This is a genomic window from Paenibacillus solani (genome assembly GCF_050475945.1).
Taxonomy (GTDB): Bacteria; Bacillota; Bacilli; order Paenibacillales; family Paenibacillaceae; genus Paenibacillus_AQ; species Paenibacillus_AQ solani_A.
The window spans coordinates 345,050-402,720 of sequence record NZ_JBCMXJ010000016.1 but is presented as its reverse complement, the minus strand read 5'-3'; the positions used below and the strand labels follow the sequence as shown (position 1 = coordinate 402,720).

Genomic DNA, 57,671 nt, shown 5'->3' with positions numbered 1-57,671 from the left:
CTAATGCCTCGGCAGCTTCAAGGTCACTGCAAAACGTGCTTCATACCGAAATCATGGCAGCCTTGAAGCCGTATAGCGTTGCTGATCGCGGACAGAAAGCGGCGAACCTGCACATGTGCCGTGAATCTAAGATGCCTGCCGTTCTGACAGAAAACCTATTTATCGATGTGGCAGCTGATGCAGCCAAGCTGAAGCGCCAGGAAGTTATTAATGCTTTGATCGCAGGGCACGTCATAGGGATCGCTAAATATTTGGGGTTAAAGAAGAAGGCGGCTGCTGTTTTGAATGATAAGGTGAATGTCATCGTGAATGGCAAGCAGATCAAGGATGGTAAGCTTGAGAATGGAGTGACCTATGTGCCGCTGCGAGCTGTTGGTGAGGCGCTAGGGGGAAAAATCGACTTTGATAATAAGACCAAGACAGCTACGGTCACTACGAAGATGTAAAATTAGGACCCTACTGGCTGAGTGCCGGTAGGGTCTTTACTTAATCTTCGAAAAGCTCATCCATGAGCTCGTCAATTTCATTTCTTCGTTTTTTTGTCTCCTCTTTGTCTACGGTGAAATGGTTACCGTCGATTCTAATCACATCCCCAACCTCCGCATCTATTGGTAGGAGATGTTTTGGGTAATCCAGCGTATGACCATCCTCGACTTCGACTACAGCGATATCGTTCTCAAATCGGTCAATAATCCCTCTAATCAAACTCATCACCTCACAGTTTCAAATTTTATATTCTTCCCATCGCTTATGGCTGTGATCGTACCCTGGGTATCAGTCCTGTACACAGTTACTTTAGCTCTCTTCAGGCGATTAACAATTGCAGCTTTTGGATGGCCATATTTATTATCCTTACCCGCGCTGATCACTGCATACTTAGGATTAACAGCTTCAAGAAATTTTTGTAATGTTGATGTATCCGACCCGTGATGTCCGACCTTCAGCACGTCGGCGTGCAACAGCTTCGAATGTTCCAGCATGTCCTTTTCACTCCTGGTCTCAGCGTCCCCCGTGAACAAGAAAGAAGTGTTGCCGTGTTGTACCCGCAGGACAGCGCTCCAAGCGTTTAAATCTTTTCCATATTCGGCAACAGGAGCAACAAACTCTGCTGTAATCCCGTCAAGTGGGAGCGTTAGACCGGCTTTAGCAGTTTTTATCTTTAATCCGCGGTTTTTAACTGCAAGCAAAAAATCCTGGTATGTATTTGTGGTGTGAGATACTCGTGGGGCATAAACAGACTTAACCGGTATGGCATCGATCACCATATCCAACCCGCCAATATGATCGGCGTCCGGGTGTGTGGCAATGATTGCATCCAAATTTTTAACACCAAGCTGCTTAAGATAAGCAACTACATCGTCACCCTTGTGGTTGTCCCCACCGTCAATAAGGACATGTTGCCCTTTAGGTGTACGTATTAGTGTGGAATCTCCCTGTCCAACGTCTAGGTAAAAGACTTGAAGCGAGCCAGATGTATGTTTCTCTGGGATCGATTCGCTTGCTGCTGTTGATGTTGGAAAATTCGGTGAGCAGGCAACGAGAACAAATAAAATAAGTCCAAGAATAATAAATAGTTTTTTCATGAGACCCTCCTTATGTAGACATTTTAACACATGAAAAATAATTACAAAGATCCGATGGGTCCTGCAGGTTTATGCTGGCGTGGTTCTTTTTTGTATTCTGGTGGATGAAAATTACATTGATAAAAGAACTTTTGTTCGCATATAATACAAACAAACGTTCTCGTTGTGAGGTGGACAGATATGCCGAGTATTGGGATTACGCCAGACGAAAGCAAGTTAGTAAAGGACTGTACGTTGTTACCTTTATTACTTGATGTACTGGAACACGAGCGGGAGTCCTCTGCCGATCAGATTTAAAGACACCAGAATTGACCAATGCTATGATCGACCATTTACAATCTGCAGCATTAAAGGAATTAACGGAAGCACGTAAGAGCATGCGTGAGAGAGGTTTAAAAGTGTACGAAAATCGAAAGACAAAGCTTGGCGTTGAGGTTGGATTTTTATGTAGAGGGTATCACCACAAGCTGTCCATGCTTTGGGGGCTAATTGAGGCAGAGATTGAACAGAAATCGTTCTCTTACCTGGGGCTAAACATTGAAGAAAAGGTGGCATTAAAATGACAACTCGCAAAAAGCTTGAGGGTAACGGATTATGGGAATCCAGCCGTATGATGCTGCCAGAGCACAAGGAGACAATCATACGCCAACAATTAGAGGAAGGGAGAAAAGATAGACCTACTTTGGACCCGCAAGAATTTGAGTTGATTGAACAAGCGCTGGCCGAATCTTTTCATGAGCACCGTACCATAACAGTAAGGCTGTTTGATGAGTATGAAGATAATGAGTTAACAGGTGTTGTTGTATTGATCCACACATTCAAACGGGAAATCAAATTGTCCGTTGGCGAAGGTGATTGGCATTGGATTAATATTGATGAGATTGTTTCGGCAAATTGAAGATTCGATATTTGAGGAAGAGCCGTTAGAAATTAAAATCCTAACGGCTCTTCCTACTATTATATATGAAGCAAATTGGGGACAAACTGGGGGCGAATGCTGCTTTTAGCTGCTATTATTGACTTGCTTTTACTAACAACGAAAGCGGGTAAATGCTTGTAATGTAAGGATTTTAGAGATTCACTCTGTTTCACTAAGGGCAAATATCAGGACTTAAAATCCTGCGGTAGGTGACTACCGTACGGGTTCGACCCCCGTCCTCGGCATTATAACAAGACTGAAACACCACCAATCGGTGGTGTTTTTGTTTTGGCTTGATACCGAATGCAGCGGCTGCCAGGTCAATGGCGGTCTTTTTTATTGCTCTTCAAATCGCAATCAGATACTCTTCATCCCAATGCCCACCTCTGCCATGAAATTTTATTTTTGCATACTGGAGGGGGCTGGTTAATGTTTAGGAAGGAAAGGCTTTTCTGTGAATGATGCGAAATTTCGAGTATTTTGGATTTACGCAGTATTCAGTCTTGTACACAGGCAGGATTTCCCGTATAATAAAAAACGTGAAACGCACAGTAGCGAAGGGGCGCACTGTTACATAACAGTTAATTAACGGTGAGGTCTCGTTACCTGTCGTCGATTTAACGAATAATATCGCTGTACAATCGTAAATGGGACAGCGTTAAGTGGTACAAGCCGCTTAACATCCTGTGGTAGATGACTACCGTACGGGTTCGACCCCGTCCTCGTCATGAAGCAGCGTCTGGCGAATGCAATATAAGTCGGCCCCTCTTTGGGAGCCGGCTTATTTTTTAAATGTGATGCATCAATGGGATAAAGCGCATTGAAATCTAATACAGGGAAGCAGTAGATGTCAACTCCCGATAAAGTCTCGCATTGTTTAATGATTCCGTGCTGACCTATCAAAAGGAGGAGGGAGAGGAGACATGCGTATGTTTAACAATGATTGGGACCTGATCCTGGGAGAAGAAATTGACAAGCCTTATTTTCGGACATTGATGGAACGGGTGAATGAGGAATACGAGCGAAGCACGGTGTATCCCCCCAAGGAAGATGTGTTTCGAGCACTTCAGCAAACATCGTATCAATCGACCAAAGTCGTAATTTTGGGACAAGACCCGTATCATGGTCCGAAACAGGCGCAGGGGTTGAGTTTTTCCGTCTCAAGGGGAGTCGCGATTCCTCCGTCATTAAGAAATATTTATAAGGAGCTTACGGCCGATCTTGGAATTCCTGCTCCAGCATATGGCTCCTTGATCTCATGGGCCCATCAGGGAGTGCTGCTGCTCAACGCGGTTCTGACAGTTCGCAAAGGCGAGCCGAATTCACATAAAGGAATGGGTTGGGAGATATTCACTGATGCGGTTATATCGAAGTTAAATGAACGCGAGCAGCCCATGGTTTTTATATTGTGGGGCAGTTATGCCCAGAAAAAAGGTTCCTTCATCGACCGGAGCCGCCACAAGGTCATTGAATCCAGTCATCCGAGTCCTTTTGCAGCTCATAAAGGTTTTTTTGGCAGTCGTCCTTTTTCAGCAGCGAATGCTTTTTTAGTGCAAAACGGTATGGATCCGGTGAATTGGGAAATCCCGAATACCCCGGACAATGGAGATGAATAATCCGCGAGAGGTGACCTTCATGAAACATTGGATTGGTCGTCATGTTGTCATTCAGCGTCTTGACGGGGCGAGAAGCACGGTTGAAGGTGTTTTGAAAGGATGGGATCCCATTCAGGAGAAAGTGACGCTAGGCCCTGGTGAGCTTGTCATACCGTTTGGCTCCATTCATCGCATCATGCAGAGGAACACGTATCCGGTCTGGAACGCTATCGGTTATGTCGTGAAGCATACCATTCAATTCGATAACGCCGTATACTTTGGTTCTTGTGTGATGGTATGGAGGGGTGATAACTTGGTGGCATCACAGGCTGTCCTTACTGCGCATGATAAGAATACCGTTACACTGTCAAACGGAATGATATTGCGTAAAGATGAACATGAATTTGTGGTTCGATCCTTGCGTGGTCAAGTGTAATACTATTAAATAGAGGATGTCCCCAGTAGCCATCGGTATCTTGGCAGGGACATCCTTTTTGTGTGCAGGAACTTGATTTAAGGTTCATTTTTTTAGGCATCTTCTACTTTTTCGGCGAGGAATAATTCATATATCCGCACGATGATTATTTTGATGATCATATAAGCAGGAATGGCCAGCAGAATTCCGAGTAGTCCGAAGAAGTCACCGCCTACTAAAATGAGAATAATTGTGGTTAGTGGGTGAATATCCAGCTGTTTTCCATAAATGACGGGCGTCAGGATATTGTCCTGAATCTGCTGAGCGATGACAACAACGACGACAGACCATATCGCGATGGTAGGCGATTCAATAAATCCAATGATGACGACAGGAACGGTCGCGAGCAGTGGACCGATATACGGTATGAAATTCAAAAAGAAAGAAATGACGGTTAAGAGCAGTGAGTATGGCAAACCGATGATGAGAAACCCGATATACATCATAATGCTGAGTATAAGATTTAAGATGACTTTGCCGATAATAAAGTTGCTGAGCGCCGTATCGATATCGCTGAGCACTTCCTGACCGTCACGGCGATAGCGTCTTGGCAGGAAGCTGAGCAGTTTGGGCGGCAGTTTGCTTCCTTCCTTCAGCATGTAGTACAGAATGATAGGAATCGTAGCAATGATGACGACAACACTGGATATAACCGAGATCAGATTATTAATGGAGTTGCTGATCCAGGTAATGAGACGGTTCATGTATTCCGTCAGAGAGGATGACAGCTCGGATTCCGATGGAACAAAACGTGCCCAGTATGGATTATGCTGAAGCTGGTCAATCTGTTTCTGCATGTCCTCTACCAAAAAAGGAGTATTGTTGATCAAGTTTTCGATCTGTTCGCGAAGCGTCGGCCATACCACAATACCAAAAATAGCGCATAGGCCGGCAAACACGAAATAGATCATCAGCACGCCGATGGATCGTTTGATTCTCCGACGCTCCAAGTAGTCTACAATCGGTCTTAGCAGATAATAGAAGAAGCCAGCCATTGCCACGGGGACAATCAGCATATTGAACATGGAGACGATTGGGCGGAACAAAAAGCTGATTTCGGAGCCTAGATAGATGATCAACAGCAGGGCGATAATACCCAAACATGTCCTGAAATATTTGCTCTGCATCATAGACAATCCCTCCATTTTAAACGAATGGTTAATATTTTTGACCATTTAACATTTGTATTTAACCAATTTGGAGGGGCTTGAAATCATTCAGTTAGATTATTACTTACGTATGGTGACCTGAGTGTGGAGGGGAACGAGGGAAGCAAGCTGAATTACATCCTCATTGTACATTCGAATGCAGCCATGGGATACATACCGGCCGATCGAGGAAGGATCATTCGTGCCATGGATGCCATAATGGGGTTTGGATAACCCTAACCAATAGGCTCCGAAGGGGCCGCCGGGATTCGGCTGTTTGCTAATGATAGAATATTGGCCAGCTGGAGTCTGTGTTGCCATTTTACCAATCGCGATGGGGTACGTATGTACCACGGTGTTACCATCGAGCAAATGCAGCTGAAAGTCGGATAAATCGATAATAATTCGATATTTAGGCAATGAAATCCACCTCCTTCTAGTTTCATCGTATGAAGGAAGTGAGTAAACGGCCCTCAATTGGACTGAAATAGGCTGCATCAATCTCCACAAGTGGCAGAAATTTCATCCGTTCAATTATGCGCGGCTGATGTTATATTTAAATCAGTAACGACGTTTACATCAGGAAGGGGAAACCAATGTCTCCTGCTAGACTGTATCGAAAGTATATAAAAAATAATATGTTTACCAAAATGCTGCTATCAATCGCACTGATTGCAGTAGTAACCATTGTCACTTTGTCCTATCTGATGTATTACTTCTTGTTTCAATCCGCTATTCGAAGTGAGCTGGACATTCAGCAAACCGCGGTGGAGCGGGTGGAGCGACATGTTAATCAAAAATATGAGAATGTTCAGCTTTACATTAATGATTTATACCGAAACAGCTCGCTGGGCATTGATACATCGTATTTTCTTATGAACTCATTCAACGAATATATGGCCAAGCGAATGAATCGGATTGCAGGCGGCGGACAGTCTACTTCAGACAGTGTGGTTGCCTATTTCAAGCAAAAACTGGACGATGATCCGGATATCGAGAATATCATGCTGTATAGTGCCGAGAAGCAATATGTTTATGTGTACAAGCAGGGAAGCATGACGCGGCTCTACCAGGCGAATGCTACGTATTCTTATATCCCTGATGTGATGGCGATGGACACTCAGAGCGTGACCTTGCCGAATCTGTGGGTCCGTAAACTGGCAGGCGATGCTAATTTACCCTTGTTTTCAATCCGAAGCCCGATTAATGATATGGCCACCTATAAAAATTTGGGACAGCTGCTTATTTTATACCGAACCGAAGCACTGGATGCGGTCATGAATAGCGGTGACGATTCCTTTAAGGGCTCTGTAATGGTCATGTCGGGTGATGGGAGGGTGATGTATGACTCTTCTGGCAAATACTACGGTCAGAAATATCCCTATGCGGATAAGCTGATCACTCCCAAAGAAACCGTGACCCTTGATGAGGAATCATATATTACAACGGCAGCCCACAATCAAGCAGGTTATGTGGTGGTGGGAATCACGCCTAAACGAGTAATCTCTGAGTCTTTTCAAGGGTTGCAAAGCACGATTATCATATCGGCGCTGTTATGTATCGTAATTGCTGTATCCATTCCTTCGCTGATGATCGTCAACTACTCTAAACGGACCGATAACATTATTCGCTTTATGCGCAAGGTTGAGAAGGGTGAGTTCGTTGCCCGGATGCAGGACACGAAGGAGGACCAACTGGGGCAGATTGCAGGCAGCTTTAATGAAATGCTTGATGAGCTGTCCCGGTATATCGATAAGGTATATAAGGCGGAGATTAACCAGAAGAATGCGGAGTTATCCGCTTTGCAAGCGAGAATCAATCCGCACTTTCTTTATAATACGCTAGAAGTGATACGGATGAGAGCTCTCTCCCAAGGAGCTCAGGATGTCGGAGATATGATCTACAGCTTATCCATGCTGTTCAAGAATATTGTACAGCACAAGTCGCATTATACGCTGAAGGACGAGCTGGAGGCGTGCAGACTCTATTTGGAGCTGTTTCGCATTCGCTATAAGGACAAGTACATTTACAAGATGCACTGCGATGATCAGATCAAAATGGTTCCCATGATCAAAATGTCACTGCAGCCGCTTATCGAGAATTATATTGTTCATGGTCTGCGCAGCGACGAAGATGATAATTGGCTGACGATCAACGCTACGGAGAAGAATGGTGAGATATCGATCGAAATTAAGGATAACGGACAAGGAATTGATCCAGACGAACTTGAGGAGATTAAATCCAGACTGGAAATGGCCGAATCGAGCGGAGAGTCGTTTGGTCTTCGCAGCGTGCATGAGCGATTGAAACTAACGTACGGGAATTCTTACGGGATGGACATCGAGAGTGAGCCGGGGATAGGGACAATAGTGACGATCAGATTTCCGGCAGCGGAAGGGAAGATGAATAACGATGTATAAAGTGTTTATCGTGGATGATGAGCCATTCATCATAGAGGGATTAATTGATGTCGTGGACTGGTCAAAGCATGGCATTGAAGTGGTCGGTCATGCGGAGAATGGCCGGAAAGCTATCGACAAAATGGCGTCGATTCCTGTCGATATTCTGATAACAGATATATCTATGCCCGTCATGACAGGACTTGAACTGATCGAGGAAGCAAGGAAATTAAACCGCAATCTGAAAGCCATTATCCTTAGTGGATTTGATGATTTTGCTTACCTAAAAGAAGGCATGAGGCTGGGGATTGAGAATTATCTGTTAAAGCCGATCAACTTAAAGGAACTGGAAGAAACCATTGCGAGCACTACGGATAAAATGAATAAATCCAAAAGGGAAATGACACTGGACGAGTATGACATTAACATATTACGGAGTAATATTTTGTTTCGCTGGATCACGGACCGGATTGAGCCGGAGGAACTGGAGGAGCGGGCCACACTTCTCGGATTAAACCTGAATTTGCCTTATGTTATGGCATCTATCCTGAGAGCCGATTTCACACCACTTGAGAGCTGCTTGTATCAATTAATGGATCGGGAACCGGGTGTGCTGTATTTCCGGGATAATGACGGCGATCACGTTGTCATCTTCATGATGAGAGATCCGGATACAGAAAAAGCGAGAGCCATCCGGCTGCTGCAGCAAGTTCGGGAGCAATGCTACGAGGAAGAGCTGAGCATCTCGCTTGGCAGCGTGGAAAGCCTCGGGGGAGATTACAAGGACAGTTATCTTCATGCCAAGGAAGCCCAGGAGTACTATCTCGTACTGGAACAGCCTTCTTACGTGGATTACGTTGATGTTCAAGCGAAGAAGGGAGAAGCGGCTGAATCGTATTCGGTGCAGTGGCCTGATTATGCCAAGGGTATTGCGGGCAGGGACAAGCAGGTGCTGTTTGATCTGATCGACAGCGATTTTGGCCGACTTCGCCATACGCCCGGGATGAATCCGACGACGCTCAAGAGCATCGCCGTTGAAATGGTCATTCGCCTCAAATTGGAGCTAAACGATATCCAGTACACGGCAGCCCCCGATTTTGTAAAGAATACGATTTCAGATATTATGGAATCTGTATCGATCGATGATTTGGTTAAAGCGGTGAAGGATGGTGTCGGCGGGCTTGTCGATTCGCTCAATAATGACGTGAAGAGCCCTGTCATCCAGCAGATACTGCATCATATCCAGCATCATTACAACGAGGATTTGTCACTAAAGGTGCTAGGCGCCCATTATCATATTCATCCTGTTTACCTGGGACATCTATTTCATAAAGAGACAGGGGAGAATTTTACAGAGTATATCAACAGGTATCGTATTGACAAAGCCAAGGATCTTCTTAGAAACTCTTCAACAAAAGTACAGGATATCGCTAAAAATGTAGGGTATTGGGAAACGGGTTATTTCTATAAGCAATTTAAAAAATTCGTTGGTGTATCACCAAGAGACTTTAGAGGAATGCTCTGATTGAATAAATCAGAGCTTTTTTCTTTATTTTCACCATAATACCTTTAATTTTTCGCCTATGTGAAACTGCTTTCATAGGATAACCTTATATGTGTAGAGACACCAGGGATTCAAAAGGGAGGATTAACATGAGTAAATCGAAAAAGAAATGGCTTATGCCGCTAACGCTTCTGTTGTCTGCATCCATGCTGCTGTCGGCATGTGGAGGCAATAAAGAAGAGAGCGCAGGAAACGGCGGGGGAACTGCCGAGAAACCGGTTGAACTGATCTGGTACACAATCGGAACACCTCAAAAGGATGTTGACAAGGTTGAAGCCGAAATCAACAAATATACTGCTGAAAAGATTGGTGTAACCGTTGACATGAAAATGATTGACTTCGGTGACTACAACCAGAAGATGCAGGTAATGGCAGCTTCCGGCGAGCCAATGGATATCCTGTTTACAAGCTCTTGGGCGTTTGACTATGTGCAAAATGCACGTAAAGGCGCATTCATGGAATTGGACGATTTGATCGAGACCCATGGACAAGGCATTAAAGATGCAATTGATCCAGCATTCCTGGAAGGTTCCAAGGTTGACGGACACAACTATGCGATTCCGGCTAACAAAGAACTTCCAGCACAAGAAGCATGGCGTTTTAACAAAAACCTGCTGGATAAATACAACCTCGATATTTCGAACGTAAAATCGATGGAAAGCTTGGAGCCTCTGCTCAAAACCATTAAAGAGAACGAGCCGAACGTAGTTCCGCTCGCGATCAGCAAAGACTTCGGTCCACTGCTTCCATTTGACTACATTATCGAAAAAATGCCTATGGCTGTATATCTGGATGACAAGGATGATCTGAAAGTTGTGAACTTCCTTGAAATGCCGGAAACGATGGAAACTCTTAAATTGATGAACAAATTCTACAAAGCCGGATATATTTCTCCTGAAGCAGCTACAACTACTTCCACGCAGGACTTGATGACTTCCGGTAACTGGTTTGCAGATCGCGCAGCAACACAGCCGTTCGCAGACAATCTGTGGAGCCAAAGCTATGGCTATCCGGTAGTATCTACTCCGGCTGGCGATGCCAATATCTTTAACTGGTCTGTAATGGGTTCGATGCAAGCGATTTCCGCTAACTCGAAATACCCTGAGAAAGCAATGGATTTCTTGAACCTGCTCAATACAGACGTATATCTTCGTAATCTGGTTGACTCCGGTATCGAAGGTGTTCACTACAAGAAGCTTAGCGAGAACGTAATGGAAAACTTGCCAGAATCGAAAAACTACGACATGCCGACCTTTGCACTTGGTAATGTTATGCTGACTTACTTGAACCCTGAAGATCCTGAGAACAAATGGGAAGAATTCAAGAAGTTTAACGAGTCCGGTAAGCCTGCTCCACTTCTCGGCTTCAACTTCGATCCAAGCAAAGTATCCACTGAGCTCGCTGCAGTCAACAACGTAAAAGAAGAGTTCTGGGCTCCGCTGATGACAGGTACCGTCAATCCTGAAGAATTCCTGCCAAAAGCGAATCAAAAGCTGAAAGCTGCTGGTCTTGACAAGATCATCGCTGAAGCACAAAGCCAAATTGATGCTTGGAAAGCAAGCAAGTAATAACGATGCATGAAGCGGTCTGTCTCGCGTTCGTACTTAGTGTGCGAGATGCCGCTACAGCATGAACAAGGACGGGGCGGCGGATGTTCACCGCCCTTCTTTTGTTCATTTCGTGCACATCACGAGGAGGGGTAAGCATGAGAGCAATCGGACAGTTTTTCAAAAATCTTATGACGAATAAGGCCATGTTGTTCATGGTTTTGCCGGGAACCCTATGGTTTCTCTTATTCTCATATTTGCCCATGTTCGGGACTATTATTGCGTTTAAAGAATATCGTTTCAGCCGTGACGGCTTCTGGGCAAGTATCGTTAATAGTAAATGGGTAGGTCTGCAAAACTTCAAATTCCTGTTTAGTACCAACGATGCTTACATCATTACGCGCAACACCGTGCTGTATAACTTTGTGTTTATCATTCTCGGTCTTGTTCTATCCGTAGCGTTAGCTATCGTATTGTCCGAGATCGTGAACAAGAAATTGGCGAAGGTTTATCAAACCGGTATGTTCTTACCGTATTTCTTGTCATGGGTTATTGTAGGGTATTTCGCATTCAGTTTCCTGAGCATGGATAAAGGGATGTTAAACCAGATCCTAGGCTGGTTCGGCATGGAGCCGGTACAGTGGTACTCCGAAGCCAAGTATTGGCCGATATTCCTGACGCTAATCAGCTTGTGGAAGTCTGTAGGTTATAACAGTGTCGTTTACTTGGCGGCGATCATGGGGATCGATAAATCCCTCTATGAGGCAGCGATGATTGACGGAGCGAATAAATGGCAGCAGATCAAAGCCATCACGCTTCCGATGCTGAAACCGCTTATGACCATTTTGACCCTGCTTGCGATCGGTAAAATTTTCTACGCAGACTTTGGTCTCTTCTATCAAGTGCCAAGGGATTCGGGAACCTTGTATTCTGTAACGAATGTTATTGATACCTATGTATATCGCGGTCTGAAGACAACAGGTGAGATTGGTATGAGTACCGCTGCAGGACTTTATCAGTCGGTGGTTGGATTTATTCTGGTTATGGTATCGAACTACATCGTTCGTAAGTACGACAAGGAGAACGCTTTGTTCTAATCTAGCAAGAAGGGGGTATATGATGTGTTCAAATCTAAGAGCAAGATGAAGGATTTCCATCAGCTTTCATCTGGATGGAATGTAGTGTTTAACCTGATTGCCGGTATTTTCTCGTTCCTGTGTGTATTTCCGTTTTTATTCGTTATGATCATATCATTTACAGATGAGGGCGCCCTTGCCCGCAACGGATATCAAATCTGGCCTGAAAAATGGAGCCTGGAAGCTTATAAATATGTATTCCAAACAGGGGACACGCTTCTTCGTTCCTATGGAGTCACGATCTTCGTAACCGTAGTGGGGACGTTGATCAGCTTGTTTATTATATCGCTTTATGCCTATGCGATTTCTCGCAAAGGGTTCAGATATCGTAACTTCTTTGCATTCTTTGCATTCTTTACGATGCTGTTCAATGGCGGTCTAGTGCCAACCTATATCGTAGCTACACAGCTGCTTCATCTGAAAGATTCGATCTGGGCCTTGATCCTGCCGCTTGCGCTGAACGCCTTTTACATTATGATTCTTCGTACGTTCTACAGCACCAGCGTTCCGGATGCTATCATTGAATCCGGTAAAATTGACGGTGCGAGTGAGTTTAAGATTTTCTACAAGCTGGTACTGCCTCTTTCCTTACCGGGTCTGGCAACCATTGGATTGTTCAGCACCTTGGGATATTGGAACGACTGGTTTAACGCATTGCTCTACATTGATGATCCGAATCTGGTTCCGCTTCAATCGATGCTTATGCGTATTGAGACCAGCATGCAGTTCATCCTGCAGAATTCCCAGAATTCATCTCTTAGCATGACGGCTCTGCAGAGCATGCCGCAGGATACTTCACGGATGGCAATGGTCGTTCTGGCAACCGGGCCGATTATTCTGGCGTATCCGTTCTTCCAACGCTATTTCATTCAAGGTTTAACGATTGGTGCGGTTAAAGAATAACGACTTCAATACCGGAGGGTATGAGATGACTTATAAAGATTCCAGTAGACCCATATCGGAGAGAGTAGAACATCTTCTTGGCCTGATGAACCTGAGGGAGAAGATCGGACAGCTGGTACAGCCGTTCGGCTGGATGACTTACGAAGTGAATGAAGGCCAGATTACACTTACAGATTCATTTAAAAAGCAAGTAAAAGATGGCGGCGTTGGATCCCTATACGGGACCCTTCGCGCCGATCCATGGACCGGTGTCACACTTGAGACCGGTCTTTCTCCACATAAAGGAGCAGAAGCCGTTAATCACATTCAGCGGTATGCAGTGGAAGAATCGCGTCTTGGTATTCCGATCCTGATCGGGGAGGAGTGCTCACATGGTCATATGGCGATCGGCGGTACGGTCTTTCCGGTGCCGCTGTCCATCGGGAGCACATGGAATGTGGACTTATACCGCGACATGTGCCGCGCCGTAGCGCTGGAAACACGCAGCCAGGGCGGTGCAGTTACCTATTCGCCTGTACTTGACGTCGTACGCGATCCGAGATGGGGGAGAACCGAGGAATGCTTCGGTGAAGATCCTTATCTGATCAGTGAGTATGCGGTTGCATCAGTTGAGGGTCTTCAGGGAGAATCACTGGATAGCCCGAGCAGCGTAGCTGCAACACTGAAGCATTTTGTCGGTTATGGCAGCTCAGAAGGCGGACGGAATGCGGGCCCTGTACATATGGGCACACGCGAATTGATGGAAGTGGACATGCTGCCATTCAAGAAAGCGGTGGAGGCAGGAGCTGCGTCGATTATGCCTGCTTACAACGAGATTGACGGCGTGCCATGCACTGTAAATACGGAGCTGCTTGATGGTATTCTGCGTAAGGAATGGGGCTTTGACGGCATGGTCATTACCGATTGCGGTGCGATCGACATGCTGGCCAGCGGTCATGATACCGCGGAAGATGGACAGGACGCTGCTGTTCAGGCCATTCGCGCAGGGATTGATATGGAGATGTCGGGCGAGATGTTCAGCAAGCATCTTCTAAATGCTGTTGAACAGAACAAACTGGATGTTGCCGTATTGGATGAAGCTGTTCGTCGTGTATTGACCCTGAAATTCAAGCTTGGACTTTTCGAGAATCCTTATGTGGATCCGCAGGTAGCCGAGGAAGTGATCGGCAGTAAGCAGCATATCGAGCTTGCCAGACAGCTTGCGGCGGAAGGCATCGTTCTTCTGAAGAACGAAGCTAAGGCACTGCCACTATCCAAGGACAACGGCGTGATTGCCGTCATCGGTCCCAATGCCGATCAAGGGTATAATCAGCTTGGCGACTATACGTCACCACAGCCGCCGCAAAGTGTGAAGACAGTGCTGAATGGAATCCGTACAAAACTGGGGGATGAAGCCGAGCGTGTATTATATGCACCAGGCTGCCGTATCAAGGATGACTCCAGGGAGGGCTTCGAGTTTGCGTTGGAATGTGCGGGCCAAGCGGATACTGTTGTCCTTGTACTTGGCGGTTCCAGTGCCCGTGATTTTGGGGAAGGCACAATCGATTTGCGGACAGGGGCTTCCAAGGTCACGGACGATGCCATGAGTGATATGGATTGCGGTGAAGGCATCGACCGGATGACGCTGCAGTTAACGGGTGTTCAGCTGGAATTGGCCCAGGAGATTCATAAGCTTGGCAAACGGATGATCGTAGTGTATATCAACGGCCGACCGATTGCGGAGCCTTGGATCGACGAGCATGCCGACGCCATCCTGGAAGCATGGTATCCGGGTCAGGAGGGCGGACATGCAGTAGCAGACATTTTGTTCGGCGATGTGAATCCGTCCGGTAAGCTGACGATATCGATACCGAAACATGTCGGACAGCTTCCCGTTTACTACAACGGCAAGCGTTCGCGCGGTAAGCGTTATCTCGAGGAGGATGCACAGCCTCGTTATCCGTTCGGATATGGGCTTAGCTACACCGAGTTCCGTTATTCGGATATGCAAGTTACGCAAGAAGTGATCCAAGCAGGCGAAACAGCCGTCGTCTCCGTCAATGTTACGAATACCGGCGACCGTGAAGGTGCCGAGGTGGTGCAATTCTATGTGAGTGATGTTACCAGCCGATATACAAGACCGGCCCGGGAGCTTAAAGGATTCCGTAAAATCCTTCTTCAACCTGGAGAATGCCGTAAGGTAGAGTTTACGGTCGGCCCGGAACAGCTTCAATATATTGGGCAAGATTACAAACAGGTGGTTGAGCCCGGATTGTTCCGTCTTATGGTAGGCAGACATGTGAACGATACGCTGAGTGCAGATCTGACTGTACAGGAGGGTTAATGAATGGAACGCGTTCGACGTTTTATACGCGAACTGTCGGAGCGGCAGTGGCTTGAATCAATGGAGCTTAGAGAGTGGGATATTACCCGGACCACTTACATGGTTCCCGGTGTGTATGAAGATACGGCTCCATATACAGAGGGGCATGACTTCAACAGATTCCCAAGCACGCAGGGGACAACCTATTTCTTCCGGATGAATCTTGGAATTCCTGCGAATTGGGCAGATGGAGCGCTTGGTCTTGTGTTCCATTCGGGAGGCGAAGGACTGCTGCGCATTAACGGTATGTCTTATCAAGGCTTGGATCGTAATCATACCTTCGTTACGCTCGACCCGAAGCGGACCGGCATGAACATGGAGCTGGAGATCGAACTGTATGATCCCATTCCGGAACCAGTGGATCCGCTGAATCAGCAGGCTGTCATTCAGCCCCCTATTACTCGCATACAAAGTATGCTGGTCCAGGTGAACAAGCCAGTCCAGAGCCTGATGTATACCGCAACCGTAATTCGGGATTCGCTTATCCTGCTGCAGGAAAGCGATATGCAGCGCTTCCGCTTAATGGAGGCGCTGTATCAGGCGATGGACCGCTTTGTCAGCCTGGATGACGCCGCCATCCGGGATGGAGTTAAGATAACCGAAATCGAGCAGGAGCTGAAACAGACAGTTACTGCCATTGGTGGCCATGCCGAAGGCACCGAGCATATGGTGGGCCAGTCGCATATTGACATCGCCTGGTTATGGCCTGTCCGGGAAACGGTGCGAAAAACAAGCCGCACCTTTTCATCCATGGATGCCCTGATGAATGAATATCCCGATTTCAAGTACGCGCAGAGCCAGCCTCTACTGTACCAATTTCTGAAGGATCACGATCCTGAACTGTACGAGAGAGTGAAGAGCAGAATTAAGGAAGGACGCTGGGAGCTGGTCGGCGGAATGTGGGTCGAACCGGACTTGAACATTCCGAGCGGGGAGTCCCTGATGCGTCAAATGCTGTACGGGCAGCGCTTTTATCTTGAAGAGTTCGGTTTGACGTCTCATATCGAATGGCTGCCGGATACATTCGGATATTGTGCATCACTGCCCCAGATCTTGAAGCATGGCGGCATTCGTTATTTTATGACAACCAAGCTTGGCTGGAACGACACGAATGTGTTCCCGTATGATCTGTTCCATTGGGTCGGGATTGACGGGACACCAATGTTATCTTATCTGAACCACGGCGTGAATGAGAACACACTGCCTAAAGACGTCCATGACCATTGGCAATCCTACCGCCAAAGAGCCGTCCATCCGGAACAGATGCTGCTTTATGGACACGGTGACGGTGGCGGCGGGGTAACCCGGGAAATGCTTGAATATATTGATCGTTCCGAGCTGATGGTTGGACAACCGGCCAGCAAGTACAGCACGGCTGCTGATTTTTTCAGCGGGATTGAAGATGCCAAGCAGAAGCTGCCTAAGTGGAGAGGGGACTTATACCTTGAGCTTCATCGCGGCACCTATACGACGCATGCGCGGAACAAGCGTCATAACCGGAAAGCGGAAATTCTGTACCGGGAAGCAGAGTTATGGAACTCCTTGGCATTCCCATCTATGGACAACGAGAAGAAGCTAGGGATTGTCAGCCAGCTGCAGGATGGTTGGAAGCTGATCCTGCTGAACCAGTTTCACGATATCATTCCAGGCTCTGCGATTACGGAGTCTTACATCACATCTGAGAAGGAATACACAGAGGTATTCCGTAATGGAAATCATTGCCTGGATGATGGGCTTCAGGTATTGGCAGACCAGGCCGATACAGAAGGGGAAGGTATTCCATATGTCATTTTTAATGGCCTTGGATGGGGCAGAGATGCCGTCATTTCGATTGAGGCCGAGCAGGGGCTTGCTCCTTATGATTCGGAAGGATCGTTGCAGCAGTACGATATCCAAACAGCAGCAAGCGAGGAAGCGCCGCACCGCATAAGTGTGCTGGTTCGCAGTATCCCGGCTTTTGGATATAAGACGATCTGGTTGAAGCCGCTGGCACGAAATGAAAGAGCGGTGAGGGATTCCGCTGTGGTATTCAAAGACTCTTGGGAGACAGAGTTTTACAAAATCAGCTTTAATGATCGCGGCGAGATCGTCAGCCTATGGGATAAAGAGGCTCACCGGGAAGTAATCAAGCCAGGAGAAGCCGGGAACCGTTTTCACTTTTTCCATGACCGTCCGACACTGTGGGATGCATGGGACATTGATACCCGGTATGAAGAGCAAGCGGCCGGCGAAGCCGAGCTGATTGAGAAGAAGCTCCTGCTTGCGGGAGAAGTACAGGACGTCCTGCGTTTTCGCTGGCGCTTGCATAACTCGGAGATCACACAGGATATGATTCTGTATCATGATAACCGGCGAATCGACTTCAAGACGCATGTCAGCTGGAATGAATCACATAAACTGCTGAAAGTCGGATTTCCTGTTGGCGTTGTTACTGATAAGGCAACCTATGAAATTCCTTTCGGTACGATTGAGAGACCGACTCATCGCAATACAAGCTGGGAGCAGGCGCAATATGAGGTTTGCGGGCATCGCTTTGCGGATGTGTCGGAGCATGGTTACGGTGTCAGCCTTCTTAATGATTGTAAGTACGGATATGACATCCAGGACAGCACGATTCGATTGTCTCTGCTGCGCGCACCGAAGTGGCCTGATATCACGGCAGACTTGGGAGAGCATGAGTTCACGTATTCTCTATACCCACATCTGGGAGACTGGAGAAGTGCTGCTATCGTTCGTAAAGCTGCCGAGCTGAATCATGAGCTGCCTTATGTTAGGACCAGTCCGAAGAAGGGATCTTTGCCTTCCGTCCATTCCGTTATCCCATTCGAGAGCCAGCATGTTATACTGGATACCGTTAAACCAGCAGAGGATGGTTCAGGATATATCCTTCGGATGTATGAGTCTGCTGGGGGCAGAGATGAAGCGACCTTGAGTTGGCCTTATTCTTGTGAAAGAGTCTATCTCTCCAACGCATTGGAAGAAGAACTCGAGCAACTGGATACGGATAAAGGAAGGTTAAGCCTTCAATTTTTGCCGTATGAGATTAAAACCATCAAACTAACTACACAACTTACTTAGTCAAAGGAGCCAGAACAACCATGGAACAATTCAGACTCCCCAAAATCCCAATGCCGGAGCTAGAGCTGCCGCAATCCATTCAGGCAGTTTTGCAAGAGGCTGAAGAGAAGCTGGCACATCGTCCCAAGCTGCTTCAGCTGTTCAAAAACTGTTTCCCGAACACGCTGGAAACGACAACGAAATTGATGGAGGACGGCACGACATTTGTGATTACCGGTGACATTCCAGCCATGTGGCTGCGTGATTCGGTAGAACAGGTGATTCATTACATTCCGTTTGCCAAGAATGATTCCCAGCTTCAACGAATTATTAGCGGGTTGATCAAACGCCATTTTCAATATATTCTTATTGACCCTTACGCCAACGCCTTCAATGAATCTGCAAACGACTGGCACTGGAACACGACTGACGAAACGGATATGTCTCCATGGGTATGGGAGCGCAAATTCGAAATCGATTCGCTTTGCTTCTCCGTTCGCTTGGCTTACCTGTACTGGAAGGAAACTGGCCTTACAGATGTGTTTGATGCCAACTTCAAAGCAGCGATGATCAAAATCATCGAGCTGTTTAAAACTGAACAGCATCATTTCGAGCAATCGCCATACCGCTTCACGCGGGATAATGGTATTCCTACCGATTCCTTGCGCAATCATGGTCTCGGCATGCCGGTCAACTATACGGGCATGATCTGGTCCGGCTTCCGTTCAAGCGACGATGCCTGCGATTTCCATTACAATATTCCAGGCAATATGTTCGCTGTGGTCGCACTGCGTCAAATGCAGGAATTCGCTGAATGGGTATTCCGTGATATGAAGCTGCTGGATGAGCTGAAGCGCCTGGAAGCCGATGTGGATCACGGGATTCAACTGTACGGAATCTATCGCCACCCTGAGTTTGGACCGATCTACGCCTATGAAACGGACGGTTACGGCAATTACTGCTTGATGGATGATGCAGGCACACCAGGACTCATGTCTATTCCTTATTTGGGATATTGCTCTGCAGACGATCCAATCTATCAGAACACCAGACGCTTTGCACTGAGCAAGGAAAATCCTTTCTATTATGAGGGTGCCGTTGCCAAAGGAATCGGCAGTCCGCATACGCCGCCGGATTATATCTGGCATATGGCTTTGTCGATGCAGGGAATTACGGCTCAGACGGCCGAAGAGAAGCTGGAGATGATCGCACTACTGGAAGCAACCGATGCTGATACCGGATTCATGCATGAAGGATTTCATGCCGACGATCCAAAAGTGTTTACACGGTCCTGGTTTGCATGGTCGAACAGTCTCTTCTCGCAACTGGTGTATCAAGCTATGAAAGCAGGGATACTATGAGCGGGCGTCTGATTGCATTTTACGACCCGTCCTTTCCGGCAGCAGAAGCTGCCGGTTTGCCGGTAAATGCTGAAGCTCTGCGGGCATTTGATGTGGTATGCAATGGAGATAATCTGGCTGAAACGCTGGAATCAGCAGGAGGACAAGCCGCAAGCTTTGTCAATCTGCATGCGCCTTACTTCCCTAAATCAGCCTGGAGCTCGATCCTTGATTTTCTAAAGGGAGGGGGCGGCCTGGTAAGCATTGGTGGCGCTCCTTTCAAACGCCCTGTCCGTAAGGAGGAAGGCGCTTGGGTCGTGGAACATGAACAGACGGCCTACCACCAGCAGCTCCATATTCATGAAGTGCTGCCAGTAGACAGCGGGCGTGTAGATCATATGATTGCAAGCGATTTGATTCCGCTTCTGGAGAGCAGCCGCGAGCGATTATCCATTCGTGATACGTGGAACCTGGTTCCTCATGTCACTAAAAGCAGTGATCTGCCGCACCAGATGGGTTCTGCGGGTCCGATGGATACCCGGATTTATCCACTTCTCAAGGGCAGAACAGCGAATGGGAGAGAAGTCTCGGCTCCTGTGGTTCTGTGGGAGAACGTTGGCGGTCCTTTCTTGGGAGGTCGCTGGCTGTTTGTGAATCAGCCTCTCTCCACTTCTTTCTGGCAACAAGATGGAGCAGAAGAAGTACGTCGCTGGGCGGCATTCAGCTCTAAAGGTATTACAGAGCTGTGGATTAAACCAAATTATGCAACTTACGAGTCCGGCGAGCGTGCCATTCTGACTTTGCAGTCCCAATATCTTGGTGGCAAACGGCCAGAGCATGAACCACAGAGCTGGATGTTCCGTATCAGTGTGAAGCATGATCAGGATGAATCTTTATCATGGGATCATACCGTGGCGATGGATGTGAGTGGACAATTTCAAGTGCAGCGCATCCCGGTAGAGCTTGATATCAAGCCGGGAGCTTATCGTGTGGTGTGTGAAGCTGAAGGTCCGGATGGAGAAATCCGCACGCTGAGACAAGGGTTCTGGGGTGATGATCCGCAGCTTCTGCAATCAGGAACTCCGGTAACCTGTAACCGGGATTACTTCATCAAGGACGGACGTCCGCTGCCGGTTGTCGGTATGACGTATATGACATCGGATGTCGCGCGCAAATTCCTGTTCCTTCCGAACACAGATGTATGGGATCGCGATATGGCACAAATGCGGAATGCAGGCATTAACTGGATCCGCACCGGTATCTGGACGGCATACCGCAATATCATGCAGGTGGACGGGCATGCTTCCGAAGAGGTTCTGCGTTCGATTGACGCTTTCCTGTTAACGGCGAAGAAGCATGATCTTCAGGTTACGTTTACCTTCTTCTCCTTCACGCCGGAGACGTGGGAAGGCCAGAATCCTTATCTTGATCCGCGAAGCGTGGAAGCACAGAAGCGTTTCATTCGTTCCATCATAACGAGACATAAAGACACGAAGAATGTGGACTGGGATCTGATTAACGAGCCGTCCATGTTTGATCCGCCGCAGATTTTCTCGGATGGGCCGCGCTCGTCGAAGGATCCATATGAGAAACAGGCTTATATTGACTGGCTGAAGAAACGTCACGGCTCGATTGAGCTCCTGCAGGAGCGCTGGAATATGACAGCCGATCAGCTGCCGAGCTTTGAGGCCGCCCTTCCTCCAGATCCGCAAGCTATAAATTTTGACGTTCAAGATATGCACCAAGGAAAAAAAGGAGCTCAGTGGCTCGATTATGTACTGTTCTCCATGGACATGCATAACCGCTGGGCCAAGGAATTATACGATGATATCAAACAGGTATGTCCTGATCATATGGTTACCGTTGGACAGGACGAGGCGCTTGGCGCACAACGTCCATCTCCATTCTTCTACGCTGAAGCCGTAGATTATACAACGGTCCATTCTTGGTGGTTAAACGACTACTTGATCTGGGACGGCATATTTGCCAAAACGCCGGATAAACCGAACCTGATTCAGGAAACGGGCATCATGTACGTGGAGACACCGGATGGCCGGGCGAAACGAAGCGAAGCCGAGCTGCGGAATCTGCTGGAACGCAAATATGCGTATGCCTTCTCTACAGGGGGAGCCGGAGCGATTCATTGGATCTGGAACACGAATTTCTATATGGATAATGCCAACGAATCGCATATCGGAGCGGTACGCGCTGACGGTACAGAGAAGCCGGAAGCAGATGTGTCCTATGATTTCGGCACGTTTATGGAAGAAATCCGTGACATTTTCAAAGGGCGCAAGCTGGAAGAGACTGCGGTAATCTTCCCTTATTCGAACGATTTCTCTAACCGAAAGCTTGCATTTGAAGCAACGACGAAGGCAACGCGTGCACTTGCTTATGAGCTCAATGTGCCATTCCGTGCTGTAGGTGAGTACGATTTAAGCTCGCTGCGCAGCAATCCGGTAAAATTCATTATTCTGCCAAGCGCCCACAATGTGGATGACCAGGCGTTTGCCGAACTGATTGCGATCGTGAAGGAAACAGGAGCTACCCTGCTGCTTACGGGCCCTATTTCGATAGATGCATACTGGCATCAGGTCGATCGGTTATCGGAGCAACTGGGTGAGCGGAAGCTGGTGAATGTGCGCCGTGAAGAAAGCGTGCGTATCGGAGACCTTTCTTTCTCAGCTTCATACGGTCATCGGAAGATTGCCGAGCTAAGCAAAGAAATTCCGGAAGGCAGCGCAGCGAAACCGGCAGATGTCGCCGGCGACTCCGTCGTGGACGTGAAGCTGGGTGCTGGTCGACTTCTGTGGAGTCCGCTTCCTGTTGAACTGAATGACCGGATCGATACCACTTCTGCTTTGTACCGATATGCATTGGAGCTTTCCACTGCCGATACGGGAATGGAGTGGGATCAGGGCGGAGAACTCTCCGGCGTGTATGGTCGCAAGGTTTTGTTTGAAGAAGGAACACTCTTCGTATTCAGCTCAGAGCAATCATGGGATACAAACATCGAAGTGAAGGATACAGCGACGGGTTGTACGTATTCATTCGTGCTAGAAGCGGACCGTTCGGTTCTGTTCGCAGTTGATGCGAGCGGCAGCCTGTTGTCCGTGTACCGTCCGGATGAGGTCGAAATCATCGCAGCGAAAGGCTAACATAAGGGGGACGACGTAGAGATGGATCAATCCAGAAAAGCACATATTATCTCTCATACTCACTGGGACCGCGAATGGTATCTACCGTATGAAAAACACCATGTAAGACTGATCGAGCTCATGGACAGCTTGCTTGAGACGATGGAGAAGGACTCGGAATACCGCAGCTTTTTCCTTGATGGCCAGACCATCATTATAGAAGATTATTTGCAGGTGAGACCGGAGAAAAAAGAACAGCTTGAGAAGCTGATCACTGATGGACGTATTATTATTGGACCTTGGTACATTCTGCAGGATGCTTTCCTGACAAGCAGTGAAGCCAACGTAAGAAATATGCAGATCGGGCACCAGGATGCAGAGCGTTATGGAACGGTTGCCAAAATCGGATATTTCCCGGATACATTTGGACTTACAGGACAAATTCCGCAGCTGATGCTTCAATCCGGCATTGATAATGCCTTCTTCGGCCGGGGTGTTAAGCCAACGGGCTTTAACAATACCGTCTCCGACAGCGGCTATGAATCTTCATTCTCAGAGCTGATGTGGGAAGGTCCGGACGGCTCGAAGGTGCTGGGCATTCTGTTTGCCAACTGGTACAGTAACGGTAACGAGGTTCCCGTTGATGAAGCGGAAGCAAAAGCATTCTGGGACCGCAAACTGGCGGATGCAGAGAAATATGCTTCCACACCAGAGCTGCTCTATATGAACGGATGTGACCATCAGCCGATACAGACTGATCTTCCAGAAGGCATTCGTACAGCGAAGAAGCTGTATCCGGATACGGAATTTATCCATTCGAACTTTGATGATTACCTGAAAGCCGTTCGCGAGAAGCTGCCGCAGGATCTTTCCTCTGTCAAAGGAGAGCTGCGCAGCCAGCGCACCGATGGTTGGGGAACGCTTGTAAACACGGCCTCGGCACGTGTATACCTGAAGCAGATGAATCAGCACGGACAAACCCTGTTGGAAAAAGTGGCCGAGCCTCTGGCATCCTATGCCAGCCTGCTGGGCAAGGAATATCCGCATCATCTGTTCACCTATGCATGGAAGACGCTGATGCAGAATCATCCGCATGACAGCATTTGTGGCTGCAGCGTGGACGAAGTTCACCGTGAGATGGTCACCCGCTTCGAGAAAAGTGCCCACGTAGCGGAAAATATCGTAGACGACAGTGTTCGCGTGATCGCAGATGCAGTAGATACGAGTGTTTTCAATCAATTGGGATCGGACCCGCTGCCGCTGGTTGTGTTCAATACGACTGGATGGACCCGCAGCGGAACTGTCAGCATCGAGCTGGATGCGAAGCGGCTCTATTTCCGGGATGGTTATTCTTTGGAGGAGACCAGTGGCCGGATGAAGGAAGTCGATTTGAGTGGCCGCGTGCTGGTCAATGCTCAAGGTGAAGCTATTGCCTGCACCGTAGAGGATTTGGGACTTCAGTTCGGGTATGATCTTCCGGATGATCGTTTCCGCCAGCCGTATATGTGCCGCCGCGTGAAACTGACTTTCGAGGCAAGTGATATTCCAGCAATGGGCTTAACAACTTATGCGTGGGTGAAGAGCGAAATGAAGCCTTCCAAGGCAGAATCCTTAATCACCGATGCTAATGTGATGGAGAATGAGCTGATCAAGGTCGAGATCGAAGTAGACGGCTCCTTCACTCTGACAGATAAGAAGAACGGACAAGTATACCGTGATCTGGGTGTCTATGAAGATACCGGAGATATCGGTAACGAATATATGTACAAGCAGCCGGATGGCGAAACGGCATTGACCACTAAAGGCCTAACTGCCCAAATTTCCGTGCTGGAGGATACACCTTATCGTGCATCCATTGAAATCGTTCATAACTGGTCCATCCCGGCTATGGCGGACAGCAAGCTGGACGAAGAGCAGCATGAGCTTATCTATTATCCGAACCGCAAAGCGCAAAGATCGAGTGAAATGGTGGAACTTCGCATTCGCACCGTGGTCAGTCTGAACCGCAGCGGCAAAGGCGTAGAGATTGAAGCGACGATGGATAATCAGGCGAAGGATCATCGTGTGCGTGCATTGTTCCCAACCGATCTGGAGACATCGTCTCATCATGTAGATTCCATGTTTGAAGTGGCAACACGTGCTAACGAACCTGCTGCTGAATGGGAGAATCCAAGTTATACGGCTCACCAGCAAGCATTCGTTGACGTTGCGACGGCTTCTGCAGGATTGACGGTAGCGAACCAAGGCCTGAATGAATATGAAGTTCTGCGTGATGGCCGGAATACCATCGCTGTTACATTGCTTCGCTGCGTAGGAGAGCTCGGTGACTGGGGGTACTTCCCTACACCTGAAGCGCAATGCATCGGCGTTCATACCGTACGTATGGAGGTCATTCCGCATCAGGGCGACGGCATGAAGTCAGGCGCATACGCCGAGGCTTACCAGTTCCAAATCCCATGGACAGCTGCACAGACTGGTGTCCACGCGGGAGCCGTTACCTCGACTTCTGCACCGCTTGAATGGAGCCATGATGAACTTGCGTTCTCTTCCATGAAAGTGAATCCGAAGACCGGGGATCTGATGCTGCGTTGGTTCAATATGGGAGACGCGGATACAGAGCTGCAGTTGAAATCTTCTCTGCCATCCCAGGGCGTTTATAAGAGCTCCATCCTGGAAGTAGAGGGAGCAGTTCAAAGCTTTGATGATCAGAACAGCTTCACGCTGCCGGTTAAGTCTCACGAAATTGTGACACTGGGCGTTAAAGCTTCGACTAAATAAGCACTTCATTATATAGCACTGGGAATTGTGTGAATCCCGGTTCAGCAAAAGCCCGATTCCGAGATAACAGGGATCGGGCTTTGCTATTTGCATTAGGATAGGAGCATCTCCCAAATGGGATTATGGAGGAATGACATGAAGATTCATTTTGATAAACTGCCGGATACATTGGTTAAAGGGATCAGCGAGCTAGCAGAAATATTAGACATACGAATAACGGGTGAAGAGGGCATCAAGATCCAGGTGATACAAGCACAAGGACCGATTCGGGTATCACTTCAGGATGGAGAGGGCTTGATCGGTTACCAAGAAACGATACATTTTTACCGTGCATTAGGTGTGTTCTTGGAACAGGCTAGGAAGGATGCGCATTTTGATATAACGGAGGAACCCAAATTCGATTTCAACGGCACGATGCTCGACGTTTCGCGCAATGGCGTTCTCAAGGTCCCGGTAATCAAGCAGTTTATCCGTTACATGGCTCTGATGGGGTTGAACGGATTGATGATGTATACGGAGGATATCTATGAGGTAGAGGACCAGCCTTACTTTGGATATATGCGAGGACGGTACACAGCTTCAGAAATGAAGGAATGTGATGATTACGCTGATCTGTTCGGCATTGAGATGATTCCGTGTATTCAGACACTGGGACATTTACAGCAAGCGCTGAAATGGGGATATGCCGCGGATATCAAGGATCATGCTGATATTTTGCTCGCTGGTGAGCCGAAGACATATGCTTTTATCGAGCAGATGATCACTGCAGTGTCCAGTATGTTTCGTTCCAAGCGTATTCATATCGGAATGGACGAGGCATTTCAGGTGGGTCTTGGGAAGTATTTAAAACTGAATGGGATGCAGGACCGCTTTCAGATTATGAATGATCATGTCAGCCAGGTGCTGGCGATCACGGAGCGTCTCGGACTCCAGCCGATGATCTGGAGTGATATGTACTTTAATTTGTTGGCCAACGATTATCAAGGAGTGCTGTACAACGTAGATGCGGATTTCTCCGAAGATAACATGAGCCGTATTCCCAAAGGCGTTCAGTTCGTGTACTGGGATTATGGACGCAGAGATGAGGAGGGTTATGAACGATTATTTGAAAAGCATTTAAAGCTGGGCTCCAAGCCGATATTTGCCGGCGGCATTCATATGTGGAACAGCATGAGTCCTAACAACGGCAAGACATGGATGACTAGCCAGCCTGCGCTGCGTGCGGCCAAGAACAAGGGAGTTCGCGAGGTTATTGCCACTGCTTGGGGGGATAACGGTAACGAAACCAACCACCTTGTTATTCTTGCAGGCCTGCAACTGTTTGCAGAGCACGGGTATGGGGAAGCGGTTGATGATGATCTTCTTGCGAGTCGGCTTGCAGCCTGTACAGGCATGGATTTGTTCGATTCCCTGAATGCTCTGAAAGATATGGATGAGGTTCCTGGTGTATCCGAGGGAAACCACTGGATGGCCAATCCTTCGAAGTACTTACTGTGGCAGGATCCACTCTTGGGACTGCTGGACAAGCATGTGGAGGGGGAAGCGGGATCCGTGCTGCCGGACCATTACACCAAGCTGGAGAAGAAATGGCAGCAAAACAAGGAACAATTCACAGCACCGTTTAGCCATTTATTCGAATTCTATGAGAAGCTTGCATCCGTTCTCGTTATAAAAAGTACACTTGGAGTCACTTTGAGAAAGTTGTATCATGACGACGGGGATAAGTCTCAGCTAGCTGAGTTTGCTGCAGCGATTGATTCGCCAATATCGATACTGAAGTTGCGCATTGAGGAACTGCGTATTTCGCATCGAAGATTGTGGATGAGCACATATAAGCCTTTTGGCTGGGAAGTACTTGATCTCCGCTACGGGGGACTATTCGCACGGATTTCTTCCACGCAGGATCGAATTGCGGATTATGTGGAGGGTCACATTGATCAGATTGAGGAACTTGAAGCCGAGCGGCTGCTCTTTGATCAGAATGGTCTAACTGATAAACCGCTGGAGGTTAATGTAACCTATCAAGCTGCTGTGACCGCATCCTCCTTTCTATAATGAAGAAGCTGCTCTCCCTTGGTCTTTATCAGCGGACGGTTGGAGGGCAGCTCTTTATTTTACTTGGCTTAATTATTGATTCTTCTCTTGGATCTGGTCTTTCTCGTAGGCAATTAGCGTGATCTCTTTGCCTGTAAGCTCGGCAATCTTGGTCTCAGCGTCTTCAATCGCTTTCAAGGTACCTTCATTCCCATTGAGTGAGGCGATTTTATATTCCTCCGAATGGATGTCGATGGTAAACTCCCCCCTTAGATGGTTGATTCATGTTATATATGTATAAGGTATCCTTTAGAATAAAGTTACATACCTGGGGGTGTGATTCATGATTCAATTTGAAAGGCTTCATCATGTTAGCTTGGCGGTGCGCGATCTGAAGAAAGCAAAGGTGTTTTACTCGGAGGTGCTGAGGTTTCAGGAGCTGCCGCGACCGCCGTTTGCCTCCAAGGGTGTCTGGTACGCTGTCGGAGACCAGCAGCTCCACCTGCTGGAGCATCCGATTAGTGATACGTTGCGGGAGCGCGGAATCGATACGACGGACGGGCATTTCTCAATCTGGGTGAAAAGTTACCGCGAAACGAAGGAATGGCTGGACCGAATGGACGTTGAGTATGTGGCTAATCCCGACAGCGTTGCCGGTTTTGCGCAAATTTTCGTACTGGATCCAGACCGCAATATTATTGAATTCGGAGCGGAATATGGATCGTAAACGCAAATTTAAAAAAGCCAGACACATCTATGTGTTTGGCTTTTTGCGCTCTTATTTTTGGATGAGGACGGGGGTATTCATTTTCACTTTGTCGTAGAGCCAGCGTACGTCTTTATTATGCATCCGTATACAACCTGCTGACACGTACTTTCCGATCGAGTTGGCGTTGTTGTTTCCATGAATGGCGTATGCGTAGCTAACTCTGCCGTTTACTTTCACATTAATGCCGAGCCAGCGGTCCCCTAGCGGATTACGCGGGTCTCCTCCCTTGATGCCTTCCTTGTAGTAAGGTCTGTTCTTCACTTTTTCGTGGATTTTGAACAGGCCTTCCGGCGTATAGGAGGTTTTTTTGCCTGTGGCGACGGGAAACGTTTTTATGAGCTTGCCTTTTTCGTAATACGTCAGTTTGTTGGTGGATTTATCAATGACGATAAACTGCGCGTACTTGGTGTACTTACTGTCCAGCTTCTGTCCGGAAGCGCCATGGGATAAGACGGGGAATAAGAAAACCAGCAGTAAGGTGAAGATCAGTATGCGGCTGATGCCCCTAATGATGTCCGATCACCTCTTTTCGTTCTCCTCCATATATATGCAGCTATTTGCGAATGTTGACGGAAATGTGCATAAGCGGAAAAATAGAACAAGTTAGTTTCAAAGAGAAATATAAGGAGCGGAGGGGATTCTTCAAGAGGCTGTCCGTGTTTATTACGGATGTTGCTTGAAAACGACATTGATGTCGTTTATAATGAAATGAGTTTAAAAACGACAATGGTGTCGTTTATGATGAAGTGAAGTTCGTGGAATCGATATTGATATTAAAAGTCGGGAGAGGGATGACTCATGTGTCCACGGGTTAGTGAGGAATACAAACGGGAGAAGAAACATGAAATTTTGACGGCAGCCAGACGTGTCTTTATTAGAAAGGGCTATACCCGCACGGTGATGCAGGACATTATGGATGAAACGGGCATGTCCCGCGGAGCCGTGTATGCGTATTTTGTTAATGTGGAGCATGTATTTATAGAGGTCCTGCGCTTTGATGACCAAGAGACGCTCCGTTTTTTTGAACCGGATCTGCAATACCCGATATGGAATCAGTTGATGGACTGGGTTCAGAAACAGGAGGGTGATATTTCGCTAATCCAGCATTCGCTTGTATTGGCGAAGGCGGAATTTTTCCTGTCTTCCTCTTATGTTCATGCCAAGAAGGATTATCCCTATTTAATTGAACGTTATCAGCAGACCGTTGAGGCCATGGGCCGGGTCATTCGGAAGGGGCGGGAGCAAGGGGAGTTTCGGCCCCGATTGGAACCGGAAGCCATAGCGCGGTATATGATTTCGTTTCTAAACGGACTCATGCTGGATACCTTCCAGCTCGGACCGACCGTGACTTGCGTGCCGGAGCAACTGGAAACATTCATTCAATCTCTCTGCGCAATGTTAAATCCTATAATAATAGAATCATGATTATAGAAAGGGTGCTTTTTGATGCTATTTAATTCTGCTAGATTGACATGTCGAAAAATGACGATGAATGACGCGGAGCTGTATCATACTTGGCGTAATGATCTCGAAGTGATGCAATCCACCAGTCCTTGCCTGGATGCTTATCAACTGGAGGAAACAAAGGACTTCGTTCAGCATGTGATCCTGGGCTCTTCCTCCTCGAAGAGCTATCTGATCCTGTTGAAGGATACCGGCAGACCGATCGGCATCATGTCATTGATTCATATCGATACCAAGAACCGGAATGCGGAGTGCATCATCGACATTGGCGAAAAGACTTCTTGGGGCAAAGGATATGGTTCTGAAGCGATGACGCTTTTACTCGATTATGCTTTTTTGGAGCTGAATCTGCACCGGGTAAGCCTGCGAGTGTTTTCTTTTAACCATAAAGCGATCAAGCTATATGAGCATATTGGGTTTGTCCATGAAGGCAGTTCAAGACAGAGCTTATACCGAAATGGCGCATGGCATGACATACTGCACATGGGGATTTTACAGGAAGAGTACATATCCAATGGTTGATTTTCGCGGTCTTCCATAATAAGGTAGGTGTATGTAAAGACAAAGCGAGAATGGGAGAATCAATATAAACATGGCCGAAGAGGAAGTATTATCGATTCAAGACCTTCGAATGAAGTATGATAATCGTTATGTGTTGAATGGTATTGATCTGGAAGTACGCCGCGGCGAGATGATTGGGTATATCGGTCCGAATGGTGCAGGAAAGAGCACTACGGTAAAGATTATGCTTGGATTGGTTGAAGGGTACACCGGAACGGTCCGTATATTCGGTCAGGATATTTCTGATGGGAATATCGATTATAAACGGAGAATTGGGTATGTGCCCGAGGTGGCGGAACTGTACGATCAATTAACGGCTGCCGAGTATCTGACTTTTATAGGCGAATTGTATGGACTATCTTATGATGCTGCTGATTATAAGGCGAAACAATTGATGGAGTGCTTTGATATGGAAAAAGCCTACCATTCCAGGATCGCTACCTTCTCTAAAGGTATGCGCCAAAAAGTACTGCTGATCTCAAGCTTGCTGCATGACCCTGATCTGTTGTTTCTTGATGAGCCTTTAAGCGGGCTGGATGCAAACAGCGTTATGGTCGTCAAAGAGGTACTGGCTCAGTTGTCGGCTCAAGGCAAAACGATTTTTTATTCGTCCCATATCATGGATGTGGTTGAGAAAATCAGCAGCCGGATCATTCTGCTTGCTGACAGCCGGGTGGTGGCAGACGGAACGTTTAAAGAGCTGCAGCAGCATTCCCAGGAAGGAACCCTTGAAGAGGTGTTTAATCAGCTGACAGGCTTTCATGATCATGCCCGTATTGCAGAGAGGTTTGTATCCATCGTTCGGGGGGAGAGCTGATATGCAGGGAACCGAATTTCGGATGCTGAAGCTCCTGGATCGATTTCAAGGGATCATCTCGAGAATGGGGGTCAACTATGAAACACTGCGGCGGATTCTGCATGTCAAGCTGCTGATGGACTCAAGACGGGTTCCAGTCATATTGGCCTCAAGCAAGCGGCATAAAGAAGAGCAGGACAAGAACTTGTTTGTCAGCTCCCTCTGGATGTATGGCTTAATTGGGCTCGTTCTGACGCCCTTTGTGTTCTGGAGTGACCCGGAATATTTGATGCCGATGAGCATTTTATCTGCAATTCTCATGTTTCTAATTATGACTTCGATGATTTCGGATTTCTCATCCGTGCTGCTGGATGTGCGAGATCGCAGCATTTTAATGACAAAGCCGATTGATGGTCGTACGGTCGGTTTGGCGAGATCTATTCATGCTGGAATCTATTTGCTGCTGCTAACGGGCGCGCTTTCGGCCGGCTCCCTCGTTGTCGGTTTGATCAAACATGGCATATTGTTCTTCCTGATCTATGTCATTGAGTTGATTCTGATGAATATGCTAATTTTGGTGAGTACATCCTTGATTTATCTGGTGCTGCTCAAATATTGGGACGGCGAGAAGCTGAAGGATCTGATCAATTATGTACAGATTGGCCTATCCGCAACACTGGCGATTGGCTATCAATTTGTTATTCGTTCCTTTGATCTGATTGATTTCAAGTTGGTGTTTACGCCGGCATGGTGGCAGATTCTGCTTCCGCCCGTGTGGTATGCGGCTCCATACGAGTGGTTGTTTGGCGAGGGAAGCGGTTGGTTGACTGTTCTTTCATTGATCGCTGTGCTTGTCCCAATTTTGCTTATAACAGTCTATTTTCGCTTTATTCCTTCCTTTGAGCAGCACTTAGAGAAGCTGGCTCACAATGAAGCAGGAAAAGGACGGGAACGAGGACGGTTCGATCGATTTGTGGCCCGACTGGTGTGCCAGTCACAACAGGAGCAGGCGTGTTTCCGGTTATCTGCTAGCATGCTAAAGAATGAGAGGGAATTTAAGCTTAAGGTATATCCTACGCTCGGTTTGTCCGTACTGCTGCCTTATTTGTTTTTTTTCTCTATGATCCGCACCACCTCCTTATCGGAAATCGGCACAAGCTCATCGTATTACGTGCTGCATGGCATGCTAGTCATGATTGTTACCGTTGTGATGATGTTAAAATTCTCAGGCAAGCCTAAGGCATTCTGGTTATTTGGCTCAGCCCCGTTAACAAGCATGGCACCTTTATTCAGAGGGGCATTAAAAGCTTTTGGGGTCAAAATGTTCGTCCCCCTGTTCAGCATCAATGCTATCGTATTTCTGCTTGTCTTCGGCATACGGATTTTGCCGGACATTCTTGTCATTTTGCTTACCGGCCTATTGTTAATTCCGTTGACAGCCAAAGCAGTACTGAGGCAACCACCGTTCTCTCAATCGTTTAGTGCCACTCAACAGAAAGATGGCTGGTGGGTGCTGTTGTTTTTCTTCGTGATTGGCGGATTAGGCGGTTTACATTATGCAAGCAGCCTGGTCCCTTATGGCATGGTGGCGTATATGGTTGTGCTGTGCATTGCGAATGGCCTGGCCTGGACCAAGCTGTATAAGTAACGTGAATCTGCTCATCCTCAGGAATTGTTTTCAAAACAATCTCTTGAACGGGAACGTGGGTTCTTATATAATAAGAAATATAGATTAACGATTAAATTAGAAAGCCATTCTGACTCGGTTATGTACATACAGTCGTGGATACTTGTGTTTTTATCTCCGGATATTATATGTTTTTGTAATTTCATCAGAGTTCCCAGACATATAGGAAGTGGCAAGCGCCATCGGATTTGACCTCACGAACATGCATCCTTCAGACGACCCAATAGAAGCTGAGACTCAATCGGTATATCGTTTATTTTGGACTTGATACCGGAGCCTCAGTCTCTCCCAGGGAAGTGGCGTAGTATATAGTAACCATTTCTTGTGGTGTAGGGAGGAAGTTCTTCGAATGAACGCAATTTGGTTTATGTTGTTTTCAACATTTGAAACACTGGCCATTTACTCATTAATCATGACCCTGCTTAGATATAAAACAACAGAATACATATGGCAGGCCCTGATCGTCATGATCCTTGCCAATATTCAGAGTTACATCATGCGCAATGAACTACATATGGATTTTCTTGCCCCTCTTGTAACCGTACTTATCTATGTTTTTTTATTTGCTGCTATTATCAAGATTCCTGTCATCTGGTCAGCGATTTGTACGATCATCGGTTACATGCTGTATGCACTGATTCAAACCGTTTATTTGACAGCGATATTCGGCTCAATAGATTCTATTCAGACTGTGCCTTCTCATGGTTATTTCCTTCAGATACTGTCAGCAGTCACAGGACTGCTAATATCTTGGATTATGTACAAACTAGGGATCGGCTTTCGATACGATCTGGAGAAGCTGCGCTTCAGATTTGAACACATATTATTGATTGCTTTAATTATTGTGGTATTGGTATTGATAGCCATCCTATTTTACATGAATCGGTTGTGGCTTGATCTTCTCTTCTTTGGCATAACATTCGGAATTTTCTTGTATTATGCGTTTCATACGGAGGAGCGGGATACTTTTGATCGTGGAAAGATTAGCGGGCCGGATGGCGACAGAGATCAAGCGCCAGGTTCCCGACCATAAATCTTCTATTCCAGTATTAAAGCATGCGATCATCATCCTAATAAACGTTGGTCTTATCGTGATCTTCACGCTGTTGATCTCGTTATTTACGGATAATCTGAGACAGGCGTCTATCGCCTTAATTGGCTTTGCATTGCTCAGGCAGTGCTCCGGAGGGCTTCATCTGAAGACGGGGGCTGGCTGCATTGCATTCACGACCTTATTGTTTACCTTGGTATCTTATGTAGAGATGGAGTCTGCCGGTGTATTTCTAATGAATGCGATCAGTCTGTTATTGGTTATGAATTTCGCTCCAAGCCGAATCGAGAAACAATCTCGTATCCCGAGGAAGCATTACTTTAAGCTACGTATTATCAGCTGTATGATTGTTTTAACTAATTTTGGATTTCAGTCACCCACATTAGCTGTCGTATTTTTGATCCAGGCTGTTAGTTTATTACGCTGGAGAGGAGGACAAGCTCATGTTATGGATCCATAAAATTAGACATCAGCTGTATACATATCTTGCAACTGCACTGACGCTGGTTGCCGTATTTGTAGTCAATACAGCAAGCCCTGTATTCGTGTATAGCGGTGAGACACCGGAAGAACTTTTGAAATAGGACTTGATTCGGTGAGTTAGGAGAGCGGGCCAATTAAAATGTAATAAATAATTAAAGAAAAGAGACCCTGTTACAGGGTCTCAGGCTGTCGAGAAAGTCTCGACAGCTATTTTTTTAACATATTATTCAATACGACACCGCGTTAAATGTAATATATCTGTAAATAAGTTCGGAAGGGTGTTAACATTACCGAAACGCTAAATGTTACAATTATAACCTTGTGAAAAATTAAATAAAATTATGGAGGAAGGTAAAGAGATATTTGATTGTTGGCAATTTAACTTAGAGGAATTCTCTATCGGCTACGAAGATACAAGTCTCATACATTTCATTTAGAACAAGAAGGTTTTATTTTCAGGAAGTAAGTGTAGAAAGAAACTACGATTGGTTATTATGATGAAGAGGATGATACTATAAATGAATCTGAGTAGAAGTTTCTCGCAAAGAAAAAGCCAATGAATAAAATGCGTCAGTTTTGCGTCAATAGATAAGATCGTCACGAAAAGAAGTGCAGTGAAAAAGAGAAGAACCCTTGCTACGCAAGGGCTCTCAGTTATGATCTGTAGTGGGCTCGAACCACTGACCCCTACCCTGTCAAGATAGTGCTCTCCCAGCTGAGCTAACAGATCATGAAATATTTAAAAAGGTAATTCATATATTACCAGCAGACCACCTGTGTGTCAATCATTTTCTCGCGTTATAAAAAGCTCCATTCCGGTTCAGACTAGTTACAGCATGAATTGGCATTATAGGAGGAGAATAGGAATGGCAGTAGAGAAATCTCAGGGTTATCGACTAGCAGGGTTGGTACTCATCCTGTTGACAGGATCAATTGTTGGCAGTGGCTGCAGTATCCCGGCGAGAACGTCTGTGCAGCTGCAACCGCTGCAAGCTCCCGCAGCGCCTGTCATGCTGGATGTTTACAACCGGTCGATACAGAGGGACGTATATTCCCAGCAGGGGGGCGGTTTACTGGAACCGGTATCCCCCATGGATTCGGTAGACACCTTGCACAATCTTAATCCGTAGAGTTGCGCATAAGAATGGTGGTTCTTAATGCTATTCCTCATCCCATTTACGGGAATACCCTTTTTTGATTGTCCAGAAGGTTGGATAGATGACCAAAACGGCAATGACGATGGACCAAAATATCGTAGCTCCCATACCCATAAAGGCAATGCTCCTTTCGCGGCACATTAGTTTATACTATACAGGAAAACGATTATTTTGTATAATATTCCGATCTGCAATATCACGAGAAATTACATAAAGAGGTGTTAACATGGCAGCAGAAATCATAAATGTAACAACCGAAGAACAGCTGCAGCAGGCGCTGGATATTCGCAAGGATGTTTTTGTCCTGGAACAAAAAGTACCGATTGACTTGGAAATCGATGATTATGACCGAATGAATTCGGATGCACATCATATATTGATCAAGTCGGAGGGACAGTACGCAGCTACGGGACGTATCATCTATTACAATAAGGATTCCGCCAAAATGCAGCGTATTGCGGTACGCAAACCATTTCGTTCTAAGGGGATTGGCCGTGTATTGATGATGGCCCTGGAAGCCCAGGCACGTGAATTAAAGCTGCAATATTCTGTGCTGGATGCTCAGGTGCAAGCCGAAGCATTTTATCAAAAGCTTGGGTATGAGACGATTTCAGACGAGCCGTTTGATGATGCAGGGATTCCTCATGTCCGTATGAAAAAAGAACTGTAACTCATAAGATATATTGTTAGACATAAGGAAAGACCCCGAGAAGTGTCTCGGGGTCTTTTGTACATCATTTAGAAAGTGGGCAGATTATCCAGGTTGTTACTGGGATCGCCATCGGCGTTGGAACGCAGGTGCTCGTCGCCATCACGGCCACGAAATACGTTCAGGTTTTTGATTTCTTTATTCTTGGCCATCTGCTGTGCAGTTTTGTAATCAACGATGCTGCCATTATCCAGCTTAAGTTCGATGATGTCGCCGTCGCCATTCTTCCGAACGCCTACGACTTCTTGTTGTTGTCCATTGTCCATATGATCGCCTCCCGGGTTTAGTGTTCCCAGGGAACCTCATAATCTATGCATCTATATAATGAACGACATAATGAATTTACAATTCGTAGACCCGCTGCTGCTCTACAAACTCCATGATCCCGGTCTTGCCAATGAATGCCTCCACGTCATCGCTGTAATGCATGAGGTAGGTACGCTCTTGAATGTTCTCAGGCAGACTGAGCAATTCATCAAGGGTGGTATGAACCTCGCCGGGTCCTTGCAGCTGGCATTCGTGCAGTATGACCTCGCAATCCCGCTCATTAACCAATTCATTGAGCAGTTGAGGATCGAATACCATATCAGCACTGTAAAAAATCCGATCATTCAAATAGAGCGAATAGCTGTCCTTGCCGGGTATATGCTGCGTCGGAATCAGTTCTACCGAGATTCCTGGTGAGATATCAGTTTTTAAACCCGGCTTAAGAGGATGGACATCAAATACATCCTGAAGGGAGGAGATCTGTCCTTGCTGATATAATCCACCCTTCAGTGTGTGCTCCCATATCGGTTCCACTAAAGCTTCAGCAATGTAGAGAGGAAGTTTACGATTAAACTTCATTTTCATCATGAAGGCCAGCTCTTCCATGCCGCCGACATGGTCCGCATGAATATGCGTAATGAGCAGGGCATCTACATCGTTAAAGGTCTTATCCAGCTGATGAAGTGCCATGGGAGCGGTGACGCCGCAATCGATAAGAAGCGTGAAATTATCGTCGTGGATCAGTGCGTTGTTGTTATAGTAGTTCTTGGCAAACGCACTACCAGTGCCAAGCATTTGCAGTTTCAGTGTCAATGTTGAAACCTCCTGATGAATGATGTATAGGCCAGTAGCTAATGTATATCTTATCGAACTTTGAATATTTTTACACGGAATCTGTAGTGAATTAATCATTATTATGTAATAAAAGTTATGGACGAGCTTATAAGGGAAAAATTTTACCACAAAGTGCAAAATTGTCCGCAACTTGTTTTTTGACATGTAGTATACACATATAACAACAAGATGAGCCAATGGAGGGAAATTATAATATGAAGTGGAAAAAAGTGATGGCATGTATGCTAGTGCTTTCGTTAATGGGTGGCAGCACCCTATTATTTGCTGATTCCGTCAATGAACGTGTCCGTGTCTGGATGAACGGTCATGAATTGAAGGATGGGGGATACTTAATTGATGGCAAGACCTATGTGCCGGTTCGGGAGTTTGATGGGGCTGTAGATTGGAATTCGAGCAATGGACAAGTTCAGGTGATTAAACCGAATGTGCATATTTTCCTCTTTAAGGGAGATACTGTATTCGGGAATGTGAACAAAGGCAAACTGAAATTCAATGTTTTTAGCCAGGTAGACAGCTTGAACAATGATATTCATGCCGTAAAAGTTGCAATCGAAGATCCTGCAGGCAATGTTAAGGATATTCAATCCCAGGAAGTGAAGGACCGCAAAGATAATTTCTGGTTCCGCACCTACGATTTCACCTATGACTTTAAAACGACAGGCAAATACTCGGTTGGTTTTTATGTGAAAGTCAAACCGGAAGACGGGTTTGTCAAAGTTGCAGAGAAAGTAATCACTGCGCTTTGACTCATGGAGTACCATGGAAAAATTGACCTGAATAAGCGATCCGTGATACGATACGAACGTATGATAATTTAACCGAAGTGAGGTTTTTTCAATGAGCGAACACAAACATGAACACGGAGATGCTTGCGGCTGCGGTCATGATCATGACCACGACCATGAACATGAAGAGTTTGTGCTGACATTGACGGATGAAGAAGGAAAAGAAGTAGAGATGGTTCTTGTGGAGACATTTGATGTCGGCGAGAAACTTTACGCGCTTTTGCTTGAACGCGAGAATCCGGAAGCGGACGGCGTCATTCTACGTATGGAAGAAGAGAACGAGGAAATGGTTCTTTACAATATTGAGGACGAAGACGAATGGAATGAAGTAGAGGCGGTTTATAACGAACTGGTCGCTGCTGCAAACCAGGAATAAGACTTTTTCCCAATGAAAACCCCGGTGCGAATCATTCGCACCGGGGTTTTTGTTTTTGTGAAGAATTAGAATATTGGATCGGTTTCTACGATGACCTTCACATTCTGAATGCTCCGATCCTCCGGACCCTTGACAGGAAGACCTACATCAACATGATCGATAATGTAATCGATGTTTTCCTGGGAAATAACTTCACCCGGAAGCAAGATCGGTATTCCTGGCGGATATACGTAGATGAATTCGGCAATAATTCGCCCTGCGGATTCCTTGAATGGCACTACCTCAGTATCTCCGTAAAACGCATCACGGGGAATTAACGAAAGTTGAGGGATTTCTGGTGTTTTCACAACCAGCTCGTTAATTTCATTAACATGCATGTACTGATCTGAAAGCTCGCGGAGGGCCGTAAGCAAAATATCGATCGTCCCCTGATCGTCTCCCGGCGTAATCAGGCACAAGATATTGTACATATCGCTGAGTTCCACTTCGATATTGTAATGTTCGCGAAGCCAGTTCTCGGTTTCATATCCCGTAATGCCGAGATGACGGACATGAATGGTCAATTTGGTCGGATCATAGGAGTAGGTTGCTTCACCGCCTAATATCTCCTCACCAAAGCTGTACAAGCCTTCTATTTTATTGACTTCCTGACGTGCGTATTGCGCCAGCTTGATGGTCTTTGCAGCCATCTCTCGTCCATGTAGTGCCAAGTTTCGGCGCGAAGTATCGAGTGAAGCGAGCAATATATAGGAAGTGGATGTCGTTGTCAGCATACTGATGATAGTCTGCACGCGGTATGGATTAACGTATCCATTCTTGGTATTCACGTTCAGCACGGAGCTTTGGGTCAGTGAGCCGCCGAGTTTATGAACGCTGGTCGCGGCCATATCCGCACCGGCTTCCATCGCGGACATTGGAAGGTCCTCATGAAAATGGATCAATACCCCGTGCGCTTCATCAACGAGGACAGGAACATTGTAGCTGTGAGCCAGATCTACGATTTCCTTCAGATTGGCACTGACTCCGAAATAGGTCGGGTTGATGACTAACACGGCTTTTGCATCCGGATGGCGCTTCAAGGCCTTGCGTACAGAACTGATGGTGATCCCATGGTCGATTCCTACATTGGAATCCTGGGCTGGGGATACGAATACTGGCTTGGCACCTGTAAAAATGATAGCCGAAAGCACGGATTTATGAACATTACGAGGTACGATGATTTTATCGCCTGGAGAGCATACCGACATAATCATCGTCATAATCGCTCCGCTTGTCCCTTGGACGCTGAAGTACGTATGGTCTGCACCGAAAGCATCGGCAGCCAGCTTTTGAGCTTCTTCAATGACACCTGTAGGCTGATGCAGGTCATCGAGCGGCGCGATATTAATTAAATCTATGGAAAGGGCGTTATCCCCGATAAATTCCCGAAATTCGGCATCGGTACCGTGGCCCTTCTTATGTCCCGGAATGTGAAATTGCACGGGGTTTTTGGCCGCATGGTTTTTAAGAGCGGTGAAGAGCGGTGTACGACTGTGGTCCATGGATGTTGTCACAACCTTTCCTTATCTTATGTTCGTATGATTTGTTGATATCTGTTTTTATATAAACAAAATTGAGTATAGCAAAATGAGGGGGGAATGCAAGGAGATTGTACGGCTTTTTTTCGCTTTGCCCAGCAGGGCATCAAACCTTCGTTTCCATGGAGATAGAAGATGCAGCATTTATCGTTCCTTCATTAGACTATCACCCACAAAAAAAGAGCTGCACCCGCAGCCCTTCGTACTAACATGTCACGCATATCTAAAATGCCATCTTATAAAGCGGCAGCAGCTTCTCGAACGTCTCTTGGACGGTGTGAATCAGCTCGTCTCCTGTTAACTTGACGGCTTCCTCTCGCGGTATGCGCAAACCGCACATGACTTCAGCTTTCTTAACCTGCTTCAGTTTTTCAATCAAACGCGCAAAATCCTGCTCGCTCATACTCTGATGAGTTGTACCCTCCGGATTCATATGATCCATGGACCAATAAAAGTTGTTAGGCACAGCCTTCACGGTCATCTTCAGCTTGGCTTTCAAATGTTTAGCAAACACGGCCTTGTTGGGACTTTCATAAATAATAGCAAAAATGACAAAGAGATGCGTTCCAAACATGCCCACTTCAAAGTGAGGAAGTGCCTTGTAGCCGCGTTTGTTGGCAGCCCAAGCGACCCACGTGTCGATGGGAGGATTAACGGTCCGTCTTGCATGCTTCGCCACATGCACAAACATCTCCTCTCCAACCAGTGCGGATATATAAGGTGCCAGCTCGGCACCAAGCATCTCTAGCTTGGGTCTTACACGTTCTATGAGAACCTCCATACGGGCCTCAAGCCCGGGTACAGAGAACACATCGAAATCTTGATCTGTAAATGCATGAACCGTCATGGATGCGGTGGCCTCCTATTGAGTATGGTCTTTTTCAACCAGCGTTTTGAATTAACTCATTATACCATAAGGCAGGTGCCAGCATGCATGAGCCGGAAAAGCTTCACCGTATTTTCATCAGGGGGAAAAATAGTCAATAAACCAAGTTACCGTTACATAAGATGGAGTATAAGATATAGATAAGACAACATTAAAAGCAGCCATGGGGGAATTCTTCACCGTCTTTTAATGATCGGTAGTAAACCGGAGGAGGGAGTGCCGTGAATAAGAGCGAGGAAGTGGAGTATTGCAACCTGGAGCTCCGGTTTGATCGCCGGCATATCCAGGACCTGATCAAGGAATTGATCCAAGAAGGATATTCTCTTTACTGGAGTGAGAATGATACGCAGTTTGTCATTTCAATCCGAACAGGGCGTAAGCTCGTAAAACTGCGGTTCCAACGTACAGGGAGTGGTTTTAAGCTGGTTGGCGATTATATGATTCGTGATCCCAAGCTTTCCGAATGGATGGAGAAATTAATTGAGAATACCCGTGGCCACGCTGTCGTCAAACGGTTCAAGGACAGGCAAATTCTGATCGAGAGCATTTTGTTCGGTGAGGTGATTAGGCTCGTGGAGATATCCGGTTATCGGCAGAGGGTCCTGTTTCAGAAGGGAACGCCGATGACCGAGCAGGAAATGCTTAGATTGTTTGAGTCAGATGAGGGAGAACAGCGGCTACTGTTGTGCAGACTGGAAACTGACGATGAGCTTGAGAGACTTCACGAAGCACTGCTGGCGGGGGATGAGGAGCGAGTCGCAGCTTGTAAGCAACGACTACGGGAGCTTTCTTTGGAGCTGCTGAGGCTGGAGTGGTAGAACATAACTCAAAAAAGATACAAGTTTAGAGCACGACAACACTCCGAAAAACGATAGGGGTGTTTTCGCGCGTGTTCTGATTTTGTGACAGGGGTTCACTTGTCAAATGAAAAACGTTAATATAATATTATTGCAAATCATCTCGGATAGGGATGTGCTGGTTAGACATATTAAAAATATATTGGAGAAAAGGATGGAGAACCAGATGTCAAAACAACAAATCGGCGTCATCGGCCTTGCTGTAATGGGTAAAAACCTGGCCCTGAACATTGAAAGCAAAGGTTTCACCGTTTCCGTATATAACCGCTCTCCGCAAAAAACGGAAGATATGCTGAAGGAAACCGAAGGCAAGCAAGTAAAAGGAACGTTCTCAATCGAGGAATTCGTAGATTCCCTAGAAACTCCTCGCAAGATCCTGATCATGGTACAAGCGGGACAAGCTACAGATGCTACGATTGAACAGCTTATTCCACATTTGGATAAAGGCGATATTATTATCGATGGCGGTAACGCTTATTTCCCTGATACACAGCGCCGCAGTAAAGAACTGGCTGAGAAGGGCTTCAACTTCATCGGTGCAGGTGTTTCCGGCGGTGAAGAAGGCGCGCTGAAAGGCCCGTCCATCATGCCTGGCGGACAAGAGAGTGCCTACAAGCTGGTTGAACCTATTTTGACGGCTATCTCTGCCAAGATCAACGATGAGCCTTGCAGTACATACATCGGACCGGATGGTGCCGGCCATTATGTGAAAATGGTCCACAACGGTATCGAATATGGCGATATGCAGCTTATTTGTGAAGCGTACCAATTGCTGAAGGACGTGCTCGGCCTCGATGCGAAGGACCTGCATGGAATCTTCACGGAATGGAACAAAGGGGAGCTTGACAGCTACCTGATCGAAATTACGGCAGACATTTTCTCCAAATATGACGAAGAAACCGGCAAACCAATGGTTGACGTTATCTTGGATACAGCAGGCCAAAAAGGAACAGGCAAATGGACAAGCCAAAGCTCCCTGGACCTGGGTGTACCACTGTCCATGATTACCGAGTCCGTATTCTCCCGCTTCCTGTCTGCGATGAAAGAAGAACGCGTAGCAGCAAGCAAGATTCTGAACGGACCGAAAGCAACTGCATTTGACGGTGACAAAGCGGAATTCATCGAAAATGTACGTAAAGCGCTGTTTGCAAGTAAGATCGTATCTTACGCACAAGGTTTCGCACAGCTTCGCGTAGCTTCCGATGAATATGGCTGGGATCTGAAATACGGCAATCTTGCTAAAATCTGGCGCGGTGGCTGCATTATCCGTTCCCGTTTCCTGCAGAACATCACGGACGCTTATGAGAACAATCCAGAGCTGAAAAACCTGCTCCTCGATCCGTTCTTTACCGATATTATCGAAAATTACCAGGATGCATGGCGTAAAGTTGTCGCTTCCGCGGTATCGCTCGGCATTCCGGTGCCTGGTTTCTCCAGTGCACTTGCATACTACGACAGCTACCGTACGGCGAACTTGCCAGCGAACCTGCTGCAGGCTCAGCGCGACTATTTCGGAGCGCACACGTTTAAACGCGTGGATAAAGAAGGAACCTTCCACTTCAACTGGATGGAGTAATATTGCGTTTTTTACCGCAGCATGAATCTATTCTCCCTAGAATCGATTAATCTGCCAATTACCTGGCGGCATTAATGCCACCCTACCTGGATGGATTAACTCGGCTCCTTTGGGGTGGCATGATTTCCGTTCTCAAGGATTTGAGAGTCAATCGTGTGGTCTTGAATAGGCGAGAGGGCATCTTCTAGCTCGGGAAGTCCATACATGGCATCTAAGAGAGTGGTGCGAATATCAGCGTTCTTCGCATGGAAGTGATTTCCGCTACTGTGTAAGAGCAGCGCAGCTTCGCAATAGCTGCTGAAGTTTTTCAGTAATCGTGGCTTTGAAAGATCCAGCAATAATGGGTCTTTCAAAGCCACTTTTTTGTGGACATAATGAAGCACCCAGATAATATCTTCGCGGCATAAAGGGTAGGAAGGATCGGATATTCGGCGGATCCGACGGGCTGCGGATGAGAGGTTGGTAGAATAATTAGACATGGATTGGGTTCACTCCATTTCTTTGAATCTTGCACTCTTGCAATCAGTATATGATATTAGGGAACGAGATAGACTGGATCCGGTAGGGTCTTTTTTCTTCTTCACAGTTAAACCATTCCGGTATAAGGGTGCATTGTCGAAAGATTTGGGGCTGTGGTATGATATGGGGAACCTATACATATAAGCACAGCAAATGGGGTGTGGTACTTGGATAACCAGGATAGAAATATTATTCTGATCGGAATGATGGGAACGGGAAAGTCAACTGTCGGTCGTCTCATAGCAGAGGAGCTCGGTTACACGTTAATCGATCTGGATACCGAAATTGAGAGGTTGGAAGGTAAGACCATTCCCGAGATGTTTGAAACAGCCGGGGAGCTTTATTTCCGTGAGGCTGAATCCGCTGCATTAACCAGTGTTTTGCAACGAAGAGGAGTAGTTCTGGCCTCAGGCGGGGGCGCTGTCCTGCGTGCGGACAATTGTGAAGCGATGAAACGTGGAGGCTGGGTCGCTGCTCTCACCGCGGATGCTGCAAGTATCGTGGAGCGGGTACGTGGGGATGCCAATCGGCCGCTGCTGGCGGGTGACGTTGAAGAGAAGGTTCGACAGATTCTAGAGGAGCGAAAGGACAAGTATCTATTTGCCGATGTCATGGTAGATACCGTTGGTCGCTCTGCCGATGAAGTGGTGGCTCATATTTTAGCGCATTACCGCGGCTAAGATTACAAGTGACTTAATTGCACATGCTTGTTACTTACCGCAGTAAAGTTGTTAGTGAAATCGATGAGAATTTCAAGAAGTTCTTATGTGTTTATACCAAAACACCAAAAAAGGCGGGGATCATCATAATCCCGCACCTGCTTCTTGGCATGTCTATTCTTCATCGTCATGCCACTGCAGCATGCCGCCTTTCATGTTGATTACATTATCCAAACCTTGGTGAGCCAAAAATTCGCATACATGTTGACTGCGTCCACCGCTGCGACAGATGATGACAACCTCCTGATCACGCGGAATTTCATCTAGCCGATTCGGAATTTCGCCCATCGGAATGTGTTTGGCACCATTGATCATGCCAGCAGCGACCTCTTCATCCTCGCGGACGTCAATCATGTAGACTGTTTCGCCGTCTTGAAGCCGGCTTTTCAGCTCTGTCGTTTCCATTTGAGGGATCGGTTTCATTATATAGACCTCTTTTCTGAAATAGTAAGACTCATATCGGAACGATCTGAAGTTTTCAGTTCATATGCACTATGATAACCAAGCCGATAATTCCCTGTCAATTTATGCTTGGAATGCCGGCTTGGATCATCCCAATATATATATATCTATACGAAGGAGAGATACATACAATGGATGTTATCGTCAGGCCTACACCATCATTAAATGGAGAGATTGGAGCCCTGTCCTCCAAGAACTATACAACCCGCTACTTGCTGGTAGCTGCATTGGCAGAAGGAACAAGCACTATTTATTATCCTGCCCACAGCGAGGATAGCGACGCTATGAGACGCTGTATTATTGATCTGGGGGCGGTAATTGAAGAGGATGACGAGAAGGCGGTCATTACTGGTTTTGGCAAGTCGCCGCGGGATGTGAAGGAACTGAATGTGGGGAATGCAGGTGCCGTATTGCGTTTCTTGATGGGCGTTACAGCTTTGTCGAAAGAAGTTACCTTCATCAATGCTTATCCGGAATCTCTAGGCAAGCGCCCTCATGATGATCTTATAGACACGCTGGGTCAATTAGGTGTGGACGTGGAGCATAACGATGGCAGGCTGCCTATCACAATTCGCGGCGGCGAGCCGAAAGGTGGAAAGCTTACCGTATCAGGTGAAGTCAGCTCGCAGTACTTAAGTGCACTATTATTCTTAACTCCACTTCTTGCTGAAGACAGCGAAATCACCGTTACAGGCGATCTGAAGTCCAAAGTAGTAGTAGGGCAGACACTGGAGGTGTTGGAGCAGGCAGGGATTACAATTCATGCTGCAGACGATTATACATTCTTCCGTATTCCAGGTGGTCAATCCTACCAAGCGAAGACCTACACGGTTCAAGGCGATTATCCGGGCTCTGCCGCCGTTCTGGCAGCGGCTGCCGTTACACAATCGGATGTGACCATTCGCAATCTATCAGAGAACAGCAAGCAGGGAGAGCGCGCCATTATTGACGTTCTGCGCATGATGGAGGTTCCGCTTACGCACGAGAATGGCAATGTTCATGTGAAAGGCAACTCTACTCTGAAAGCGCTGGAATTCGATGGAGATGCAGCGACAGATGCGGTGCTTGCAATGGTGGCTGCAGCCGTGTTTGCAGAAGGCACTTCCAGGTTCTATAATGTCGAGAATCTTCGGTATAAGGAATGCGACCGGATTACGGATTATTTGACGGAGCTGCGAAAAGCAGGAGCTAACGTGGAAGAGCGCCAGGCTGAAATCATCGTTCACGGCCGTCCGGAAGGCGTCGAAGGTGGCGTAGAGATCAACGCCCATTATGATCACCGGGTTATCATGGCTTTGACCGTGGTCGGCCTGCGCGCACAGCAGCCGATTCGGATTAAAGACGCCCATCATGTGGCGAAGTCCTACCCGCAATATTTTGATCATATGAAAACGCTTGGGGCCCAGGTGGAATGGGTAAAATAATGGGGTAGACCAGCCGCTCATCGATAATGAAAGGAAAGGTGGTCATGAACCATGGCATTTGAAAATCCATCACGTGAAGAAATTGCTGATCTTTTACGTAACGCTGGCAACATCGCCGTTGTGGGTCTGTCTGACCGGCCGGATCGTACTTCCTATATGGTCTCGGCAGCGATGCAATCGCGCGGATACCGGATTATACCGGTGAATCCGGGAGCAACCGAAATACTCGGCGAGAAGTGTTATCCTTCTTTGAGGGATATACCGGAGCCGGTTGATATCGTCAACGTGTTTCGTCGTAGTGAATACTGTGCCGATGTGGCCCGGGAAGCGGCTGAGATTGGTGCCAAAGTGTTATGGCTGCAGCAGGGAATCATCAGTGAAGAGGCTGCAGACATCGCTAAGAATGCGGGCATGATTGCGATTATGGACCGCTGCATCAAAGTGGAGGATTCTATCGCGCTAGGCGGCCGCTAAGACAACATTTATGAATAGAAGGTAAAGCAAGTCTTACATGGAAAGCAGTGGGTTGCAGACTGGGCACGAATGGTCTGGTCTTCCCCACTGTTCATCGGTGAGGCTTGCTTTTCTATGTGGCGCATCCCCTTTTTCTTTTGACAAAAACCTACGCAGCGCGTACCATCAAGGATAGAAAGGAGGGCTCGCCTTGAATTGGTTGGGATCATTGCAACAGCTTGGCAGAGCAGTCATGCTCCCTACAATGGCGCTTCCTGCGGCGGCTCTCCTGCTTAGTGTAGGGAGTCTGCCGTGGTCGGCATGGGGGGTTGGAACCTTGGGCGAAATTGCCCAAGCAGCCGGGCACGGCGTGTTCTATTACATGCCCTATTTATTCGCCGTAGGTGTAGCATGGGGGCTCTCAAACCAGGGGGGGCCTGCAGGGCTTGCCGCTCTAGCGGGCATGTTCATCTATGACCAGGTGATCTCTCGTCTGGGAGACGGGAGCATTCAGCCCTCGACTTTAATAGGTATTGTGTTTGGGATCATGTCCGGTTATGTTTACAATCGGTTTAAACATATTAAACTGCCTGAGGCCATACAGTTTTTTGGAGGCTCCCGCTTCGTACTGTTATTTATGGGATTGTTCTCTACCCTGTTTGCATGGGTCATGCTGGGCATGGCTCCCCTTGTGCAGCGTGGATTGGATGCCTTCTATGAGCTGACTGTGCATATGGGAGCTTTCGGTTTGTTTCTATATGGCATTCTATATCGTGTACTTACGGCTTTCGGGCTGCATCATTTATTGAACAATATTTATTGGTTCCAGCTGGGATCGTACCAGACAGAGGATGGGACGATCGTCCAAGGGGACTTGCCGCGCTTTTTTGCGGGCGATCCGACAGCGGGCGACTTTATGGCGGGCTTGTTCCCGATTATGATGTTTGCCCTGCCGGCGATTGCGTTTGCCATTATTCAAGAAGCACGTGAAGATCTAAAGCCGAAAGTGAAAAAAACTTTCATGCGATCGGCTCTGGTCTGCTTCTTGACCGGGGTATCGGAGCAAATCGAATTTGCATTTTTATTTGCTTCTCCTTACCTGTACATTCTTCATGCGCTGATGGCCGGTTTTGCCATGGTGCTTACCTATGCTTTGAATATCCATCACGGCTTTTCGTACTCGGCCGGATTTATTGATTATGTACTGAATTTCCATTTGTCCCAAAACGCCTGGCTTATCATACCGATTGGCGTCGTGTATGGCCTCGTCTATTATTTTCTGTTCCGTTGGGCAATCCGCACCTTTGAAATTCCAACACCGGGCCGGGAAGAAGGATCAGCCTTGGAAGGCCGGGCCGGAGATATTCCTTATCAGGCTCCGCTTATTCTGGAGGCGCTTGGAGGCAAAGACAACATTGTTCAGGTGCAGTCCTGTATGACGCGTCTGCGACTGACTGTTTATAATGATCGCCAGATCGATTCGGATGCTCTGAAATTGCTGGGGTCCGCCGGCATTATCAAGCTGGGTGGAGGCAATGTTCAGGTGGTGTTCGGAACTTATTCCGAGCTCATTCGTGAAGAGATCAACAAGTTGATGCAACAGGATCTACCGCGAGTTCTATTCAGCGCGCCTGTCCAGGGACGCATGCTGCCGATTGATGAAGTGCCGGACGATATTTTTGCCGCCAAGCTTGTCGGCAATGGTGTCGCATTCATACCGGAAAAAGGAGAGCTAGTTTCGCCGGTGTATGGGACCGTGATGCATGTCTATCCGACAATGCATGCTATCGGAATTTCAACACCGGATGGACTTGAGGTTTTGATTCATATCGGGATTGATACTTCACAGCTGAAAGGACCGTTTACGGCTGTGGTAAGTGAAGGGGATACTGTGGAGCCGGGGCAATTGCTGGTCAAGTTTGATTTGGCGTATCTGAAGACACACGCCGCATCACTGGCAACGCCTATGGTAATCACGAATCCTGACAAAGTCAGATCCTGGAGCTATGCTCCGTTCAAGTCTGTTAAGAGAGGACAGTCATCTGTCATGTCCGTAGTATTAAATGAGAGTAATGCTGGGGGTAGAGAATCATGATACAAGGCATTGGCGCAGCAACAGGTGTAGCAATCGGTAAGGCTTTCGTACTGCCGCATTGGGAGCTGGATCTTCCAGATTCCGAAATGGATGCTGTCGATTTAGCCAAAGAGTTCGAGCGCTTATATGAAGGCATACGAACCTCCAAGAATGAAATTGAATATATCAAGAATGAATTCAAGGAAATGGTGGGACCCGAGGAGTCTCAGATCTTTGATGCGCACCTGGCCATACTGGAGGACCCTGTGTTCATGAACGAGATACAGGGGATTATCGAGCGTCAATACAAGGCTGCTGAAGTGGCAGTCAAGGAGGCGATCGATCATTTCGTCTCGATGTTTGATCTGCTGGATGACGAATATATGAAGGAGCGGGCACTGGATATCAAGGATGTCGGAAACCGGCTGCTCAAGCATCTTCTAGGTGCTCCTGAAGTAAAGCTCCCGGCTGATACCCAGCCCTATATATTGGTGGCGAAAGAGCTCTCTCCGTCTCAGCTGGTGCATCTCAACCCCTCCCATGTTCTTGGCATTGTGACGATGACTGGCGGCATTACCTCTCATTCAGCGATCATGGCTCGGGCGCTTGGCATACCTCTTGTATCAGGTATTGAGAACAAGCTGGAAGAGCCGATCCAGACTGGCGAGTATTTGGTTGTGGATGGGGACACAGGCTTGCTGTATGTGGAGCCTGACGCCATCATCTTGGAACAATACGAAGAAATCCGTGATCAACAGAGGAAGAAGAAGGAGCAGCTCCAGCTTCTGGCCATGGTGGATCCGGTTACGAAGGATGGAGTCTCCTTTAACCTGGCAGCGAATATGAGTTCTGTAAAAGAGCTGGATATTGCGCTGAAACATGGCGCCTTCGGAGTCGGCTTGTTCCGCACTGAATTTTTATATATGGATCGCCACAGCTTTCCGACTGAGGATGAGCAATTTGAGGTGTATAAGCTGGTTGCGGAGAACGTGGGTCAAGGCTCGGCAGTGATTCGCACTCTCGATATCGGCGGTGATAAACCGCTGGATTATCTCCCTCTCGCTGAAGAGGAGAACCCGTTCCTCGGCTATAGGGCGATCCGCATCTGTCTGGATAATGCGGAGCTGTTTCAAACCCAGCTGTCTGCCATTCTTAGGGCCAGCGTATACGGTAACGTAAAAATCATGTATCCAATGATATCCTCTGTTGAGGAGCTTAAACAGGCGAATGCGATATTACGGCAAGCCATGGAGGATTTGGACCAACGCGGTTTAGCCTACAACCCGGACATCAAGGTTGGCATTATGATTGAGGTGCCGGCTGCGGTGACGATCGCGGATTTGCTGGCAGAGGAAGCCGACTTTTTCAGCATCGGAACGAATGATCTCGTCCAGTATGTTCTGGCGGTGGACCGGATGAATGAGCAGATTGCACATATGTATCGTCCGTTTCATCCTGCTATCCTCCGCATGCTCCGTATGACGGTAGATGCTGCCCACAAGGCAGGTATTCCGGTCAGTGTCTGCGGTGAATTGGCTGGGGACGAACGGGCGATTCCAATCTGGCTGGAGCTCGGTATTAGAAGTCTAAGCATGTCACCGCAATCCTTGCTTCGTGTGAAGCATCGTATTCTGAACACGAATGCAGCGGATGCGAAGGCAGAGGCTGCGGCTTGCTTCAAGTTAAGCACCGTGTCTGCGATCGAGGAACGGCTTAGCGCATTTTCCGAACGGGATAGCAGCAGTGCGAAAGAAGCCAAAGGCACGGATAGTACGGCCTCTTAAGGATAGGGGCGGGACCGATTCTTATTGCAGCTTTTTTTAAATGGACAAGCTATATATTTATCCGTAACATAAAAACAGCCGTCAACTTCTACTGGATGAGTTCCAGTTGATATTGACGGCTGTAACTTTTTAATTAAACTGCAGGAAACTAACGCTCCTGTGCCAATGCGTCACAAAAGGCTTTGCCATATGGGGGCAAATCCGGAGGACGGCGAGCGGAAATAATATGACCGTCGACAACGACGGCTTCATCCTTCCATATAGAGCCTGCATTTTCCATATCATCCCGAATTCCAGGCGTCGATGTTACCGTCCGTCCATCCAGAATTTTAGCTGATATTAGCACCCAGCCGGCATGGCAGATCTGGCCAATCGGCTTTTTGTCCTCGTTCATTTCCCTGACCAGTTCAAGCACTTTATCATAACGGCGAAGCTTGTCAGGCGCCCATCCACCGGGCACAAGAATGCCATCATAGTCCTTGCTGTTCAGCTCGTCAAAAGCATACTCGGCCTGAGCTGGAACACCATATTTGCCGATATATGTTTTTCCTTTTTCAAGTCCGGCCAGATGAACCACCGCTCCTTCCTCCCGAACCCGATAAACCGGATACCATAACTCCAAATCTTCAAATTCTTCATCTACCAGCGCTATCACTTTTTTTCCTGACAATCTCATATATAGATCTTCTCCTTTCATCATCTGTACTGGATATCCATAACATGATGCAGATCCCTCTTCAAACCATCTTCATTGTAGCAAATACAGAAGAGAGTTTCATGGAAGGGGAAAATAAACAACATTTGGATACAGAATTGGTAAATAAAGCATTATCACAAATAAGGAGGATTCTTTGGTATGATAGTCGAATAGAACTACTTTAATGGCGGAATTGTGACAAGAGAATTAGATTATGTATTAGATTTGGGGTGGGCAATTTGTTCAAAACCTGCGACTGTGGACAGATGATGAAGTTGGAATTAAGAAAGTTGATTCATGAAAGAAAGACAAGAATATGCCATGTTCCTGTTTATGCCTGTCAGGCTTGCAAGAAGTATGAGCTTCTGCCTCTAATTAAATCGGAATTACTTAGCTATCTATCATCGCCTGGCCAGGAGTCCAGAAGAACACGAGTCTCTTTTGCCGATATCAATGAATCTGCTTATGTTCTTCGAGAAGCATTTCGTACATACGAGGGAGACTCGGTGGCAGAACTGCAGGCTCGCTGCATGGAAGTCTTTGACGAGCGGGTTAATATGCTGCTGGATCTGTTTTCTTATGCTCAGAATCTGGGCGATGACGACTGGATGCGACAAATTGAGGGAAGACTTGAGCAGTTGAGCAGCATCAAATCGCTAATCCCTGTAAACACCGGCAATTATTAAAGGTGATTTTCAGAAATTTTTCACGAGTGTTGTTGGATTTTTCACGAACTTTTTGTTAGGATAGAAGATAGGAACTTCAATACATGAAGGGATGTATATCCTATGGCGACGTTGACGAAAATGAATACTATAGAAGAACTGCACAGCATGCTTGAATCATCGGAGTTGACGCCATTGCTATTGTTCAAACATAGTACCAGATGCCCAATTAGTACGGGAGCTTACAAGGAAGTGCAAGCTTATCTTCAAAACGACCCAAATGAGCAGGTTCAATATGTACTGATTGATGTCATAGCGGACCGCCAAGTGTCGAATCAAGCTGCAGAAACTTTGAGCATAAAGCATGAATCGCCACAAGTTATTCTTGTAAAAGCAGGAGCGCCAGTCTGGCATACATCCCATTCTCATATTACGGCTGAAGCGCTGAAGACTCAACTGGCCGGCATATAAAGCCGTGTCGTTGCACAAAGCAGTAATTTGTCGTATCATAATTTCAATTGGTATTGAACGAATGAAAATCTATTGGCAATGGAGAGAAGGAATTTGACGGTAACCATTTACGATGTTGCGCGCGAAGCAGGCGTTTCCATGGCGACGGTATCACGGGTTGTCAACAATAACCCGAACGTTAAGCCTCAGACCCGGAAAAAAGTATACGAAGCGATTGAACGTTTAGGGTATCGTCCGAATGCGGTAGCCAGAGGTCTGGCCAGCAAGAAGACCACAACCGTCGGCGTTGTGATCCCGGACATTTCGAACTCGATTTTTGCGGAAATTGCCCGCGGTATCGAGGATATTGCTAACATGTACCATTATAATATAATTCTATGTAATGCCGACAAACGGAAGGAAAAAGAGATCCGTGTCATCAACACCTTGCTCGAGAAGCAAGTGGACGGGCTCTTGTTCATGGGTGGAACGGTGACGGATGAGCATATCCAAGCGTTCCAGACATCGGCTGTACCGATTGTCCTCTGTGCAACCAGTGATGAGAGAGGTTCTTATCCTTCCGTTGATATTGATCATGAACAGGCTGCATTTGATGCGGTAAATACACTGATCAGACACGGACATCGCGAGATTGCCATGATCAGCGGTACGCTTCAGGATCCAGCCAACGGTTATGCACGTTTCCAAGGCTACAAGAAAGCACTGGAGGCTGCTGGCATTGAATATCAAGAAGACTTGGTGCGGATCGGTAATTATCGCTATGAGTCTGGTGTTGAAGCAATGAAATATTTCCTTGGACTCAAGAAGAAACCAACGGCTATTTTTGCTGCTACGGATGAGATGGCGATTGGGGCCATACATAGTATTCAGGATGAAGGCTATAAAGTACCTGATGACTTCTCTATCATTAGCGTAGACAATATCCGGATGGCTTCGATGGTTCGTCCACAGCTGACGACCGTTGCTCAGCCGATGTATGATCTGGGTGCTGTAGCCATGCGTCTGCTTACCAAGCTGATGAAGAAGGAGAATGTGGATAATCCTCGTGTGATTCTGCCGCATGAAACGATTCTTCGGCTGTCGGTTAGCCATGTGAACGAGTAGAAGGTCATGATAAGCTTGTTCATTACCACCCTTTTATTGGAAAAAGCTCCTGAGATGTGAGGGGCTTTTTTCTGCTTGGTAATCTTTTAACTGTGAAAAATGGAGGGCGTTGCTATGACAGCACAAGTTATCGGCCTTATCGGGGCCATGGACGAAGAGGTGGAGTTATTATTAGCTCAGCTGGAAAATAAAGAAACGACAGTTAAAGCTGGAGTCACTTATGCCTCCGGAACGATTCATGGCAAGCGGGTTGTTGTTTGCAAAAGCGGGGTAGGCAAGGTTAATGCGGCGGTGACCACGCAAATTCTTATTGATACTTTTGGAGTTTCAAAAGTATTGTTTACGGGCGTTGCAGGTGCGCTGCACCCTGAGCTGAACATTGGCGATATCGTCATCTCTTCCTCATGCATGCAGCATGATATGGACGTGACACCGCTAGGCTTTGCGCGTGGGATGATTCCGTATCAGGAAGTATCCGATTTTCCTGCAGATCCGCATTTGATAGAATTGGCAGAGGAGGCCTGTAAGGAACAGGCGGCGGGGCATTTTATCATCGGAAAGGTATTATCAGGAGATCAGTTTATTGCAAGCCGTGAGACCGTCCAAACACTCTATGAGGATCTAGGTGGGGCTTGTGCAGAGATGGAAGGCTCCGCAGTTGCCCAGGTATGTTATATGAACAGCGTACCTTATGTCGTGATCCGATCGATGTCGGATAAAGCCGACGGTTCTGCCCATGTTAATTTTCCCGAGTTTACTGTGAAAGCTTCAAAGCTATCACATGAAATTGTGAGTTATATGCTGGGTAAGCTCTAGTAAAATTTTGTGGATTTGGTAGGATGTATATGTATTTGTACACAACGGTTGTTTTCTTTTGATGGAACTAAACTAAATTGGATGAACTTTGTAAAATCATGTACTTCCAAACTAAAAGGGGCTATATTCGTATGAGTTTATTACCGTGTCCAGAGTGTGGAAATCCAGTATCGACTAAGGCGTTTTCCTGCCCTAAGTGTGGGAATCCTCTCGGATCAGGGACTAAGGGAGATTCAGGTAAAAGAGGAGGAATTACGTTTTGGGGCGTAGTTGGGGCAGTTATCGTTGCCATTTTAATTATGGCTTTCGACTAAACCTAACGATAGTTGTATTTGCACTCTTAACGTACCAGTTAAACAACCATGTGTTGAAGGGCACCTTTTCAAGTACATTCATAAGCAACTATTTTAATGACATGTTGGGCGGACTGCTCATTGTGGCTTTTACCAACATGATGGCGTCCACGCAAATGGAGTGGAGACTTTACCTGAAGAGTGTGAGGGCCATTATTGTCTTTTCTGGGTTAGCCGGGGTGTACTGGGAGTATGTAGCTCCTTTATATGTGGAAGAAAGCATTTCCGATCCGTATGATGTGTTGGCGTACATTGCTGGTGGGTTGGCTTACTGGTTAATGATCGGGTGCGTTGCGTATCTCAAGTTAATTCACAAACAGAACATAGGTTGTGAGGGGCAATGAAAAAAAGTGACAACATTGAGAGTCTAGGTGTTAAAAGATAAAATAAGATATGTGGTGTGTTTCTGGTGATATTGTACCTCGGAAGTCATTGGTTGCTCTTGAGCAGGTGGTTCGAGAAAAGCAGTTTGCAGTATGTACCGGAAATCAAACAAACTCCCTTGAGCAAGCTCAGGGGAGTTTGTTTTTATTTATGGGGTATCGACTTAATACATAAACCGTTGTCTGAAACGGATTCGATCGAATTGCTCTTGTGATGAAAGCGGAACGTACCGTCCGATTTTGACCATGAGGCAGTTGGCAGGATGGGAGCAGATTTCAGGATCATCGGTTGCGTACCACTCCATGTCCACTATTTTCATTAAACGCTCCATCATTTTGCGATAATCCCATACATTTAAGCCACTTCCTTTAAGATCCCAATGCCAGTAGTACTCGGTCGTAAAAACAATGTAACGCTCCAGCTGTTCTTCTTCAAATGCGGTTTTGATCATATGTTGCCCGAGTCCAAGGGAACGGTAGTCATTGGCTACTTCAATGGCACCCAGCTCAATCAAATCTTCCATATTGCCCTCAGACCAGCGTTCCTGTTCATCCGGGTAATGAAAAGTGACATATCCTACGATCATATCCCGGTCTCTCGTGATGATGATTCTACCTTCAGGCAGGCCTGCAATTTCCACCAGAGCCTCATGCTGCTCCGCAGGTCGACGAAAAGCATTGAGATCAGGGTGCATGGTGAGTTCAGATAATTGCTCGGGAGGCACAGGTCCTTCGATGATTAGGCGGCGGTCTTCAGGGAACAAAACATGAGACTGGTAAACTTTGCAGTGTTCCATCCGTTACGCTCCTTTCAATTCCATACCCTACTTATAGCAAAAAAATAAAAAAATGAAAAGCAATGACAGGTAAACAATAGCTATGATATAATCTTTTCGACATAAATTATTCACAAATGTAGCGTTAACGATAGGTTCCTTGCGAATTCCAAGGGTTAATGACTCGATGACTGTGACAACGTGAAGACCCACCGCAATGTGTAATGTCTATGTATCATTTTAATCATTTTGTAAGCGCTGTCCACTACGAGGAGATCGATTTGAGAATGAGGAGGATGTAATCATGAATCAAACGCATAGCGAAATACTGCCAAGTGAAGTTTCACATTCCAATATGAAGAGTTACGAGCAAGCACGCTCCGAGTTTTCATGGGACGAAATCGAGAGACATTTTACTTGGTATGAGACGGGTAAAGTGAATATGGCATATGAAGCAATTGACCGTCACGTTGCAGAAGGCCGGGGAGATAAGGTTGCTCTCTTGTATAGTGACACAAGCAGGGACGAGTCTTATACTTATGCGCAATTGAAAGAGAAATCCGACAAGTTCGGAAATGTATTGCGTAAACATGGCGTGGGCAAAGGCGACCGGGTATTTATCTTTATGCCCCGTAGTCCGGAACTCTATGTAGGCCTGCTGGGTATTCTGAAGGTAGGTGCCGTCGTTGGACCGTTGTTCGAAGCTTTCATGGAAACGGCGGTAAAAGACCGCTTGGAGGACAGCGGGGCTGTGGCTCTTATTACAACCCCTGCACTATTGTCACGTGTTAAACGAGACGAGTTACCTGAACTGAAGCATATTTTTGTAGTTGGTGAAGTAGAGGAAGAGGATCCGCAGTTAGTAAACTATTTTGAAGAGCTGGAAGCGGCGTCGAACGAGCTGGAGATCGAATGGCTTGAGCGTGAAGACGGATTGATTATGCACTATACATCAGGCTCTACCGGGAAACCGAAGGGTGTATATCATGTGCAAAATGCGATGATCCAGCAATATTATTCAGCGAAAGTCGTATTGGATTTAAAGGAAGACGATATATACTGGTGTACCGCGGATCCAGGCTGGGTAACCGGCACGGCGTACGGAATATTCGCACCGTGGCTCCATGGAGTTACCAAT

56 protein-coding genes and 1 tRNA gene (2 of these 57 running past the window's edge) are annotated in these 57,671 nt (G+C 46.9%); 43 read left to right on the top strand and 14 right to left on the bottom strand.

Going from position 1 to position 57,671, the window contains the following annotated elements; all coding sequences use genetic code 11:
- Window positions 1-446, top strand: the 3' portion of a protein-coding gene (locus tag ABEQ74_RS20500) for an N-acetylmuramoyl-L-alanine amidase (protein ID WP_430123979.1). 283 nt of this gene lie to the left of the window's left edge; the window shows 446 of its 729 coding nt (coding positions 284-729); its start codon lies beyond the left edge, outside the window; it ends in the stop codon at window positions 444-446.
- A 40-nt stretch (window positions 447-486) separates the two neighbouring features.
- On the opposite strand, the gene ABEQ74_RS20495 is transcribed toward ABEQ74_RS20500, so the two are convergent.
- Window positions 487-711 carry a DUF3006 domain-containing protein gene (locus ABEQ74_RS20495; protein WP_430123978.1) on the bottom strand — a complete coding sequence of 75 codons (225 nt, stop codon included), beginning with the start codon at window positions 709-711 and terminating at the stop codon, window positions 487-489.
- The gene (locus ABEQ74_RS20490; RefSeq protein ID WP_430123977.1) at window positions 711-1,583 is read right to left on the bottom strand and encodes an MBL fold metallo-hydrolase; all 873 of its coding nucleotides are present in this window, start codon (window positions 1,581-1,583) and stop codon (window positions 711-713) included. The genes ABEQ74_RS20495 and ABEQ74_RS20490 overlap by 1 nt, the downstream gene beginning before the upstream one ends.
- A gap of 320 nt (window positions 1,584-1,903) precedes the next feature.
- Here ABEQ74_RS20490 and ABEQ74_RS20485 point away from each other — a divergent pair, with 320 nt between their 5' ends.
- The 4 genes from ABEQ74_RS20485 (at window position 1,904) to ABEQ74_RS20470 (ending at window position 4,533) form a co-directional block, all read left to right on the top strand.
- Window positions 1,904-2,146 carry a hypothetical protein gene (locus ABEQ74_RS20485; protein ID WP_430123976.1) on the top strand — a complete coding sequence of 81 codons (243 nt, stop codon included), beginning with the start codon at window positions 1,904-1,906 and terminating at the stop codon, window positions 2,144-2,146.
- The gene (locus ABEQ74_RS20480; RefSeq protein WP_430123975.1) at window positions 2,143-2,481 is read left to right on the top strand and encodes a YolD-like family protein; all 339 of its coding nucleotides are present in this window, start codon (window positions 2,143-2,145) and stop codon (window positions 2,479-2,481) included. Before ABEQ74_RS20485 ends, ABEQ74_RS20480 begins: the two co-directional genes overlap by 4 nt.
- 950 nt (window positions 2,482-3,431) lie before the next feature.
- On the top strand, window positions 3,432-4,118 hold the full coding sequence (locus tag ABEQ74_RS20475) for a uracil-DNA glycosylase (protein WP_430124251.1): 687 nt from the start codon (window positions 3,432-3,434) through the stop codon (window positions 4,116-4,118).
- Window positions 4,119-4,137: 19 nt separating this feature from the next.
- Window positions 4,138-4,533, top strand: a complete 396-nt coding sequence (locus ABEQ74_RS20470) for a hypothetical protein (RefSeq protein WP_430123974.1) — start codon at window positions 4,138-4,140, stop codon at window positions 4,531-4,533.
- A gap of 92 nt (window positions 4,534-4,625) precedes the next feature.
- Here the strand turns inward: ABEQ74_RS20470 and ABEQ74_RS20465 are convergent, their stop codons facing one another.
- Both ABEQ74_RS20465 and ABEQ74_RS20460 read right to left on the bottom strand, forming a co-directional pair.
- The gene (locus ABEQ74_RS20465) at window positions 4,626-5,702 is read right to left on the bottom strand and encodes an AI-2E family transporter (protein ID WP_430123973.1); all 1,077 of its coding nucleotides are present in this window, start codon (window positions 5,700-5,702) and stop codon (window positions 4,626-4,628) included.
- Window positions 5,703-5,801: 99 nt separating this feature from the next.
- Window positions 5,802-6,140 (bottom strand): L,D-transpeptidase, encoded by a 339-nt coding sequence (locus ABEQ74_RS20460; protein WP_430123972.1) that lies wholly within the window; start codon window positions 6,138-6,140, stop codon window positions 5,802-5,804.
- 176 nt (window positions 6,141-6,316) lie between these two features.
- On the opposite strand from ABEQ74_RS20460, the gene ABEQ74_RS20455 reads away from it, so the two are divergent.
- The 12 genes from ABEQ74_RS20455 to ABEQ74_RS20400 all read left to right on the top strand — a co-directional run bounded on the left by ABEQ74_RS20455 (window position 6,317) and on the right by ABEQ74_RS20400 (window position 28,704).
- Window positions 6,317-8,140 carry a cache domain-containing sensor histidine kinase gene (locus ABEQ74_RS20455; protein WP_430123970.1) on the top strand — a complete coding sequence of 608 codons (1,824 nt, stop codon included), beginning with the start codon at window positions 6,317-6,319 and terminating at the stop codon, window positions 8,138-8,140.
- The gene (locus ABEQ74_RS20450; RefSeq protein WP_430123969.1) at window positions 8,133-9,644 is read left to right on the top strand and encodes a response regulator; all 1,512 of its coding nucleotides are present in this window, start codon (window positions 8,133-8,135) and stop codon (window positions 9,642-9,644) included. The genes ABEQ74_RS20455 and ABEQ74_RS20450 overlap by 8 nt, the downstream gene beginning before the upstream one ends.
- 128 nt (window positions 9,645-9,772) lie before the next feature.
- Window positions 9,773-11,251, top strand: a complete 1,479-nt coding sequence (locus ABEQ74_RS20445) for an ABC transporter substrate-binding protein (RefSeq protein WP_054401477.1) — start codon at window positions 9,773-9,775, stop codon at window positions 11,249-11,251.
- Between the two features lie 137 nt (window positions 11,252-11,388).
- On the top strand, window positions 11,389-12,327 hold the full coding sequence (locus ABEQ74_RS20440) for an ABC transporter permease (protein ID WP_054401478.1): 939 nt from the start codon (window positions 11,389-11,391) through the stop codon (window positions 12,325-12,327).
- 45 nt (window positions 12,328-12,372) lie between these two features.
- Window positions 12,373-13,269: a carbohydrate ABC transporter permease gene (locus ABEQ74_RS20435; RefSeq protein ID WP_053493944.1), complete on the top strand. Its 897-nt coding sequence runs from the start codon at window positions 12,373-12,375 to the stop codon at window positions 13,267-13,269.
- Between the two features lie 25 nt (window positions 13,270-13,294).
- Complete coding sequence (locus tag ABEQ74_RS20430) at window positions 13,295-15,592, top strand: glycoside hydrolase family 3 N-terminal domain-containing protein (protein WP_430123968.1); 2,298 nt, start codon at window positions 13,295-13,297, stop codon at window positions 15,590-15,592.
- A gap of 3 nt (window positions 15,593-15,595) precedes the next feature.
- Window positions 15,596-18,709 (top strand): alpha-mannosidase, encoded by a 3,114-nt coding sequence (locus ABEQ74_RS20425; RefSeq protein ID WP_430123966.1) that lies wholly within the window; start codon window positions 15,596-15,598, stop codon window positions 18,707-18,709.
- Window positions 18,710-18,729: 20 nt separating this feature from the next.
- On the top strand, window positions 18,730-20,049 hold the full coding sequence (locus ABEQ74_RS20420) for a glycoside hydrolase family 125 protein (RefSeq protein ID WP_430123965.1): 1,320 nt from the start codon (window positions 18,730-18,732) through the stop codon (window positions 20,047-20,049).
- Window positions 20,046-23,186: a beta-galactosidase gene (locus tag ABEQ74_RS20415; protein ID WP_430123964.1), complete on the top strand. Its 3,141-nt coding sequence runs from the start codon at window positions 20,046-20,048 to the stop codon at window positions 23,184-23,186. The genes ABEQ74_RS20420 and ABEQ74_RS20415 overlap by 4 nt, the downstream gene beginning before the upstream one ends.
- Before the next feature lie 21 nt (window positions 23,187-23,207).
- Window positions 23,208-25,943: an alpha-mannosidase gene (locus tag ABEQ74_RS20410; protein ID WP_430123963.1), complete on the top strand. Its 2,736-nt coding sequence runs from the start codon at window positions 23,208-23,210 to the stop codon at window positions 25,941-25,943.
- A gap of 135 nt (window positions 25,944-26,078) precedes the next feature.
- Window positions 26,079-27,998: a beta-N-acetylhexosaminidase gene (locus ABEQ74_RS20405; RefSeq protein WP_430123962.1), complete on the top strand. Its 1,920-nt coding sequence runs from the start codon at window positions 26,079-26,081 to the stop codon at window positions 27,996-27,998.
- Window positions 27,999-28,320: 322 nt separating this feature from the next.
- Window positions 28,321-28,704 carry a VOC family protein gene (locus ABEQ74_RS20400; protein ID WP_430123961.1) on the top strand — a complete coding sequence of 128 codons (384 nt, stop codon included), beginning with the start codon at window positions 28,321-28,323 and terminating at the stop codon, window positions 28,702-28,704.
- A 51-nt stretch (window positions 28,705-28,755) separates the two neighbouring features.
- Here ABEQ74_RS20400 and ABEQ74_RS20395 read toward each other — a convergent pair whose 3' ends face one another.
- Window positions 28,756-29,082 carry a L,D-transpeptidase gene (locus tag ABEQ74_RS20395; RefSeq protein WP_430124250.1) on the bottom strand — a complete coding sequence of 109 codons (327 nt, stop codon included), beginning with the start codon at window positions 29,080-29,082 and terminating at the stop codon, window positions 28,756-28,758.
- 46 nt (window positions 29,083-29,128) lie between these two features.
- On the opposite strand from ABEQ74_RS20395, the gene ABEQ74_RS20390 reads away from it, so the two are divergent.
- The 8 genes from ABEQ74_RS20390 (at window position 29,129) to ABEQ74_RS20355 (ending at window position 34,889) form a co-directional block, all read left to right on the top strand.
- Window positions 29,129-29,353 (top strand): hypothetical protein, encoded by a 225-nt coding sequence (locus tag ABEQ74_RS20390; protein WP_430123960.1) that lies wholly within the window; start codon window positions 29,129-29,131, stop codon window positions 29,351-29,353.
- A 191-nt stretch (window positions 29,354-29,544) separates the two neighbouring features.
- Window positions 29,545-30,171 carry a TetR family transcriptional regulator gene (locus ABEQ74_RS20385; protein ID WP_430123959.1) on the top strand — a complete coding sequence of 209 codons (627 nt, stop codon included), beginning with the start codon at window positions 29,545-29,547 and terminating at the stop codon, window positions 30,169-30,171.
- 21 nt (window positions 30,172-30,192) lie between these two features.
- Window positions 30,193-30,732 (top strand): GNAT family N-acetyltransferase, encoded by a 540-nt coding sequence (locus tag ABEQ74_RS20380; protein WP_430123958.1) that lies wholly within the window; start codon window positions 30,193-30,195, stop codon window positions 30,730-30,732.
- A 70-nt stretch (window positions 30,733-30,802) separates the two neighbouring features.
- Window positions 30,803-31,588, top strand: a complete 786-nt coding sequence (locus ABEQ74_RS20375; protein WP_430123957.1) for an ABC transporter ATP-binding protein — start codon at window positions 30,803-30,805, stop codon at window positions 31,586-31,588.
- A gap of 1 nt (window position 31,589) precedes the next feature.
- Window positions 31,590-33,215, top strand: a complete 1,626-nt coding sequence (locus ABEQ74_RS20370; RefSeq protein WP_430123956.1) for a hypothetical protein — start codon at window positions 31,590-31,592, stop codon at window positions 33,213-33,215.
- 388 nt (window positions 33,216-33,603) lie between these two features.
- Window positions 33,604-34,287, top strand: coding sequence for a hypothetical protein (locus ABEQ74_RS20365; protein WP_430123955.1), 684 nt, complete (start codon window positions 33,604-33,606; stop codon window positions 34,285-34,287).
- Window positions 34,229-34,765: an accessory gene regulator ArgB-like protein gene (locus tag ABEQ74_RS20360; protein WP_430124249.1), complete on the top strand. Its 537-nt coding sequence runs from the start codon at window positions 34,229-34,231 to the stop codon at window positions 34,763-34,765. The genes ABEQ74_RS20365 and ABEQ74_RS20360 overlap by 59 nt, the downstream gene beginning before the upstream one ends.
- The gene (locus ABEQ74_RS20355) at window positions 34,749-34,889 is read left to right on the top strand and encodes a cyclic lactone autoinducer peptide (RefSeq protein ID WP_082341538.1); all 141 of its coding nucleotides are present in this window, start codon (window positions 34,749-34,751) and stop codon (window positions 34,887-34,889) included. The genes ABEQ74_RS20360 and ABEQ74_RS20355 overlap by 17 nt, the downstream gene beginning before the upstream one ends.
- Window positions 34,890-35,445: 556 nt before the next feature.
- Here the strand turns inward: ABEQ74_RS20355 and ABEQ74_RS20350 are convergent.
- Window positions 35,446-35,518: transfer RNA gene (locus ABEQ74_RS20350), tRNA-Val, on the bottom strand.
- Between the two features lie 136 nt (window positions 35,519-35,654).
- On the opposite strand from ABEQ74_RS20350, the gene ABEQ74_RS20345 reads away from it, so the two are divergent.
- Window positions 35,655-35,918: a hypothetical protein gene (locus ABEQ74_RS20345; protein WP_430123954.1), complete on the top strand. Its 264-nt coding sequence runs from the start codon at window positions 35,655-35,657 to the stop codon at window positions 35,916-35,918.
- A 253-nt stretch (window positions 35,919-36,171) separates the two neighbouring features.
- A complete protein-coding gene (locus ABEQ74_RS20340) occupies window positions 36,172-36,615 on the top strand; it encodes a GNAT family N-acetyltransferase (RefSeq protein ID WP_430123953.1) in 444 nt (147 codons plus the stop codon).
- A 68-nt stretch (window positions 36,616-36,683) separates the two neighbouring features.
- Here the strand turns inward: ABEQ74_RS20340 and ABEQ74_RS20335 are convergent, their stop codons facing one another.
- Both ABEQ74_RS20335 and ABEQ74_RS20330 read right to left on the bottom strand, forming a co-directional pair.
- A complete protein-coding gene (locus tag ABEQ74_RS20335) occupies window positions 36,684-36,920 on the bottom strand; it encodes a DUF3892 domain-containing protein (protein WP_053489011.1) in 237 nt (78 codons plus the stop codon).
- Between the two features lie 76 nt (window positions 36,921-36,996).
- Window positions 36,997-37,734, bottom strand: coding sequence for an MBL fold metallo-hydrolase (locus tag ABEQ74_RS20330; protein ID WP_430123952.1), 738 nt, complete (start codon window positions 37,732-37,734; stop codon window positions 36,997-36,999).
- Window positions 37,735-37,970: 236 nt separating this feature from the next.
- On the opposite strand from ABEQ74_RS20330, the gene ABEQ74_RS20325 reads away from it, so the two are divergent.
- Window positions 37,971-38,522 (top strand): copper amine oxidase, encoded by a 552-nt coding sequence (locus tag ABEQ74_RS20325; protein WP_053489009.1) that lies wholly within the window; start codon window positions 37,971-37,973, stop codon window positions 38,520-38,522.
- Between the two features lie 91 nt (window positions 38,523-38,613).
- Complete coding sequence (locus tag ABEQ74_RS20320) at window positions 38,614-38,937, top strand: DUF1292 domain-containing protein (protein WP_009589641.1); 324 nt, start codon at window positions 38,614-38,616, stop codon at window positions 38,935-38,937.
- Window positions 38,938-39,002: 65 nt separating this feature from the next.
- Here the strand turns inward: ABEQ74_RS20320 and ABEQ74_RS20315 are convergent, their stop codons facing one another.
- Entirely contained in the window at window positions 39,003-40,478 is a 1,476-nt protein-coding gene (locus ABEQ74_RS20315) for an aminotransferase class I/II-fold pyridoxal phosphate-dependent enzyme (protein ID WP_430124248.1), read from the bottom strand.
- Window positions 40,479-40,737: 259 nt separating this feature from the next.
- Complete coding sequence (locus ABEQ74_RS20310) at window positions 40,738-41,361, bottom strand: DUF1054 domain-containing protein (protein WP_430123951.1); 624 nt, start codon at window positions 41,359-41,361, stop codon at window positions 40,738-40,740.
- A 260-nt stretch (window positions 41,362-41,621) separates the two neighbouring features.
- Here ABEQ74_RS20310 and ABEQ74_RS20305 point away from each other — a divergent pair, with 260 nt between their 5' ends.
- A complete protein-coding gene (locus ABEQ74_RS20305) occupies window positions 41,622-42,218 on the top strand; it encodes a hypothetical protein (protein ID WP_430123950.1) in 597 nt (198 codons plus the stop codon).
- A gap of 205 nt (window positions 42,219-42,423) precedes the next feature.
- Window positions 42,424-43,833: an NADP-dependent phosphogluconate dehydrogenase gene (gene gndA, locus ABEQ74_RS20300; protein ID WP_430123948.1), complete on the top strand. Its 1,410-nt coding sequence runs from the start codon at window positions 42,424-42,426 to the stop codon at window positions 43,831-43,833.
- Window positions 43,834-43,928: 95 nt separating this feature from the next.
- On the opposite strand, the gene ABEQ74_RS20295 is transcribed toward gndA, so the two are convergent.
- Window positions 43,929-44,312, bottom strand: a complete 384-nt coding sequence (locus ABEQ74_RS20295; RefSeq protein WP_430123947.1) for a hypothetical protein — start codon at window positions 44,310-44,312, stop codon at window positions 43,929-43,931.
- Window positions 44,313-44,519: 207 nt separating this feature from the next.
- Here ABEQ74_RS20295 and ABEQ74_RS20290 point away from each other — a divergent pair, with 207 nt between their 5' ends.
- Window positions 44,520-45,032 (top strand): shikimate kinase, encoded by a 513-nt coding sequence (locus ABEQ74_RS20290; RefSeq protein ID WP_430123945.1) that lies wholly within the window; start codon window positions 44,520-44,522, stop codon window positions 45,030-45,032.
- A 153-nt stretch (window positions 45,033-45,185) separates the two neighbouring features.
- Here the strand turns inward: ABEQ74_RS20290 and ABEQ74_RS20285 are convergent, their stop codons facing one another.
- Entirely contained in the window at window positions 45,186-45,494 is a 309-nt protein-coding gene (locus ABEQ74_RS20285) for a rhodanese-like domain-containing protein (RefSeq protein ID WP_430123944.1), read from the bottom strand.
- A gap of 170 nt (window positions 45,495-45,664) precedes the next feature.
- Here ABEQ74_RS20285 and aroA point away from each other — a divergent pair, with 170 nt between their 5' ends.
- From aroA to ptsP, 4 genes are all read left to right on the top strand, one after another.
- A complete protein-coding gene (gene aroA / locus ABEQ74_RS20280) occupies window positions 45,665-46,957 on the top strand; it encodes a 3-phosphoshikimate 1-carboxyvinyltransferase (protein ID WP_430123943.1) in 1,293 nt (430 codons plus the stop codon).
- Between the two features lie 51 nt (window positions 46,958-47,008).
- Window positions 47,009-47,431, top strand: a complete 423-nt coding sequence (locus tag ABEQ74_RS20275) for a CoA-binding protein (protein ID WP_430123941.1) — start codon at window positions 47,009-47,011, stop codon at window positions 47,429-47,431.
- A gap of 190 nt (window positions 47,432-47,621) precedes the next feature.
- A complete protein-coding gene (locus ABEQ74_RS20270) occupies window positions 47,622-49,505 on the top strand; it encodes a glucose PTS transporter subunit IIA (protein ID WP_430123940.1) in 1,884 nt (627 codons plus the stop codon).
- Entirely contained in the window at window positions 49,502-51,268 is a 1,767-nt protein-coding gene (gene ptsP, locus ABEQ74_RS20265) for a phosphoenolpyruvate--protein phosphotransferase (protein WP_430123939.1), read from the top strand. Before ABEQ74_RS20270 ends, ptsP begins: the two co-directional genes overlap by 4 nt.
- 148 nt (window positions 51,269-51,416) lie before the next feature.
- Here ptsP and ABEQ74_RS20260 read toward each other — a convergent pair whose 3' ends face one another.
- Window positions 51,417-51,944, bottom strand: a complete 528-nt coding sequence (locus tag ABEQ74_RS20260) for a type 1 glutamine amidotransferase domain-containing protein (RefSeq protein ID WP_430123938.1) — start codon at window positions 51,942-51,944, stop codon at window positions 51,417-51,419.
- Window positions 51,945-52,195: 251 nt separating this feature from the next.
- Between ABEQ74_RS20260 and ABEQ74_RS20255 the strand changes: the two genes are divergently transcribed.
- From ABEQ74_RS20255 to ABEQ74_RS20230, 6 genes are all read left to right on the top strand, one after another.
- Window positions 52,196-52,651, top strand: a complete 456-nt coding sequence (locus ABEQ74_RS20255) for a hypothetical protein (RefSeq protein WP_430123936.1) — start codon at window positions 52,196-52,198, stop codon at window positions 52,649-52,651.
- A gap of 102 nt (window positions 52,652-52,753) precedes the next feature.
- Window positions 52,754-53,101 carry a bacillithiol system redox-active protein YtxJ gene (ytxJ, locus tag ABEQ74_RS20250; protein ID WP_430123935.1) on the top strand — a complete coding sequence of 116 codons (348 nt, stop codon included), beginning with the start codon at window positions 52,754-52,756 and terminating at the stop codon, window positions 53,099-53,101.
- Window positions 53,102-53,194: 93 nt separating this feature from the next.
- Window positions 53,195-54,205, top strand: a complete 1,011-nt coding sequence (ccpA, locus tag ABEQ74_RS20245) for a catabolite control protein A (protein ID WP_430123934.1) — start codon at window positions 53,195-53,197, stop codon at window positions 54,203-54,205.
- 114 nt (window positions 54,206-54,319) lie between these two features.
- Window positions 54,320-55,021, top strand: a complete 702-nt coding sequence (locus tag ABEQ74_RS20240) for a 5'-methylthioadenosine/adenosylhomocysteine nucleosidase (RefSeq protein ID WP_430123933.1) — start codon at window positions 54,320-54,322, stop codon at window positions 55,019-55,021.
- 98 nt (window positions 55,022-55,119) lie between these two features.
- Entirely contained in the window at window positions 55,120-55,335 is a 216-nt protein-coding gene (locus ABEQ74_RS20235; protein WP_430124247.1) for a zinc ribbon domain-containing protein, read from the top strand.
- Window positions 55,281-55,718, top strand: coding sequence for a hypothetical protein (locus tag ABEQ74_RS20230; protein WP_430124261.1), 438 nt, complete (start codon window positions 55,281-55,283; stop codon window positions 55,716-55,718). Before ABEQ74_RS20235 ends, ABEQ74_RS20230 begins: the two co-directional genes overlap by 55 nt.
- Window positions 55,719-55,921: 203 nt before the next feature.
- Here the strand turns inward: ABEQ74_RS20230 and ABEQ74_RS20225 are convergent, their stop codons facing one another.
- Entirely contained in the window at window positions 55,922-56,554 is a 633-nt protein-coding gene (locus ABEQ74_RS20225) for a GNAT family N-acetyltransferase (protein WP_053488993.1), read from the bottom strand.
- Window positions 56,555-56,837: 283 nt separating this feature from the next.
- Between ABEQ74_RS20225 and acsA the strand changes: the two genes are divergently transcribed.
- Window positions 56,838-57,671, top strand: the 5' portion of a protein-coding gene (acsA, locus tag ABEQ74_RS20220; protein WP_430123932.1) for an acetate--CoA ligase. It continues 891 nt past the right edge of the window; 834 of the gene's 1,725 nt are visible here — the first part of the coding sequence; it begins with the start codon at window positions 56,838-56,840; the stop codon falls past the right edge of the window.

What these genes read in the sequence shown, in the direction of transcription:
- ABEQ74_RS20495 (WP_430123978.1), bottom strand. Translation starts at nt 711, where the DNA reads ATGAGTTTGATTAGAGGGATTATTGACCGATTTGAGAACGATATCGCT.
- ABEQ74_RS20490 (WP_430123977.1), bottom strand. Translation starts at nt 1,583, where the DNA reads ATGAAAAAACTATTTATTATTCTTGGACTTATTTTATTTGTTCTCGTT.
- ABEQ74_RS20485 (WP_430123976.1), top strand. Translation starts at nt 1,904, where the DNA reads ATGATCGACCATTTACAATCTGCAGCATTAAAGGAATTAACGGAAGCA.
- ABEQ74_RS20480 (WP_430123975.1), top strand. Translation starts at nt 2,143, where the DNA reads ATGACAACTCGCAAAAAGCTTGAGGGTAACGGATTATGGGAATCCAGC.
- ABEQ74_RS20475 (WP_430124251.1), top strand. Translation starts at nt 3,432, where the DNA reads ATGTTTAACAATGATTGGGACCTGATCCTGGGAGAAGAAATTGACAAG.
- ABEQ74_RS20470 (WP_430123974.1), top strand. Translation starts at nt 4,138, where the DNA reads ATGAAACATTGGATTGGTCGTCATGTTGTCATTCAGCGTCTTGACGGG.
- ABEQ74_RS20465 (WP_430123973.1), bottom strand. Translation starts at nt 5,702, where the DNA reads ATGATGCAGAGCAAATATTTCAGGACATGTTTGGGTATTATCGCCCTG.
- ABEQ74_RS20455 (WP_430123970.1), top strand. Translation starts at nt 6,317, where the DNA reads ATGTCTCCTGCTAGACTGTATCGAAAGTATATAAAAAATAATATGTTT.
- ABEQ74_RS20450 (WP_430123969.1), top strand. Translation starts at nt 8,133, where the DNA reads ATGTATAAAGTGTTTATCGTGGATGATGAGCCATTCATCATAGAGGGA.
- ABEQ74_RS20445 (WP_054401477.1), top strand. Translation starts at nt 9,773, where the DNA reads ATGAGTAAATCGAAAAAGAAATGGCTTATGCCGCTAACGCTTCTGTTG.
- ABEQ74_RS20440 (WP_054401478.1), top strand. Translation starts at nt 11,389, where the DNA reads ATGAGAGCAATCGGACAGTTTTTCAAAAATCTTATGACGAATAAGGCC.
- ABEQ74_RS20435 (WP_053493944.1), top strand. Translation starts at nt 12,373, where the DNA reads ATGAAGGATTTCCATCAGCTTTCATCTGGATGGAATGTAGTGTTTAAC.
- ABEQ74_RS20430 (WP_430123968.1), top strand. Translation starts at nt 13,295, where the DNA reads ATGACTTATAAAGATTCCAGTAGACCCATATCGGAGAGAGTAGAACAT.
- ABEQ74_RS20425 (WP_430123966.1), top strand. Translation starts at nt 15,596, where the DNA reads ATGGAACGCGTTCGACGTTTTATACGCGAACTGTCGGAGCGGCAGTGG.
- ABEQ74_RS20420 (WP_430123965.1), top strand. Translation starts at nt 18,730, where the DNA reads ATGGAACAATTCAGACTCCCCAAAATCCCAATGCCGGAGCTAGAGCTG.
- ABEQ74_RS20415 (WP_430123964.1), top strand. Translation starts at nt 20,046, where the DNA reads ATGAGCGGGCGTCTGATTGCATTTTACGACCCGTCCTTTCCGGCAGCA.
- ABEQ74_RS20410 (WP_430123963.1), top strand. Translation starts at nt 23,208, where the DNA reads ATGGATCAATCCAGAAAAGCACATATTATCTCTCATACTCACTGGGAC.
- ABEQ74_RS20405 (WP_430123962.1), top strand. Translation starts at nt 26,079, where the DNA reads ATGAAGATTCATTTTGATAAACTGCCGGATACATTGGTTAAAGGGATC.
- ABEQ74_RS20400 (WP_430123961.1), top strand. Translation starts at nt 28,321, where the DNA reads ATGATTCAATTTGAAAGGCTTCATCATGTTAGCTTGGCGGTGCGCGAT.
- ABEQ74_RS20390 (WP_430123960.1), top strand. Translation starts at nt 29,129, where the DNA reads ATGACGATAAACTGCGCGTACTTGGTGTACTTACTGTCCAGCTTCTGT.
- ABEQ74_RS20385 (WP_430123959.1), top strand. Translation starts at nt 29,545, where the DNA reads ATGTGTCCACGGGTTAGTGAGGAATACAAACGGGAGAAGAAACATGAA.
- ABEQ74_RS20380 (WP_430123958.1), top strand. Translation starts at nt 30,193, where the DNA reads ATGCTATTTAATTCTGCTAGATTGACATGTCGAAAAATGACGATGAAT.
- ABEQ74_RS20375 (WP_430123957.1), top strand. Translation starts at nt 30,803, where the DNA reads ATGGCCGAAGAGGAAGTATTATCGATTCAAGACCTTCGAATGAAGTAT.
- ABEQ74_RS20370 (WP_430123956.1), top strand. Translation starts at nt 31,590, where the DNA reads ATGCAGGGAACCGAATTTCGGATGCTGAAGCTCCTGGATCGATTTCAA.
- ABEQ74_RS20365 (WP_430123955.1), top strand. Translation starts at nt 33,604, where the DNA reads ATGAACGCAATTTGGTTTATGTTGTTTTCAACATTTGAAACACTGGCC.
- ABEQ74_RS20355 (WP_082341538.1), top strand. Translation starts at nt 34,749, where the DNA reads ATGTTATGGATCCATAAAATTAGACATCAGCTGTATACATATCTTGCA.
- ABEQ74_RS20345 (WP_430123954.1), top strand. Translation starts at nt 35,655, where the DNA reads ATGGCAGTAGAGAAATCTCAGGGTTATCGACTAGCAGGGTTGGTACTC.
- ABEQ74_RS20340 (WP_430123953.1), top strand. Translation starts at nt 36,172, where the DNA reads ATGGCAGCAGAAATCATAAATGTAACAACCGAAGAACAGCTGCAGCAG.
- ABEQ74_RS20335 (WP_053489011.1), bottom strand. Translation starts at nt 36,920, where the DNA reads ATGGACAATGGACAACAACAAGAAGTCGTAGGCGTTCGGAAGAATGGC.
- ABEQ74_RS20325 (WP_053489009.1), top strand. Translation starts at nt 37,971, where the DNA reads ATGAAGTGGAAAAAAGTGATGGCATGTATGCTAGTGCTTTCGTTAATG.
- ABEQ74_RS20320 (WP_009589641.1), top strand. Translation starts at nt 38,614, where the DNA reads ATGAGCGAACACAAACATGAACACGGAGATGCTTGCGGCTGCGGTCAT.
- ABEQ74_RS20315 (WP_430124248.1), bottom strand. Translation starts at nt 40,478, where the DNA reads ATGGACCACAGTCGTACACCGCTCTTCACCGCTCTTAAAAACCATGCG.
- ABEQ74_RS20310 (WP_430123951.1), bottom strand. Translation starts at nt 41,361, where the DNA reads ATGACGGTTCATGCATTTACAGATCAAGATTTCGATGTGTTCTCTGTA.
- gndA (WP_430123948.1), top strand. Translation starts at nt 42,424, where the DNA reads ATGTCAAAACAACAAATCGGCGTCATCGGCCTTGCTGTAATGGGTAAA.
- ABEQ74_RS20295 (WP_430123947.1), bottom strand. Translation starts at nt 44,312, where the DNA reads ATGTCTAATTATTCTACCAACCTCTCATCCGCAGCCCGTCGGATCCGC.
- ABEQ74_RS20285 (WP_430123944.1), bottom strand. Translation starts at nt 45,494, where the DNA reads ATGAAACCGATCCCTCAAATGGAAACGACAGAGCTGAAAAGCCGGCTT.
- aroA (WP_430123943.1), top strand. Translation starts at nt 45,665, where the DNA reads ATGGATGTTATCGTCAGGCCTACACCATCATTAAATGGAGAGATTGGA.
- ABEQ74_RS20275 (WP_430123941.1), top strand. Translation starts at nt 47,009, where the DNA reads ATGGCATTTGAAAATCCATCACGTGAAGAAATTGCTGATCTTTTACGT.
- ptsP (WP_430123939.1), top strand. Translation starts at nt 49,502, where the DNA reads ATGATACAAGGCATTGGCGCAGCAACAGGTGTAGCAATCGGTAAGGCT.
- ABEQ74_RS20260 (WP_430123938.1), bottom strand. Translation starts at nt 51,944, where the DNA reads ATGAGATTGTCAGGAAAAAAAGTGATAGCGCTGGTAGATGAAGAATTT.
- ytxJ (WP_430123935.1), top strand. Translation starts at nt 52,754, where the DNA reads ATGGCGACGTTGACGAAAATGAATACTATAGAAGAACTGCACAGCATG.
- ABEQ74_RS20240 (WP_430123933.1), top strand. Translation starts at nt 54,320, where the DNA reads ATGACAGCACAAGTTATCGGCCTTATCGGGGCCATGGACGAAGAGGTG.
- ABEQ74_RS20235 (WP_430124247.1), top strand. Translation starts at nt 55,120, where the DNA reads ATGTACTTCCAAACTAAAAGGGGCTATATTCGTATGAGTTTATTACCG.
- ABEQ74_RS20225 (WP_053488993.1), bottom strand. Translation starts at nt 56,554, where the DNA reads ATGGAACACTGCAAAGTTTACCAGTCTCATGTTTTGTTCCCTGAAGAC.